The organism is Nocardia sp. NPDC049707 (genome assembly GCF_040674855.1).
GTDB lineage: Bacteria > Actinomycetota > Actinomycetes > Mycobacteriales > Mycobacteriaceae > Nocardia.
Map to the genome: position 1 here is coordinate 57672 of NZ_JBFANN010000001.1, position 57427 is coordinate 115098.

At 64.6% G+C, this 57427-nt stretch carries 55 protein-coding genes and 1 pseudogene (2 of these 56 only partly in view); 23 read left to right on the forward strand and 33 right to left on the reverse strand.

The annotated features are described in order from the left end of the window. Positions 1-601, forward strand: the 3' portion of a protein-coding gene (locus tag AB0J29_RS00265) for an AMP-binding protein (RefSeq protein WP_364776901.1). It extends 950 nt beyond the left edge of the window; the window shows 601 of its 1551 coding nt (coding positions 951-1551); the start codon falls outside the window, past its left edge; its stop codon occupies positions 599-601. A 124-nt stretch (positions 602-725) separates the two neighbouring features. Here AB0J29_RS00265 and AB0J29_RS00270 read toward each other — a convergent pair whose 3' ends face one another. The 5 genes from AB0J29_RS00270 to AB0J29_RS00290 form a co-directional block, all read right to left on the reverse strand. Beyond that, positions 726-1883, reverse strand: coding sequence for a radical SAM protein (locus AB0J29_RS00270; protein ID WP_364776903.1), 1158 nt, complete (start codon positions 1881-1883; stop codon positions 726-728). A 134-nt stretch (positions 1884-2017) separates the two neighbouring features. Then, complete coding sequence (gene rpmF, locus AB0J29_RS00275) at positions 2018-2203, reverse strand: 50S ribosomal protein L32 (RefSeq protein WP_364776905.1); 186 nt, start codon at positions 2201-2203, stop codon at positions 2018-2020. Positions 2204-2907: 704 nt separating this feature from the next. Then, positions 2908-3909: a class I SAM-dependent methyltransferase gene (locus tag AB0J29_RS00280; protein ID WP_364776907.1), complete on the reverse strand. Its 1002-nt coding sequence runs from the start codon at positions 3907-3909 to the stop codon at positions 2908-2910. Continuing rightward, positions 3852-4331, reverse strand: coding sequence for a pyridoxamine 5'-phosphate oxidase family protein (locus AB0J29_RS00285; RefSeq protein ID WP_364776909.1), 480 nt, complete (start codon positions 4329-4331; stop codon positions 3852-3854). Before AB0J29_RS00285 ends, AB0J29_RS00280 begins: the two co-directional genes overlap by 58 nt. A 12-nt stretch (positions 4332-4343) precedes the next feature. Next, entirely contained in the window at positions 4344-5768 is a 1425-nt protein-coding gene (locus AB0J29_RS00290) for an MFS transporter (RefSeq protein WP_364776911.1), read from the reverse strand. Positions 5769-5855: 87 nt separating this feature from the next. On the opposite strand from AB0J29_RS00290, the gene AB0J29_RS00295 reads away from it, so the two are divergent. Further along, the gene (locus tag AB0J29_RS00295) at positions 5856-6305 is read left to right on the forward strand and encodes a helix-turn-helix domain-containing protein (protein WP_364776913.1); all 450 of its coding nucleotides are present in this window, start codon (positions 5856-5858) and stop codon (positions 6303-6305) included. A gap of 85 nt (positions 6306-6390) precedes the next feature. On the opposite strand, the gene AB0J29_RS00300 is transcribed toward AB0J29_RS00295, so the two are convergent. Then, on the reverse strand, positions 6391-8550 hold the full coding sequence (locus tag AB0J29_RS00300; RefSeq protein WP_364776915.1) for an MMPL family transporter: 2160 nt from the start codon (positions 8548-8550) through the stop codon (positions 6391-6393). 121 nt (positions 8551-8671) lie between these two features. Between AB0J29_RS00300 and AB0J29_RS00305 the strand changes: the two genes are divergently transcribed. After that, the gene (locus AB0J29_RS00305) at positions 8672-10300 is read left to right on the forward strand and encodes an FAD-dependent oxidoreductase (protein WP_364776917.1); all 1629 of its coding nucleotides are present in this window, start codon (positions 8672-8674) and stop codon (positions 10298-10300) included. Between the two features lie 457 nt (positions 10301-10757). On the opposite strand, the gene AB0J29_RS00310 is transcribed toward AB0J29_RS00305, so the two are convergent. Both AB0J29_RS00310 and AB0J29_RS00315 read right to left on the reverse strand, forming a co-directional pair. Beyond that, entirely contained in the window at positions 10758-12398 is a 1641-nt protein-coding gene (locus AB0J29_RS00310) for a GMC oxidoreductase (RefSeq protein ID WP_364776919.1), read from the reverse strand. Between the two features lie 371 nt (positions 12399-12769). Next, the gene (locus AB0J29_RS00315; protein WP_364776921.1) at positions 12770-13246 is read right to left on the reverse strand and encodes a GNAT family N-acetyltransferase; all 477 of its coding nucleotides are present in this window, start codon (positions 13244-13246) and stop codon (positions 12770-12772) included. Positions 13247-13417: 171 nt separating this feature from the next. Here AB0J29_RS00315 and AB0J29_RS00320 point away from each other — a divergent pair, with 171 nt between their 5' ends. Continuing rightward, positions 13418-14896 (forward strand): lipase family protein, encoded by a 1479-nt coding sequence (locus tag AB0J29_RS00320; protein WP_364776923.1) that lies wholly within the window; start codon positions 13418-13420, stop codon positions 14894-14896. A gap of 163 nt (positions 14897-15059) precedes the next feature. Here AB0J29_RS00320 and AB0J29_RS00325 read toward each other — a convergent pair whose 3' ends face one another. Further along, positions 15060-15947: an aromatic prenyltransferase gene (locus tag AB0J29_RS00325; RefSeq protein ID WP_364776925.1), complete on the reverse strand. Its 888-nt coding sequence runs from the start codon at positions 15945-15947 to the stop codon at positions 15060-15062. A gap of 245 nt (positions 15948-16192) precedes the next feature. On the opposite strand from AB0J29_RS00325, the gene AB0J29_RS00330 reads away from it, so the two are divergent. Beyond that, a complete protein-coding gene (locus tag AB0J29_RS00330; protein WP_364776927.1) occupies positions 16193-16645 on the forward strand; it encodes a VOC family protein in 453 nt (150 codons plus the stop codon). A gap of 126 nt (positions 16646-16771) precedes the next feature. Here AB0J29_RS00330 and AB0J29_RS00335 read toward each other — a convergent pair whose 3' ends face one another. Further along, positions 16772-17869: an MspA family porin gene (locus tag AB0J29_RS00335; protein WP_364776929.1), complete on the reverse strand. Its 1098-nt coding sequence runs from the start codon at positions 17867-17869 to the stop codon at positions 16772-16774. A 145-nt stretch (positions 17870-18014) separates the two neighbouring features. Next, positions 18015-18324 (reverse strand): annotated as a pseudogene (locus tag AB0J29_RS00340) (hypothetical protein); the annotation flags it as partial. A gap of 79 nt (positions 18325-18403) precedes the next feature. Here AB0J29_RS00340 and AB0J29_RS00345 point away from each other — a divergent pair. Beyond that, on the forward strand, positions 18404-18607 hold the full coding sequence (locus tag AB0J29_RS00345) for a hypothetical protein (protein ID WP_364776931.1): 204 nt from the start codon (positions 18404-18406) through the stop codon (positions 18605-18607). A 55-nt stretch (positions 18608-18662) separates the two neighbouring features. Here the strand turns inward: AB0J29_RS00345 and AB0J29_RS00350 are convergent, their stop codons facing one another. From AB0J29_RS00350 to AB0J29_RS00360, 3 genes are all read right to left on the reverse strand, one after another. Then, positions 18663-19202, reverse strand: coding sequence for a DUF779 domain-containing protein (locus AB0J29_RS00350; RefSeq protein ID WP_364776933.1), 540 nt, complete (start codon positions 19200-19202; stop codon positions 18663-18665). Beyond that, on the reverse strand, positions 19202-20725 hold the full coding sequence (gene adh, locus AB0J29_RS00355) for an aldehyde dehydrogenase (RefSeq protein WP_364776935.1): 1524 nt from the start codon (positions 20723-20725) through the stop codon (positions 19202-19204). Before adh ends, AB0J29_RS00350 begins: the two co-directional genes overlap by 1 nt. Positions 20726-20816: 91 nt before the next feature. Next, on the reverse strand, positions 20817-22109 hold the full coding sequence (locus tag AB0J29_RS00360) for a transcriptional regulator (protein WP_364776937.1): 1293 nt from the start codon (positions 22107-22109) through the stop codon (positions 20817-20819). A gap of 188 nt (positions 22110-22297) precedes the next feature. Here AB0J29_RS00360 and AB0J29_RS00365 point away from each other — a divergent pair, with 188 nt between their 5' ends. Beyond that, positions 22298-23557: a cytochrome P450 gene (locus AB0J29_RS00365; RefSeq protein WP_364776939.1), complete on the forward strand. Its 1260-nt coding sequence runs from the start codon at positions 22298-22300 to the stop codon at positions 23555-23557. Between the two features lie 69 nt (positions 23558-23626). On the opposite strand, the gene AB0J29_RS00370 is transcribed toward AB0J29_RS00365, so the two are convergent. Continuing rightward, positions 23627-24406, reverse strand: a complete 780-nt coding sequence (locus AB0J29_RS00370) for an alpha/beta hydrolase (RefSeq protein ID WP_364776941.1) — start codon at positions 24404-24406, stop codon at positions 23627-23629. A gap of 9 nt (positions 24407-24415) precedes the next feature. Further along, positions 24416-24697 (reverse strand): YggT family protein, encoded by a 282-nt coding sequence (locus AB0J29_RS00375; RefSeq protein WP_364776943.1) that lies wholly within the window; start codon positions 24695-24697, stop codon positions 24416-24418. A 102-nt stretch (positions 24698-24799) separates the two neighbouring features. Between AB0J29_RS00375 and AB0J29_RS00380 the strand changes: the two genes are divergently transcribed. Next, entirely contained in the window at positions 24800-25591 is a 792-nt protein-coding gene (locus tag AB0J29_RS00380) for a transporter substrate-binding domain-containing protein (protein ID WP_364776945.1), read from the forward strand. 305 nt (positions 25592-25896) lie between these two features. Here the strand turns inward: AB0J29_RS00380 and AB0J29_RS00385 are convergent, their stop codons facing one another. After that, positions 25897-26145: a hypothetical protein gene (locus tag AB0J29_RS00385; RefSeq protein ID WP_364776947.1), complete on the reverse strand. Its 249-nt coding sequence runs from the start codon at positions 26143-26145 to the stop codon at positions 25897-25899. 513 nt (positions 26146-26658) lie between these two features. Further along, on the reverse strand, positions 26659-26817 hold the full coding sequence (locus AB0J29_RS00390) for a hypothetical protein (protein ID WP_364776949.1): 159 nt from the start codon (positions 26815-26817) through the stop codon (positions 26659-26661). 223 nt (positions 26818-27040) lie between these two features. Between AB0J29_RS00390 and AB0J29_RS00395 the strand changes: the two genes are divergently transcribed. Both AB0J29_RS00395 and AB0J29_RS00400 read left to right on the forward strand, forming a co-directional pair. Next, complete coding sequence (locus AB0J29_RS00395) at positions 27041-27919, forward strand: helix-turn-helix transcriptional regulator (protein ID WP_364776951.1); 879 nt, start codon at positions 27041-27043, stop codon at positions 27917-27919. After that, on the forward strand, positions 27916-28122 hold the full coding sequence (locus tag AB0J29_RS00400; protein ID WP_364776953.1) for a DUF397 domain-containing protein: 207 nt from the start codon (positions 27916-27918) through the stop codon (positions 28120-28122). Before AB0J29_RS00395 ends, AB0J29_RS00400 begins: the two co-directional genes overlap by 4 nt. Before the next feature lie 93 nt (positions 28123-28215). Here AB0J29_RS00400 and AB0J29_RS00405 read toward each other — a convergent pair whose 3' ends face one another. From AB0J29_RS00405 to AB0J29_RS00430, 6 genes are all read right to left on the reverse strand, one after another. Further along, positions 28216-29943, reverse strand: coding sequence for a DUF3556 domain-containing protein (locus AB0J29_RS00405; protein ID WP_364776955.1), 1728 nt, complete (start codon positions 29941-29943; stop codon positions 28216-28218). Positions 29944-30406: 463 nt separating this feature from the next. Further along, positions 30407-31072: a hypothetical protein gene (locus AB0J29_RS00410; RefSeq protein WP_364776957.1), complete on the reverse strand. Its 666-nt coding sequence runs from the start codon at positions 31070-31072 to the stop codon at positions 30407-30409. Positions 31073-31335: 263 nt separating this feature from the next. Beyond that, positions 31336-31851 carry a peptide-methionine (S)-S-oxide reductase MsrA gene (msrA, locus tag AB0J29_RS00415; RefSeq protein ID WP_364776959.1) on the reverse strand — a complete coding sequence of 172 codons (516 nt, stop codon included), beginning with the start codon at positions 31849-31851 and terminating at the stop codon, positions 31336-31338. Continuing rightward, positions 31848-32303 (reverse strand): peptide-methionine (R)-S-oxide reductase MsrB, encoded by a 456-nt coding sequence (msrB, locus tag AB0J29_RS00420; protein WP_364776961.1) that lies wholly within the window; start codon positions 32301-32303, stop codon positions 31848-31850. The genes msrA and msrB overlap by 4 nt, the downstream gene beginning before the upstream one ends. Positions 32304-32386: 83 nt before the next feature. Beyond that, positions 32387-33274, reverse strand: coding sequence for an alpha/beta hydrolase (locus tag AB0J29_RS00425; RefSeq protein WP_364776963.1), 888 nt, complete (start codon positions 33272-33274; stop codon positions 32387-32389). 9 nt (positions 33275-33283) lie between these two features. Continuing rightward, positions 33284-34849, reverse strand: a complete 1566-nt coding sequence (locus AB0J29_RS00430) for a phosphatase PAP2 family protein (protein WP_364776965.1) — start codon at positions 34847-34849, stop codon at positions 33284-33286. A gap of 87 nt (positions 34850-34936) precedes the next feature. On the opposite strand from AB0J29_RS00430, the gene AB0J29_RS00435 reads away from it, so the two are divergent. Then, on the forward strand, positions 34937-36961 hold the full coding sequence (locus AB0J29_RS00435) for a M3 family metallopeptidase (RefSeq protein ID WP_364776967.1): 2025 nt from the start codon (positions 34937-34939) through the stop codon (positions 36959-36961). 50 nt (positions 36962-37011) lie between these two features. Here the strand turns inward: AB0J29_RS00435 and AB0J29_RS00440 are convergent, their stop codons facing one another. Together AB0J29_RS00440 and AB0J29_RS00445 are read right to left on the reverse strand one after the other, a co-directional pair. Then, positions 37012-38394, reverse strand: a complete 1383-nt coding sequence (locus AB0J29_RS00440) for an AIM24 family protein (protein WP_364776969.1) — start codon at positions 38392-38394, stop codon at positions 37012-37014. 48 nt (positions 38395-38442) lie between these two features. Then, a complete protein-coding gene (locus AB0J29_RS00445) occupies positions 38443-38769 on the reverse strand; it encodes a hypothetical protein (RefSeq protein ID WP_364776971.1) in 327 nt (108 codons plus the stop codon). 153 nt (positions 38770-38922) lie between these two features. Between AB0J29_RS00445 and AB0J29_RS00450 the strand changes: the two genes are divergently transcribed. Both AB0J29_RS00450 and AB0J29_RS00455 read left to right on the forward strand, forming a co-directional pair. Continuing rightward, positions 38923-40392, forward strand: a complete 1470-nt coding sequence (locus tag AB0J29_RS00450; protein ID WP_364776973.1) for an alpha/beta fold hydrolase — start codon at positions 38923-38925, stop codon at positions 40390-40392. Positions 40393-40719: 327 nt separating this feature from the next. Further along, positions 40720-43272 (forward strand): MFS transporter, encoded by a 2553-nt coding sequence (locus tag AB0J29_RS00455; RefSeq protein ID WP_364776975.1) that lies wholly within the window; start codon positions 40720-40722, stop codon positions 43270-43272. Between the two features lie 247 nt (positions 43273-43519). Here AB0J29_RS00455 and AB0J29_RS00460 read toward each other — a convergent pair whose 3' ends face one another. Then, complete coding sequence (locus AB0J29_RS00460) at positions 43520-44440, reverse strand: LLM class flavin-dependent oxidoreductase (RefSeq protein WP_364777859.1); 921 nt, start codon at positions 44438-44440, stop codon at positions 43520-43522. A 150-nt stretch (positions 44441-44590) separates the two neighbouring features. Between AB0J29_RS00460 and AB0J29_RS00465 the strand changes: the two genes are divergently transcribed. Both AB0J29_RS00465 and AB0J29_RS00470 read left to right on the forward strand, forming a co-directional pair. Beyond that, positions 44591-45061, forward strand: a complete 471-nt coding sequence (locus AB0J29_RS00465) for a hypothetical protein (RefSeq protein ID WP_364776977.1) — start codon at positions 44591-44593, stop codon at positions 45059-45061. Between the two features lie 527 nt (positions 45062-45588). Next, a complete protein-coding gene (locus tag AB0J29_RS00470) occupies positions 45589-45789 on the forward strand; it encodes a hypothetical protein (protein ID WP_364776979.1) in 201 nt (66 codons plus the stop codon). A 191-nt stretch (positions 45790-45980) separates the two neighbouring features. Here the strand turns inward: AB0J29_RS00470 and AB0J29_RS00475 are convergent, their stop codons facing one another. Together AB0J29_RS00475 and AB0J29_RS00480 are read right to left on the reverse strand one after the other, a co-directional pair. Then, positions 45981-47207: a cytochrome P450 gene (locus AB0J29_RS00475; RefSeq protein ID WP_364776981.1), complete on the reverse strand. Its 1227-nt coding sequence runs from the start codon at positions 47205-47207 to the stop codon at positions 45981-45983. A 314-nt stretch (positions 47208-47521) separates the two neighbouring features. Further along, on the reverse strand, positions 47522-48475 hold the full coding sequence (locus AB0J29_RS00480) for an alpha/beta hydrolase (protein WP_364776983.1): 954 nt from the start codon (positions 48473-48475) through the stop codon (positions 47522-47524). Positions 48476-48677: 202 nt separating this feature from the next. Between AB0J29_RS00480 and AB0J29_RS00485 the strand changes: the two genes are divergently transcribed. Then, positions 48678-48929, forward strand: a complete 252-nt coding sequence (locus tag AB0J29_RS00485; RefSeq protein WP_364777934.1) for a hypothetical protein — start codon at positions 48678-48680, stop codon at positions 48927-48929. Positions 48930-49095: 166 nt separating this feature from the next. Beyond that, positions 49096-50070, forward strand: a complete 975-nt coding sequence (locus tag AB0J29_RS00490; protein ID WP_364776985.1) for an alpha/beta hydrolase family protein — start codon at positions 49096-49098, stop codon at positions 50068-50070. A gap of 3 nt (positions 50071-50073) precedes the next feature. On the opposite strand, the gene AB0J29_RS00495 is transcribed toward AB0J29_RS00490, so the two are convergent. From AB0J29_RS00495 to AB0J29_RS00505, 3 genes are all read right to left on the reverse strand, one after another. Next, positions 50074-50532 (reverse strand): hypothetical protein, encoded by a 459-nt coding sequence (locus tag AB0J29_RS00495; RefSeq protein ID WP_364776988.1) that lies wholly within the window; start codon positions 50530-50532, stop codon positions 50074-50076. Positions 50533-50674: 142 nt separating this feature from the next. After that, complete coding sequence (locus AB0J29_RS00500; RefSeq protein WP_364776990.1) at positions 50675-51340, reverse strand: hypothetical protein; 666 nt, start codon at positions 51338-51340, stop codon at positions 50675-50677. Between the two features lie 254 nt (positions 51341-51594). Next, on the reverse strand, positions 51595-52224 hold the full coding sequence (locus AB0J29_RS00505) for a YdcF family protein (protein WP_364776992.1): 630 nt from the start codon (positions 52222-52224) through the stop codon (positions 51595-51597). 106 nt (positions 52225-52330) lie between these two features. On the opposite strand from AB0J29_RS00505, the gene AB0J29_RS00510 reads away from it, so the two are divergent. After that, positions 52331-53779 carry an amidase gene (locus AB0J29_RS00510; protein WP_364776994.1) on the forward strand — a complete coding sequence of 483 codons (1449 nt, stop codon included), beginning with the start codon at positions 52331-52333 and terminating at the stop codon, positions 53777-53779. 35 nt (positions 53780-53814) lie between these two features. On the opposite strand, the gene AB0J29_RS00515 is transcribed toward AB0J29_RS00510, so the two are convergent. After that, positions 53815-54309 carry a TIGR03618 family F420-dependent PPOX class oxidoreductase gene (locus AB0J29_RS00515; protein ID WP_364776996.1) on the reverse strand — a complete coding sequence of 165 codons (495 nt, stop codon included), beginning with the start codon at positions 54307-54309 and terminating at the stop codon, positions 53815-53817. A gap of 84 nt (positions 54310-54393) precedes the next feature. Between AB0J29_RS00515 and AB0J29_RS00520 the strand changes: the two genes are divergently transcribed. The 5 genes from AB0J29_RS00520 to AB0J29_RS00540 form a co-directional block, all read left to right on the forward strand. Further along, entirely contained in the window at positions 54394-54849 is a 456-nt protein-coding gene (locus tag AB0J29_RS00520; RefSeq protein ID WP_364776998.1) for a helix-turn-helix domain-containing protein, read from the forward strand. A 204-nt stretch (positions 54850-55053) separates the two neighbouring features. Then, a complete protein-coding gene (locus AB0J29_RS00525; protein ID WP_364777000.1) occupies positions 55054-56127 on the forward strand; it encodes a M4 family metallopeptidase in 1074 nt (357 codons plus the stop codon). A gap of 21 nt (positions 56128-56148) precedes the next feature. After that, complete coding sequence (locus AB0J29_RS00530; protein WP_364777002.1) at positions 56149-56415, forward strand: protealysin inhibitor emfourin; 267 nt, start codon at positions 56149-56151, stop codon at positions 56413-56415. A gap of 64 nt (positions 56416-56479) precedes the next feature. Then, complete coding sequence (locus AB0J29_RS00535; RefSeq protein WP_364777004.1) at positions 56480-57004, forward strand: GNAT family N-acetyltransferase; 525 nt, start codon at positions 56480-56482, stop codon at positions 57002-57004. A gap of 398 nt (positions 57005-57402) precedes the next feature. Continuing rightward, positions 57403-57427 carry the 5' end (the start) of a glycosyltransferase gene (locus AB0J29_RS00540; RefSeq protein WP_364777006.1) on the forward strand. 1202 nt of this gene lie beyond the right edge of the window, so 25 of the gene's 1227 nt are visible here — the first part of the coding sequence; its start codon is at positions 57403-57405; the stop codon falls past the right edge of the window.

Genomic DNA, 57427 nt, shown 5'->3' on the forward strand with positions numbered 1-57427 from the left:
ACGTCACGAGGATCACCACGGCGAACGCCTGCACTCGTGTGGGCAGCCGGCCCTGGACGTCGAGATCAGGCTTGTCGACGAACACGGAAACGACGTCGAGACAGGAACACCCGGCGAAATCGTGGTGCGCGCACCGTCCGCCGTTGCCGGCTACTTCAACGCGCCCGAACTCAACGAGGCCACCTTCACCGAAGACGGTTGGGTACACACCCGCGACGTCGGCGTCTTCGACGAGCACGGCTTCCTCTACCTCAAAGACCGGCTCTCCGACATGATCGTCTCCGGTGGATACAACGTCTATCCGCGGGAGGTCGAGGAACAACTGCTCGCGCACCCGGCTGTCGCCGAAACGATTGTCGTCGGTGCACCCGACCCGGTCTGGGTCGAGGCCGTGACCGCCGTTGTCGTCCTCGCTCCCGGCCACGACGAATCCGAACAGCTCCGCAGCGAACTGATCGCCTTCGTCGCCGAAGGCCTTGCCTCCTATAAGAAACCCCGCAACCTCGTGTTCCGCTCATCCGTTCCCAAGACAGCAGTCGGCAAGCTCGACAGGAAGTCCCTGCGCCAGGAGCTTCGCGACCAGAGCGAAACGACCGCCTGACCGAACCATCGATGCCGACGAGTTCGGCGACTGTCGAGTCCTTCCCGAGCGTGCGAGCTCGAGGAAGTATCCGACGTCGCCGACCGTGTCGATCTGCCCCGATGTGGATGCGGTAGGCCGGCGATCAGTCGCAACAGGGTGGACTTGCCGCCATTGCGGTCGACGAGTCAGGTTCGGCCCGCCGTGCAGGTGCCGCCGAGGCGGTCGAGCGCAACTGTACCGTCAGGCCATTCGACTGTGCGGTCTCTGAGGGGTGACGACGGAGCTCGTGGACATCGGTGGGTTCTCCTTCGACCGCTCGTGGCGAACGGTCAATGTAGTGCGATGGTTTCGGTGTTGTCGGCGCCGTGCCTTCGGCGCCTGGTTCGAGGTAACGGGCGTGCAGTTGTCCGCACGCCGCATCGATGGCGGTGCCGAGTTGGCGGCGCCTGGTTGCCTGGATTCCTTTGGCGTGCAGTCCCTGTACGAACTCGTCGACCCGTCTGCTGCGGGGCGCTCGGTAGGTCGGGTCTGCTCCGGTCGCGTCGTTGTAGCGGATAACGCTGACGTGGAACAACTCCGGTCGGGACCGCTCCCGCACCAGCATGGCGAGAGCGTCGAGGTGTTCGTCGCTGTCATTGACGCCAGCGATGAGCAGGTAGGCGAGATAGATCTTCCTGCGGCTGGCGACCGCATGCCGGTCGAGGATGCTCAGGTTCTCCGCTAGTGGGTAGCGGTCCTCGAGCGGAATGATCCGGGCACGTTGATCGGGGAACGGTGAGTGCACCGACAACGTGATCGTCACCTGTGGGTGCTCGTCGACCAATCGGGCGAGGTTCGGTGCGAATCCCACCGTGGACACGGTGAGTCGCCGCGCAGACAGACCTGCGTAGTCGGCGTCGGTGAGAAAGACAATCGATTCGAACAGGGCGGGGTTCGCAAGTGCCTCACCCATACCCATGAATGCGACGCTCGCTGGCCGCGAGAGGCCGGCGCGGGTCCAGTGCGGATGCATCACCTGGGCGGCAATCTCGTCGACGGTGAGGTTGCGAACAAGACCCGCCGCTCCGCTCGCGCAGAATGTGCAACCCAGACCGCATCCGGCCTGCGACGAGATGCACATCGAATCCGACCCTTCGCGGTAGTGCGACACGACAGTCTCTATGCGAGAACCGGATTCGGAGGCAAACAGCACCTTCTCGACGTAGTCGTCATGCTGTACGGCGACGACGGTAAGGGGGTGCAAGTGCGCACCGAACCGCTCGGACAATTCACGCCGAAGCCCCACCGGGAGCGTGTGCACGTCAGCGAACGTCTCCGCGGTCGATCCCCGCCAAGCCGAGATCAACTGTTGGAAACGGAACTCCGGCTCTCCGATCTCAGTGAGGTGGTCACGAATCCGACTCCACCGACTACGCGATGTCAGTACGGCGGGACTCACGTGTCACCGTTGCGCACAGGCAGGATCTGGCGACCCTGGTAGAAGCCGCAGTACGCGCACACCCGATGCGGCAGTGTGGCCTTTCCGCACGCTGGATTGGTGCAGGTCGTGAGCGTGGGAACCGGCGCCTTCCACTGTGCGCGGCGGTGACGGGAACGTGATCGAGAGGTGCGATGCTGCATGTGACGGCCTTTCGAGAGAGGTTGCTGGTCAGCAGTGCTGAAAAAGCGACCGATCACGGGCAGTCGTGAGGCAGAGGAAGTGGATGCTCGATTCCCAAGTGCCGAAAGGCATCCCAGACAGGTCAGCCTAGGCTGAAACGGCCGGATGGATGGGGACAGCTGACATCGCTCTGTGCGCGGAACATGACCGGTGATCGGTGCAGCGCGAACGTGCCGGGGGTGGGATCAGTCAGAAGGCGCAGCGAGATGGCGCAGATGTGCGCCAGGCCACAACCTTTGATGAAAGGGATGAGGTCATTCACCGGGGCGCAAATCCGCGCCCTACTCGGTAAAAGGCCACCGGCAGTTCGGTGGCTAGATTCTGTCGACCTCGATGAGCATGGAACCAGCCTATCAGCAGGTTTCGAGCGGGCCCAACAGGGGTTCGAGCCGATGCGGTCCAGCGAAGCACGGTCCAGCGAAGCACGGTCCAGCGGGTCTCGGTGTCGCAGTGCAGTTTCCGCGTGAGCATGGCGAGCGCCGAGGCCGCCGGACAGTGGTTCGCCGTGTAGTTCTGAACGTGCGGACGGTTCGCTGTTCAGCGATAGTTGGCGATTTCCGCGTTCACCCGTCGAGATGGGGCGATTTCAGCCAGTTCCGACGAGTGGAACAACGCCCAGGCCCGTTGCTTCAGCGCCCGGGCTGTAATGGATTGTGTCGCATGCTCAGAACCGGCAGCGCAGGGTTGCCGCAGAGTAGCGATAGGCCGGGATGACGTAGACGAGCATGCACAGGAGTTTGTTCCACAGCGGCGTGCCGGGTTGCAGCCGTGGATCGGCTTGGCTGCGACGGTCCAGGCACTCCAGACGGGTATCAATCCGTGCTAACTCACCGATATCGTCGAGCGTCCAGTCCAGCTGGATGCCGTACTTGCGGAAGAAGGGCCGGGAGTCGGTCTTGCGTTTGTTCTTCGTCGTCTTCGACGAATAGGCCGTGAAGACGAATTCGCCGCGCGGGAAGTGATCGATGACCTGGCGAAACGTGGTGCGCACCTGATCGGGCGTCAGGAACATCAGTAGGCTGTCGGCCACGGCGATCACCGGTCGGTCACCGGGGATCTGTTCCAGCCAGTCCGGATCGGTGACCGACGCGCCGACAGCGAAGTAGCCAGGACGTTCAGGGTAGAGACGGTTGCGTGCCTCGATGAGCGTCGGGAAATCCACGTCGTACCAGAGATGCCCGAGGCCGGGATCGATTCGGAAGACGCGGCTGTCGAATCCCGAGCCGAGGTCGAGCACGATCGCGTCGGGGTTGTCGGCCAGGAAACGTCGGACCCACTCATCCAGCAGCCTGGACCGGGCGGCAACGAAGAATCGGGCGTAGGCATCGTTGCGGAACTGAGTGAAATCGAAGTCCAGATTCCCCATGACAGTAGCTGCCCAGGTGTCCTTCAGCAGCGAGTGACGATCCTCGGCGTCGCGCCAGCGCAAGTACAGCGTCAGAAAGGCGGTCGCCTGCGAGCCCATGACATCGACGGTGATCGGTTGCATTGCACCTGCCTCCTCGATGGTGTGAAACAGCGTGAGGAATGTGCTCTCCGTGCGAGCCAGTCTACTGAGGCGGAAATCGATGATTTCAGCACCGTCGTAGTGCGGGCCGCGGGCTGACTTCAGACTTTCCATATTCTGCTTCGCAGATCGCTTCCGCGTACCACCTGAATCCGCCACGGTGTCAATCGAAGTACGTGCAGCTTCGGATCGTGGATACCTTGCCAGAACTGACCGAGCGGATAACCCGCGCCGGTGGGGCTGGTGCGCTGATACAGATCCCAGACGTGTTGCCGGGTGGTGAGATCCTCCACTGGGATCCATTGCGCGACGGCGTCGGCATGCACCGCGTTCTGGCGTTGCGTCCAGTAGGAGAAAGTAGTATTCGGATTCGTCGCCAGATGTGCCGCTTTCACCGGGGTGCGGTAGGTGGCCAGCCAGCCGAGGGGATTTCCGTCGACCACCTCCCACACGGGGATCAGGATTCTGGCGCGGGGGCGGCCCGCACCGTCGACGGTCACCATTGTCGCGTAATTGATATCGCCGACATAGGTGTCGAATTCACGGCGGATGTCGTCGAATGACGTTGTAGTGGTGGTCATTTCTAAGCTCTTTCAGGCGGGTGTGAGTTGATCGGTGGTGGAGTCACCGGGCACGGTGGCCCGGCGCAGGCCGAATAGTGCGATCACTGCGGCCAGTGCGGCGGTGACAACCGGGACGATGAGTGCGGTTCGCAGTGCGGTGACCTCGGAGCCAGTGGTCGCGACATTCACGGCGGTGGCGACCGAAATGCCGAGGGCGAAACCGAATTGGAAGGCGGTGTAGAGGAGGCCGCTGGCCAATCCCTGATCCTGTTCGTCGATTCCGTCGGTGCCCGCGATGGTGAGTGGTCCGTAGACGAGCGCAAAGGCCACACCCAGCAGCAGCATCGCTGGGAACATGGCGGCATAGGTGCGGTCCATATCGGTGGGCAGGAACAGCGCGTATGCGAGCACCGCGAGTAGCACGCCACCGAATATCACTCTGGCATTGCCGAATCGGTCCACCAGCCGTGGTGTCAATATCGGTGCGAGTACGGCATCGACGCCGATCACCGCCATGGCCAAGCCGGTGTGCACCGTCGACCAACCACGCAGTTCCTGGAAGTACAGCGTCGCCAGGAACTGGAACCCCGCGAACGATCCGACGAAGAGCAGCGCGATCACATTGGTACGCACCAGCGTTGCCGAGCGCAGGATATCCAGCCGTACCAGCGGGTTGGTCGAACGACGTTCGTTCACCACGAACAGTGCGAGTAACGACAGGCCCACGGCGAAAACCGCGACGGTCAGCGCCGGACCGTCGCTCGGATGTTCCAGCCGCACAACGCCGTACACCAACATCAGCATCGCACCGGTGATGGCGAAGGCGCCCGGCAGGTCGAAACCGCCCGAAATGCCCTCGGCCGCCTCGGAATCCCGCACCAATGCGATCGCCGCCACCAGGATCACCGCGGAGAGCAGGACCGGCGCGAAGAATACCCATCGCCAGCCCAGCGCCGTGAGCAGTCCGCCGGCCACCATGCCGAGGGAGAATCCACCCGCCGCGATGCCCGCGTAGACGAGCAGGGCCTTATTGCGCGCCGGGCCCTCGGCGAAGTTGGTGGTGATCAACGACAATCCGGCCGGAGCCATGAAGGCCGCGGCGACGCCGGTGACAAAGCGAGCCGTCAACAGCATCCAGCCTTCGGTCGCGAATCCACCCAATCCGGAGAACAGTAGGAATACCGTGAGCCACAGCAGGAACATGCGTCGCCGCCCCAGCAGGTCGGCGGCGCGACCGCCCAGCAGCATGAATCCGCCGTAACCGAGCACGTATGCGGAGACGACCCCGCTGAGCATCCCGGTGGAGAGGCCGAGATCGGCGCGGATCGACGGAAGTGCGACGTTCAGCATCGCGACATCGATCCCCTCCAGGAAGATCGCTCCACACAAAACCGCGAGCACTGACCAGGCGCGGCCGGACATCTCGGTGAAGACCGCCGGTCTCGAATTCGACATCGTATGACTCCCAACAGATGTGGTTACCGATCGTGAGGTCGGTTCCCTCTTGATACTGGCGTCGAGTTTTCGGCAGAATCCCTGATCATGGAAGACGGCACTTCGAAGTCACTCGGTCACTGCGGGGATACCGCGGCGGACTACGACGTTCTGCAGTGGGACACCCGGGTCGACTGTGAGGTCCGCCAGATCCTGGACCGGGTGGCCGATAAATGGTCACTGTTGGTCATCGCACTGCTCGACCAGCGCAGCCTGCGTTTCAGTGAACTCAAGCGAAAAATCGATGGCGTGAGCCAGCGCATGCTCACGCGCACGTTGCGGCATCTGGAACGCGACGGGCTGATCGAGCGCACGGTGTATCCAACGGTGCCGCCTCGAGTGGATTACGCACTGACCCCACTCGGCGCCAGCCTCCATACCACCATCAAGGCGCTGGTGGTATGGACCGAGACCCATCAGCACGAAATCGCCACGGCGCGTGACTCTTACGATCTCCGCACCCGCGAGGCCGAGGCCCTTCAACACGTATCGGCCTGATCCCGCACGTCTGGCGATTACGCGATGTAGGCGTGGCACAGCCGGTCGGGGGCTCGGTGTGAGCCGAGCCCCCGAGCCGGGTTCTTCAGTGGTGGGCGAAGCTGATCGCGGGGAGTGCCTTGCGTAGCCAGGCGGGGGACCACCAGGCGGCGTGTCCGGTCAGCCGCAGCAGAACCGGCAGCAGGACCAGGCGCACCGCGAAGGCGTCCAGCAGTACGGCGACGCCCAGGATGATGCCCATTTCCTTCGGTGGGAGCGGGTCGGCGAGGGCGAAGGTGAAGAACACTGCGACCATGACCGCCGCGGCGGCGAAGATCACGCGTCCGGAGTGGGCCATGCCGTCGACCTGAGCGATCTCGGGGTCGTTGGAGTGCTCGTAGTGTTCCTTCGCGGTGGCCAGCAGGAACACCGTGTAGTCCATGGCGATGGCGAAGATCATGGCGAAGAAGAACACCGGTCCCCAGCCGTCCAGGAAGCCCTGCGGGGTGAAGCCGAGCAGACCGGCGCCGTGTCCGTCCTGGAAGATCAGCTTGGCGACGCCGAACGCCGCGGCGGTGGACAGCAGACTGACCGCGGTGCCCAAGGCGGCGATCAACGGGGCTTGGAGGGCGATCAACAGCAGCGCGAATCCGAGAATCAGGATGATTGCGACGATGATCGGCAGGTATTCGTCGAGCGCGTGCTGCAGGTCCAGGTTTTCCGCGGGCGCGCCGCCGACCAGTGCGGCCGAAGGCAACTCGGTGCGCAGTCGATCCAGGATCTCGCCCAGGTGCTGGTCGGAGGGATCGACTGTCGGCAGGGCCTGCATCATCACCAGGCCGCTGCCATCGCGAGTGGGTTGCGGTGGGGTGACCATGCTGATCCCGTCGACCGTTTTCGCGGTCGCCGCGACCTGTGCCGCTTCGTCAGCGGGAGCGATGATCTGCAGCATTCCCGGTGCGCCCGTGCCCATTTGGGCCTGCACCAGTTCGTAGCCTTGGCGCACGGGCGCATCGGCTGGCACGACCTGGATGGACGGCATGGCGACCTTCAGACCTGTTACCGGCACCGCCAGGGCGATCAGCACGATCAGCGCGCCGATGGCGAATGGCCATGGCTTGTCGTGCAGTAGTCGGCCCCAGGCGGCGAATCGCGGCGACCGATGCTGTTGGCGCTTGGCGTGCGGAAGGGCACCGGCATTGACCTTGCCGCCCAAGGCGCCCAGCGCCGCGGGCAACAGCGTCAGGGTGGCCAGCAGCACGAAGGCCACCGCGAGCATGATGCCGACGGCCATGGTCCGGACCGCGGGGGCGGGCACGATCAACACGGCCGACAGACTGACCAGCACCGTAAGCCCGGATAACGCAACGGCTTTGCCCGCGGTGTCCATGGTTTCGGAAACCGCTGCCTTGGTGTTCGGCGCGGTGCCGAGCGCGTCGCGGAAGCGGGCGACGATGAACAGCGCGTAGTCGATACCGAGTGCGAGGGCGAACATCATGGCGAAGTTCATGGCCCACACCGAAATCGGCGTGATGTGGTTGAGCAGCACAAGTCCACCGGCGGAGGCAACCAGTCCGGCGAGGGTGAGCAGTAGCGGTAGTCCGGCGGCGACCAGTGACCCGAATGCCAGCACCATGATGGCCAAAGTGACTGGCCAAGAGAACATTTCGGCCTTCAGCATGGCGTCGTGGTTGGCCTTGTTGAAGTCGCTCCACAGTGCGGACGCACCGGTCGGGTAGACCTCGATTCCGTTGCCGGACAGTGCGGTGAGCGCGTCCTTGTGCTCGTCGACGGCCTTGACCATGTCATCGGTGGAGGCGTTCGCGCCCGCGATGAGGATGCCAGTGTGCCCGTCCCGGCTGATCGACATTCCTGGTTGCGGCGCGATCACCTCGCCGAAGCGCGCATCGCCGGAGAAGATATGGGTGGCCTCGCTCAGCACCCGCTGCACCTGCGGGCTGTCGATCGGCGCGGTGTCGGAGTGCACCACCACCTGTACTGCCGCTGAGGAGTTGCCGCCGAAGTGCTGTTGCGCGAGCTCGCGCACACGCACCGACTCCGACCCGTTGGCCTGCCAGCCGGCCCCGGCGAGGGAATCGAACACGCTGGGTGCGGCGGCGCCGAGAGCGACCAACAGCACCAGCCAGATGCCGAAAACCATCCGGGTGTGCCCGGCCACCAGGGCCCCGAGCCGACCCAGCATGCCGCTGGACCCGCCAGGCGGCGCGGTGTCGTGACGCGGGGAAATCGTCAGAGAGGCGGTCATCACAATTCTCCTTCCATACCCCAGGGGGTATATTGCTACTTAAGGAAGATACCCCTAGGGGTATATTGAGTGCAGAGTGGCCTCGGACATACCGCTGCTGTGGCCTGTTGAGAGGTGGGAAATGAAGGTTGTGATCGTCGGTGGGGTCGCGGGCGGAATGTCTGCCGCGACTCGCCTGCGCAGGCTGATGGAATCGGCGGATATCGTCGTACTCGAGCGGGGCGATCATGTGTCGTTCGCGAATTGCGGTCTGCCCTACTATGTCGGCGGGGTGATTCCGAAGCGGGAATCACTGTTGCTGCAGACCCCGGCGTCGCTGGCGGCGCGGTTCCGGCTGGATGTGCGGGTGCGGCACGAAGTGGTGGCGCTGGACCCGGCGAGCCGGACCCTCACCGTGCGCGAACTGGATTCGGGCCGTGAGTATGCCGAGTCCTTCGACGAACTGGTGCTCAGTACGGGCGCTGCCGCGATTGTGCCGCCGTTGCCGGGTGCTGAACGCGCCCTGGTGCTCCGTGATGTCGCTGATGTCGATCGGCTGGCCGACGCTGCCGGCGATGCGCGCTCCGCGGTAGTGGTCGGGGCCGGTTTCATCGGTGTGGAGATGGCCGAAAACCTGGTGCGACGGGGTGTTTCGACGACCGTGGTCGAACGTGGCTTGCAGGTTCTGGCACCGCTGGATGTCGAGATGGCTGCGCCGGTCGCGGCCGAGATGCGCGAGCACGGGGTCCGGCTGGCGTTGGGCGCCGAGCTGACCCGCATCGACGCCGATACCGTGACACTGTCCGATCAGCATGTGGTTCCGGCTGATCTGGTGGTCATGGCGATCGGGGTGCGCCCGGAAAGCGCACTCGCGCGGGAGGCCGGTCTCGAAATCGGTTCCGGCGGTGGCATAGTCGTCGATGATCGGCTGCGTACCTCGATGCCGCATATCTACGCTGTCGGCGATGTGGTGGTGAAGAAGGATGCTGTCACCGGAGAGTCGACGCTGGTCCCATTGGCCAATGCGGCGAATCGGCAGGGGCGATTGGTCGCGGATGTGATTGCCGGGCTACCGGCCATCGACCCGCCCGCGCAGGGCACCGCGATCCTCGGGATCTTCGACCTCACCGCGGCCATGACCGGATGGAGCGAGAAACGACTGCGCGCCGCGGGCCGCCCATTTCGTGTTCTGCATTCGCATCCACTCGCCCACGCCGGTTACTACCCCGATGCGCGCGCGATGTCGGTGAAATTGCTTGTCGATCCGGACACCGACCGGATCCTGGGTGCGCAGGCCGTCGGCGGTGCGGGCGTCGACAAGCGGATCGACGTACTGACCACCGCGATGGCGGGTGGTATCCCGGCCTCCCGCCTGATGGATCTGGAACTCGCCTACGCACCGCAATTCGGTTCGGCCAAGGATCCGGTGAACATGCTCGGCTATATGGCCGATAATCTGCGCACCGGAGCGATCCGTACGGTGCAGTGGCACGAAATCGACGATGCGATCGCACAGGGATGGCAGACGGTCGACGTGCGATCACGGGAGGAGTACGCCGCCGGCTCCATTCCCGGCGCACGCAACATCCCGCTGGACGAACTCCGCGATCGAGCGGCCGAGATCCCCGCCGGTCCGGTCCTGGTGTTCTGCCAGGTGGGTCAGCGCGGTAACAGCGCCACCCGGTTGCTGACCCAGCTCGGTCGGGACGCGGTCAATCTTGATGGCGGCTACCGAACCTGGCGCGACGCCACTGTCGACCGGACCTGCTAGCCACTGTCGAAGAAAGGAAACAGCAGAATGTGCCAACGAATCGTCTGCCGCAGTTGCGGCAAGCCCGGCTATTCCGGGTGCGGCAATCATGTCGAACAGGTGCTCGGTGATGTGCCGAAGGCGCAGCGATGTTCCTGCGCTGACCAGCCGCGCCGTCGGCGCTAGGCGCAAGGTCGGAGTAAGCCACGCGCAGGGGTGTGCAGACCTGGACGCAGGGTGCTGCGCAGTGCATCGCGAACTATGTCTTCGTCGACGATGCCGGCCATGTATCGCGGTCGGGCCGCGAACTGCGCCAGCATCCGCAAACGCGACGAGGCCAACGGCTGCAGCGCCCCAGCCTGCCGCTGAGCGCATGTGCTCGCTACTGGCTGGCCGATCGATGAGGCATGGCCGGATCCCGACAAGGAGGGGGTCAGCCGACCACGAGCTGTTCGGCGGGTGGTCGGCGGGCCGAGTGTTATGCCAGGTCGGTGGCGATGATCTTTTCGATATTGCGTTCCGCGAGGCCGCTGATCGTCAGGAAGGGATTGACGCCGGTGCTGCCCGGAATCAGCGATCCATCGATGACGTACAGCCCGGAGTACCCGTTGAGGCGGCCGTAGTTATCGGTGGCCTGTCCGAGTAGACAGCCGCCGAGGGGGTGGTAGACGAAGTCGTCGCCCCAGACCTTGTAGAGGCCGAACAGATCGGTCCGATAAATCGTGCCCGCCTTGGAATTGATGGCATCGAATACGCGTTTCGCCGCATCGATCGACGGCTGGGTGTAGGACGCCTGCCAGGACAGATCTACGCCGCCGGTGGACGAGTTGTAGGTGAACTCGGCGCGGTTGGGGTTCTTGGTGATCGCCAGGTAGAGATTCACACCGTTCTCGGTACTTGTTGGGAACGGGGCGATTTCGGCGAATACCGGACCATGGGTATCGGCCCAGTTGTCGATGCCCATGCAGGGAATCGCGGATTGCAGCGCGCCGGTCAAATCCAGTCCGGCCCGACCGACCATCACATTGCCGTTATTGCCCCAACCCGTGCCGACCGAATCGGCCAGATTGGGCAGCTTGCCCAATGCCTTCATGGTCACGAGCAACTTGCTGGTGCCGACGCTGCCCGCTGCGAAGAAGACCTTGTCCGCGGTGACGGTCTTGGTCGCCACGGTATTGCCGAGCACGTCGAGCTGTGTGATGACCACCGTGTAGCCGCTCGCGGCCGGTGCCACGCTGGTGACCTTGTGCAGCGGGGAGATGCTCAGCTTGCCGGTCGCGGCGGCCACCGCCAGGTAGGTCTTGTCGAGCGAACGCTTTCCGTGGTTGTTGCCATAGATCACCTCACCGCCCAGCGCCGAGCGCGTGACGCTATTCGCCTGCTCCTGCTGCATATAGTTGAAGTCGTAGACATTGGGCACGAATGTCGTTGTGTAGCCGGCATTATTGGCGGTTGTGCGACTGGCCCGCGCGTATTTGTAGCATTCGGCGGATTCGAACCAGGCCGAGTCGACATTATTGACGCCGAGCGCGGCCTGCGCCCGGGGAAAGTAGGTGGAGTACATCGCCGTCGCGTCGACTGACGGCAGGATCTGTTGGAAGTAGTCCTGTTTCGGCAGTGGCGCCATACCGCCGTTGACCAGTGAGCCGCCGCCCACCCCACGGCCCTGATACACCCGGGTGGCCGCGAAATTCTCCGAATCGAGCACGCCGGCGTCACTGGGGCTGATATCTCGGTTGATATCCGCCCCGACGAAATGGCTGATCGGCTGATCGGTCCTGGTCCGGAACCAATACGAGCGCTCGTCGGGATTGATCATGGTGCAGAAGACTTTTCCGTCCGAGCCGGGCGTGGTCCAGTTCTGTCCCATCTCGATCATCGCCACCTGCTTACCCGCCTGGCACAGGCGCAGCGCGGCGACCGCGCCGCCGTAGCCGCTGCCGATGATCAGATTCGGCACGTGATCCCCGTTACCGATGGGTGCCGCTGATGCCTTGGCGGTCCACGCGGCCGGGCTCAGCGCCATCGCTCCGGCCGCAATTGCAGTGCCCGCCAAGAATTTCCGGCGATTAATTCCTTGGCGAACGCCGGTGTTGGCCGAGGGGCGTCGGTCGTACATGAGCGAAACCTTCCGATGTGAGGCGTAGAAGAGTGCCTCGAGTCGGCAGACTGTAACAGGTTCTATTTGGCCATTCGGGCGAATTCTGATGTTGATGTGTCATACCGTGCGCGAGGGCGTGAACCACCCAATAGTGTTGGCCCGCAAAGCACTTCGATCGCTGCATCGATGCCTGTCGAGATATCGGAAACGCCGCGGTCGAATATGCAGCGGTGAACTTGTCAGAACGTGTTGCTGAAACCGGCGCCGGACCGGTCCGCGGCGACTCGGCGGGCACGTGTTCGGTTCAAGCACCGGGCGGTGCTACTCGGCACCGATCGCAACGAGTTGGAGCGTCGAGCATGATCAGCGGACCGGTATCGGCCAGCGGATCACGAGTCCAGATGTCGGCTGCGTAGCCGGTACTCGAACACACCACGCGGTTCACCTGGCCCGAAATACTCGTCATCATGTTCGACGAATTCGAACCCGGCCCGCTTGAACAGGTTCGCCGCTGGCTCGTTGTCGGGTCGCACCGTCAGATAGACAACCTCGGCCCCATCTGTCCGGCACTGCTGCAGCATATGGCCCAACAGTGCCGGACCGTAGCCTTTACCCTGGTGCTGCTCGGCCACCGCGAATGTGAATAACAGGACCCGGCCCGCTTTCCGGAGTGTCAGCGCATAACCGATCACATTGTCGTCCAGTTCCGCGACCAGCCAGTCGGACCCGTGCAGGTCGTACAGTTGGCGCAGCATCAGATACAGATACGGCTCGGCGAACACCTCCGCCTCGATGGCCGCGATATCTTCGATTTCGGCAAAGCGTGCCTGCCGGTATTCCGGCTGCGGCGCTCTTACGATGTCCATGAGTTTTCCTGGTGCCGGGGCATATGCGGTCGCGGACCACTGCACCGAGAACGATACGCGGCCGACCCGCGCCCGGAGAACGTCAGTGGATCGGGTGCGACGGCACGTTCGTTGGTCCGTGTAGATTGCTTGCGCGCCACTGTTTTCGGTTGTGGTCGGCCAGCATGTCGCGTGGGCTTCGTTGTGAGAAGTCCACACAGCTCTGAACTGAAATTCCGCTGCGACATGGTCTGGCTCGTCGGTGTTGAGTGTAGAAGGGGTCAGATGTCGAGTCTTCGAGCTGTTGTCGTTGCGAGCGTGCTGGGTTGCGCGCTGCTGGTGGGGTCGGCGCCCGCATCCGCCGACCCGACCGACGACCCGGCGGCACCAGTGTCGCCCGGCCCGTCCGACCTGCAGCGATGGATCAATACCGATATCCCCGCGCCCGCGCTCCCACCCGTGGTGTCCCAGTCGTCCGGTGAGGTGCCCCCGGACTTGGCGGCGTTGTGGCAGGCGGTGCGGCCGGCGCCGTCGGGGGATCGGATGTTCGACGAGTGGCCGGATGGGCTCGGTGGTCTCGCTCCCGGCGATATCGTCGAATGGCGTGATGTGACAGAGACGTCCGCACAGCTGGCGATGGTGCCGATTCAGCGGGCGATCCTGCTGAAGTTCCGGACAACGGACGCCTCGGGCAAGCCATCCTTCGGCACCGCGACAGTGGTGATTCCTGCCGCCGCCTGGACCGGTCCGGGAGATCGGCCGGTCTTGGTGAATGCCCTGCCGATCAATTCGCTCGGTCTCAGTTGCACGCCGAGCTACGCGATGGCGCACGGGTGGCATTCCAATTTCAATTCGGGTGATCTGATTCCGCCGAATACGGCCTGGGCGCTCAGTCGCGGCTATGCGGTGCTGATTCCCGATCACGAGGGTCCGTTGATGGCCTACGCCGAACCGATGGTCGCCGGGCATGTGCTGCTGGATTCGATTCGCGCGGTGCGCGGTATGCTGCCGACCGAATTCACGGGCAGCCGTTTCGCGATAACCGGGTATTCCGGTGGCGCGATCGCATCGTATGCGGCCGCGATGCTGCTCGACGAATACGCGCCGGAACTATCCGGTGTGGTGGTCGGGGCGGCCGTGGGTGGACTGGTAACCGACTATCGAATGGTCGCCGAGCACTTCAACGGAAACATGGCCTCCGGCATTCTGCTGGTAGTCGCGCTGGCAATGAGCCGGGAGCATCCGGAGGTTCTCGGCTATATGAATCATCTGGCGCAGTGGGCGGCGACCTCGCCGATCAAGGACACCTGCGGCGCCACCAACGGCCCGCTCGGCGTGGTCGGCATCCCGATCGATGTCGCCGCCAATATCAGCGACCCGCTGCGCAGCGATATTGCCGACCAGATCTTCGCGCGCCTCAACCTGACCGACCGTAAATCGGGCGCGCCGCTCTATATCTATCACGCCGCCAACGACATCTGGATCCCGCGCGAGAACGGCGACGGTCTCTATCGGGACCAGTGCGCGCGCGGCATTCCGGCGGTGCACCGCACCGAACCCGGCGAACACGTCATCGCCCTGTTCACCGGCTTTCCCGGGGAGACCGACTGGATCGACGGACGTTTGCGCGGCGAGCCCGCCCCCAGCGAATGTGCAGCGCCACCTCGGTGAGTGCGGATCGGCGGCCATCGTGGTGAGATGCCGCTGAGACTGCGGCGATGACGGTCTCGCACAGAGCGCTTGATCCCACGAGCGCGGGACCGTCGTCGCGGCCGGTTAATACAGCAAGACGGTCTGCCGTCCGATGAAGCCTGGAGAGCGACACATAGGGCCGTCAGGTCGGGCGGGGTGCGGTGCCGCCTGGGAAGGTGGCGACGCGGACGCCCGCGTATTCGGCCTGGACCTTGTAATAACGGTCGGTCGGGCCGTAGGCCGCGTAGAAGACGAAGCCGCGGGCGTCGGGGTCCGTGAATGGTGCATCAGCGACGAAACGAGCCAGGACCGGGTCGAGGTGCGTTGGGAAACTCGATGGTTCGCAGCGCACCGGGAAACAGATGCGTTGCATCTGGGGTGAGGTCCAGGAGAAGGTGCGGTAGAGGTTGAAGGTGCGGGCGAGTAGGGCCAGTTCGGTGTCGGTGGGCGTGGTGAAGTCGAGTTCGGCCAGGATTCCGGTGATATCCGCGGGTGCGAGGTGGCCGGGCTCGAAGACATTCGAGTAGAGGTTCATCGTGCGGGCGTCGAAATCCACTGCGAGAATCCCGATTCGGCCGCCGTAGCCGGACAGGTGATCGGCATGGGCGCGGGCTGACTCTGGAATTCCGGCAAAGCCGAGTACCCGCTCCACGCTGAGCAATTCGGGAAAGACCAGCCAGATCTTCTGCACCCCACTGGCGAGTGCGAGATCGACACCCGAGCTGACCGACACCTCGGCCGAGATCTCGGCCAGCAACTGCTCCATCGGATGTCCGGTGTAGGTGAGAAGTCCTGCGCCACACAGTTTCTCGATGAGCTCGGTCGGCTCGCCCTGGTGCATCACCCGAGCATTGACCGTACGCTCGTGCACCGGATGTGTGGTGGTGCGCACGCCGACGACGGAGTTGGTCCACAGCTCACCCAGTGTTTCCAGTACTGGATCGGCGATCGCGGGGTCGTAGCGAACCTCGGCCAGGCGCGCATACTCTCGCAGATCCGTCCGGAGTTGATCGAGTGTCCTTGCGCTCATGACGTTTATCGTCCCGGAAACGACCGCCCGATCGCAGCCCTTCGCATGATCTTGCGGCCGGTGTCATGGGTGGACCGCGGTCACACGGCATGCGCGGGTCGTCATTGCCGAAGTCGTTGTGGATGTGACGTGGGACGTGCCCGCCGCGTAGGGAACGATCAGTTTGCGGTATTCGAACGGGCCTGGTAGATCTCGCCACTCGGCGATTTCAACGGCATGTCACCGGGGTGCGGTAGGTTCCGGCCGTGGCTCTGAACTGGAAACTGGTCATCGACACCAGAAACGCCCCCGCCCTCGCCGACTTCTGGGCCGCGGCCCTGGAGTACGAGGTAGAAGACCCCAGCGCCCTCATCGAACAACTACTGGCCGCCGGCCACCTCACCGCGGACGCGGTCGTCGAACACCACGGCCGCAAAACCTTTCGCGGCTACGCCGCCATCCGCCACCCCGACGACCCATTCGACCCGACCAGCGGCGTCGGCCGAGGTCGCCGCCTGCTCTTCCAAGACGTTCCCGAAGCCAAATCCGGCAAGAACCGCCTGCATATCGACATCCACAGCACCCCCGGCACTCTCGACGCCCTCGTCACACGCTTGGAAGTGCTGGGGGCAACCCGCGTCCGCGAGATCGATAGGGGACCCGCAGGTCATTGGTGGATCATGCGCGATCCCGAAGGCAATGAATTCTGCGCCGCATAGCGTCCCGCCGAGTGCTGATTCACTCCGGACATGACCCAGACCGCACACGCCTCGCTGACCGGCGGCCGATACCGACGTCCTGGATGACCACGATCAGCGACATCGGCCACGGCCAGCGAGATCGGTTCAGAAGGTGAACTGGCTGCCGTAGGCGGTGGTCTGCACAGTCCCTGCTGGGGTACTCACCGTGGCGGTGACGAAGGGGACGGCCGATGCCGGTGAGGCGCACTGGGCGACGTTCAACGCGGCGTTGTTGAAAATGAAGTGGTATGGGAACACGGTCTTTTCGTCCAGGTCTGCCGTCACTGTCGTGACTGTGGTGATCTGGCCCGGTGCCAGGGTGGCCTCCAGGACCTCTGTCACGCCCAGAGCCCCGCCGACGGATGGTGCGAGGCCCACGGTGGGCGCGTTGACCGGGGTACTCGTCTGGGTATTGGTGGGAGTCTCAGGGGTGGTGGTGGCACTCGCAGGGGTGGTGGTGATTACCGGAGGGGTGGTGATAACTGGAGGGGTGGTGGTGATTACCGGAGGGGTGGTGACTACCGGAGGGGTGGTGATAACTGGAGGGGTGGTGATAACTGGAGGGGTGGTGATTACCGGAGGGGTGGTGGTGATTACCGGAGTGGTGGGGACCGGAGGGATAGTGCTGGGAATCGTATGGGTGGTGCTGGGAGTGGTGGGGGTGGTGCTGGTACTCGTAGGGATGGTGCTGGCAATCGGCCTTGTGGGTGGGGATGTCGGCGTTGCACTCGGCGGGGTGCCCGTGCTCGGCAGGCTGACGGGGGCTGAAACGTTCGACGGGGTGAAAGAGAAGGAGGGGGAGATACTGGCCAACAGCCCTTGATTGGGTTCGATTCCGACGGTGACGCCGCCGGCCACACTGATCCCACAGCCGAGCAGGAAGCCTGCGACGGCCTGGCCGCCTGTTACCCCATCGCCTTCCACGTTCAGCGCGAAGTCGCCGGACAACTGCGCGGCACGCGCGAACGTCATGAGGAAGTTCGGAGTCCGGTCGCCGGCTGGGTCCACTCGGACGTTGACTACCGATGCCGTCAGATGAATCCCTGCACCGGAAATGTCCGCACCGGGCGGCGGCTGGGCTCGGCTCGGCTCGACGCCACCAGGCCATGGAGCTACAACAGCCAGCGTGGCCGCGACCACACCGGTCGCGATAACGACGAATGGAGGTCGCATACCTGATCCTATTTCGAATCGGATGTACATCAACGGCGGCGAAATCGCATTAACGGACCTGCATGGCTAACAACTGGCAAGCATAGCGGGATATCGGTCCAGCGCATCGAGGTCGCAGGGCGTGTCGCGCGCCGCCTGGGCGTAGCCGCAGATTTGCCGGGAACACACGGGATTTGACAAGGCCGAGAATGGCGCCGAGTGCGAGGGCGGAGGTGCCGGTCAGCCAGTTGGTGAGTTCGCTGGTGATCGCGGCGAGCGGCTTGCTGAGCACGATGAACATCAACGCGCCGACTATCAGTGCGGCGAAATGACAACAACCGGCATGAGTCCGCGCGCCCATTGCGGGGCAGGCAGTTTCGTGATCCATAGCGCGGCGAATCCGGCGATCAGACCATCGACGAGTCCGCCGAGGAATCCGGCACCGACGAATACGGCGACCGCACCGGCGGTGAATCCCCTGCGAGACCTGGTCGAGCCGCGGTTGCGTCACGATTGCTGGTTTGCTGCTTAATGATCCAGCGAACTCGAGCGAAACGGTTTGGGTGTTGGCGCGATCTGGTGAATATGGCCACCGACACCATGAATCTCGCCGAGCGGCGTCAAGCGTTCCGTCGACTCGTCGCCGTCTGCCACGTAGTCAATCGGCTGGTAGAGCTAGCCGAAACAGAATCATCCGAATCACTGATCGTGCAGGCGCACACCACACGCTGGGCGCTCCAGGATCTGGTGCTCGACATGGTGGCGGTCGAGTCGCGCGGGCGTGCCTGAGTCGGAAACGGCAGGGCCGCAGTAAAAGTCAGCTCGTCGATACGCACGGGACGGGTCAAGCAAACGACCCGCCGCGACCAGGGATCGGGCAGGCATCGGCCGCCTCGGCGACAACCTGCGGTTCGGTTGCTGCCGCAGGGCGTTCCCCGCGCTCCCAGCCCGCGCCCGTCACGGGTTCGGTCGCGGCCAGCGCGACGAGCTCATTGTCATCGAAAACCCTTCCATGACTGAGGAATCGAAACCCTTCCGGCGATTCCAGACTGAAGCCCGAACCCCGGCCCGGCACGACATCGAGCACGAGCTGGGTGTGCTGCCAGGCGGCGAACTGCGGTCCCGAGATCCACACCGGCGCAATATCGTCCGGCTCCGGCGCGGTAGTCGGCAACTCATCGACCAGCAACCGCAGATCCAGCAGTCCGAGCAGCACGTCGTGGTCGCCGACGATGAATTCGCCTGCGGGATAACACATCGGGGCCGATCCGTCGCAGCAACCACCGGACTGGTGCAGCATGAGCGGCCCGTGCCGCCCGCGGAGGCGACGGAGCAGGTCCATCGCCGCCGCGGTGGCGCGCACGCGCCGGGGGAGTGCGGTCATCAGAAGAAGCCTTGTGCCTTCGACGCGTAGCCGACCAGCAGGTTCTTCGTCTGCTGATAGTGGTCGAGCATCATGCGGTGGTTCTCGCGACCGATACCGGACTGCTTGTAGCCGCCGAACGCGGCATGCGCCGGGTACTGGTGGTAGGTGTTGGTCCACACCCGTCCGGCCTGGATATCTCGTCCGGCCCGGTAAGCCACCGAACCGTCGCGCGACCACACGCCAGCGCCGAGTCCGTAGAGGGTGTCATTGGCGATCTTGATGGCTTCGTCGTAATCCGCGAACGAGGTTACCGAGACGACCGGTCCGAAGATCTCCTCCTGGAAGATCCGCATCGAATTGCTGCCCGCGAAAACCGTTGGCTGCACATAGTATCCGCCGGCCAGATCGCCGCCGAGGTCGGCGCGCTCGCCGCCGGTGAGCAGCGTCGCGCCCTCACCCTTGCCGATTTCGAGGTAGGACAGGATCTTTTCGAGCTGATCATTGCTGGCCTGCGCGCCGATCATGGTTTCGGTATCGAGCGGATCGCCCTGCCGCACCGCCTTGGTGCGCACCACGGCCGCGGCCAGGAATTCGTCGTAGATGTCGGCCTGGATGAGCGCGCGTGACGGGCAGGTGCAGACCTCACCCTGATTCAGCGCGAACATGGTGAAGCCCTCGAGCGCCTTGTCCTGGAAGTCGTCATTGGCGGCGAGGACATCGCTGAAGAAGATGTTCGGGCTCTTACCGCCGAGTTCCAGCGTGACCGGAATCAGATTCTGCGAGGCGTACTGCATGATCAGGCGACCGGTAGTGGTCTCGCCGGTGAAGGCGATCTTCTTGATTCGCGGGCTGGAGGCCAGCGGCTTACCCGCCTCGACACCGAAACCGTTGACAATATTGACCACACCGGGTGGCAGCAGATCGCCGATGAGGCCGATCAGGAACATGATCGACGCTGGGGTCTGCTCGGCGGGCTTGAGTACGACCGCATTACCGGCGGCGAGTGCGGGCGCGAGCTTCCAGGTGGCCATCAGAATCGGGAAGTTCCACGGAATGATCTGGCCGACTACACCGAGCGGCTCGTGGAAGTGGTAGGCGACGGTATCCGCGTCGATCTGCGACAGCGAACCCTCTTGTGCCCGAATGGCGCCGGCGAAGTACCGGAAATGGTCGATGGCCAGCGGGATATCGGCGGCCAGGGTTTCCCGGATCGGCTTGCCGTTGTCCCAGGCCTCCGCGAGCGCGATCGCGTCGAGATTCTCCTCGATGCGATCGGCGATCTTGTTGAGGATGACGGCGCGTTCGGCGGCCGAGGTCTTGCCCCAGGCGGGTGCGGCGGCGTGCGCGGCATCGAGGGCGAGTTCGATGTCCTCCGCGGTGCCGCGCGCAACCTCACAGAACGGCTGACCCGTTACGGGAGTTGGATTTTCGAAGTACTGCCCCTTGACGGGCGCGACCCATTCGCCGCCGATCCAGTTGTCGTATCGGGTCTGGAACGACATGGCAGCGCCGGGTGTGCCTGGACGGGCGAAGACGGTCATCGAATGCTCCTCGATCTGCTGACTTTCCTGTGTCAGGTGTGATCCGGAACACTAATCGGGTCCATGTTGCACGACAGTTGCAAGAAACTGGTCAGATGCCCAATTTGCGATCGAGTAGTTGTAATTGCGTCTTCACCTGGGCATACAGCGAGGACTGCCGGTCCAGGGAGTAGAGGTAGGCGGTCCACGCCGCAATGTCCTCGCGGCCGTCGACCGAAGCGGTCCAGCGGGCGAGCAGGCGGCGATCGCCGGCTGCCAACAGGGCTGCGCGCAGACGTCCGCGCAACTCGACGCGCAAATCATCGATGCCCGGCGCGAGCGAGCGGGGCAGGATCGGGCCGGGGTAGGCGCGCAACGCCGCTGACGCGTCGCCGCGGGCGAGTGCGCGTCGCACCTCGTCGACATCGGTATCGAGATCCATCAGCAGCCGGTAGGGACGAGAGCCGAGACCCTTGGCGCCCAACATCTTCCGCACCCGCGACATTTCCGCGCGCACCGTCACCGGATCGAGTTCGGATTCGTCGAGCAGCATGGCGAGGTGGTCGGCGCGCAGTCCCTCCGGGTAATCGGCCAGCAGCAAAAGGATTTCGGCATGGCGTTGCGATACGCGAATGCGCTCACCATCGCGGATCAGAGTCGGCTGGGCCGGACCGAGCACCTCGAGGCGTGCCGTCGTCGACGCGACCGGTTTCGGTGCGTCGAGCATGAGCAGTCGCAGTTCGGATTCCGCGGCCAACACCGTCGCTCGGATCAGTGACAAGACTTCGGGTGCCGCGACGCGGGGTCCGCCGGTGATGTCGATAGCGCCGATGATCCGGTCGGTGCGCGGATCATGAACGGGCGCAGCGGAACAACTCCATTCGTGCACTACGCGACTGAAGTGTTCGGCCCCGAAGATCTGCACATGATGATCGAGGGCGAGTGCGGTGCCGGGGGCATTGGTGCCGACCCGGTCCTCACTCCAGTCCGCACCCTCGACGAAGTTCATGGCCAGCGCCCGGTCCTTGACCTTGGAATCGCCCTCGACCCACAGCAATCGGCCCTCGGCATCGCTGATCGCGACAAGTAGTCCGGCCTCGGCGGCATCCTCGACGAGCAGTTTGCGCACCACCGGTCGGATCAGCGCGGTGGGATGTGTGGCCCGATGCCGTTGCAGCTCCAGGCCATCGAGGTCGACACCGGCGCCGAAGCGGTCCGGGTCGACGCCATTGCTGCGGCTGCGTCGCCAGGAATCCAGCACCACTGGGCGCACCGGATCGATCGGCAGCCGGTCGTCGCCTTCGATGAAACAGCGATGCGCGCAGGACACCTGTCGCGCCAATCGCACGAGGTCGTCGTCCGGTCGAACGGCCACCCAGGGGTTGCCGTGCGCTGCTGTGCTCAATCGGTGTCCTTTGTGTCGGCCCCTATCCACTGTAACGCCGGTCACATGCCGGATGGGTGCGGGTGCCCGCTCGGCACGCGGGCAGAGCAGTCGACGTAGGCTGGCTGTGTTCTGCGCAGGCGGCACGGACGCGCCTGCGGTCGCGCATCATGCTCATCGCTTCCGCACAACGACTGGAGTCACGTCTCTTGACCACGCCAGAGTCGGCAACCACCTCCCGCTTCTTCCCGGTCACGCACGGATCGCCGATCGATACCGATGGTCCCCGAATCTCGCTCTACTCAACGGAATTCGCCGCGAACCCGCATCATGCGTACCGTGAGATGCGCAAGCGATACGGTTCATTGGTGCCGGTGGAGTTGGCTCCCGGAGTACCCGCGACCCTGGTGATCGGCTACTACACCGCGCTGCGGATCCTCAATGATCCCGACCATTTTCCGGCCGATTCGCGAAACTGGCAGCAGGGCGTTCCCAAGGACTGCCCGGTGCGGCCGATGCTCGAATGGCGTCCGGCCGCAATTCGTTCCAGCGGCCGCGAGCACGCCCGCTACCGGGAGGCGACCGTCGCGGGCCTCGGTGTCATCGATTTGTTCGAGTTGCATTCCACCGTGGAGCGGATCGCCATTCCGCTGATCAATACCTTCTGCCAGAACGGCACGGCGGATCTGGTCGGGCAGTACGCATTGCCGCTGTCCTTCGCGGTGATCAACGCAATACTGGGGTGCCCGCAGGAGATCGGCCGGCGTGCCGCGGCCGGTATGGCCGCGCTCATGGAGGGCGCGGACGCGGCGGTCGAGGGCAACAAGATGGTCGCCGATGCCATGTTCGAATTGGTCTGCCTCAAGCGCGACAGACCGGGCGACGATATCGTCTCCGGGCTGCTCGCCCATCCGGCGAACCTCGACGACGCCGAAATGATCCACCAGGTCCTCAGCCTGTACGCCGCCGGTATGGAACCGACCCAGAATCTGATCGTCAATACGCTGCGACTGATGTTGACCGACACCAGGTTCGGTGGCGGCATTCTCGGCGGCACCATGTCCACGCGCGATGCGTTGGATGAGGTGCTGTTCACTGATCCGCCGCTATCGAACTACTGCATCACCTTCCCGAAGCAGCCGGTTCTGATCGAGGGTGTGTGGTTGCCCGCGCATCAGCCGGTCGTCATCAGCATGACCGGCTGCAATAACGATCCCGCGATCACCACCGGCGAGTACACCGACAACAGCTCGCATCTGGCGTGGAGCGTTGGCCCGCACGCCTGCCCCGCCCGCTCGATCGCAACTCTCGTCGTGCAGGACGCGATCGATCAATTGCTGGACGCCTTACCGGAAATGCGGCTGGCCATCCCCGTCGAGGAATTGGAATGGCGGCCGGGCGCGTTCCATCGCGCCCTGGTGTCCCTTCCGGTCGTCTTCCCCGAATCCCCTCCGCTGCAAGTCTTCTGAGGCGCCCTCGGGAAGAGCCTTGGCAACGACCGCAAGGTCTTTCCGCATTTCGGCGGGTGACCGATCAGCTCACCGGTGCTGTTGGTCCACCGACTCGGTCAGTCGACGCAGCGCCTGGACGACGAAAGGCCATGCGGTCGAATCGGGATCGATGAGTTCGAAATGTCCGATTCCGGGTAATTCGACGAGTTCGGCGCCGGATTTCGTGCTATACCCGCGCGCCATTTCGATCGGCAGGCGTTGGTCCCGATCACCGTGCACGACAATGATGGGGATGTCGGCGGTATCGAGCGCCGAGGGGTCGGTGGCGGCGTAGCGCTCGGGAAATTCCTCCGGCCCGCCGCCGAGCAATTCGGCGACCGCGCCATTGCCATTGCCGCGCTGGTAGGCGTCCACCAGGTTCGCCGCCGGTGCCAGGGCCACGACACCGGCGACTTGCGGCGCCGTCTCGGTGCGCCAGGCGCTTTCGCTCGGCAGCCGATGCCGCGCTGCCGCCCACAGCGCCAGATGTCCGCCTGCGGAATGTCCGATGTAGACGATGCGGTTCCGATCGATGCGGCCCGGCCGGGTGTCCTCGATCAATTCGGGTAGCAGATCGAGTGCCCGCGCGACATCGTCGAAGGTAGTCGGCCACCCGCCGCCAGCGCCGACCCGGCGATACTCGAGGTTCGCGACCGCATAGCCCAGTGCGGCCAGTGCCCGCGCCTCCGGCTGGGCATGCTCTCGGTCGATCTGTGCGCGCCAGAATCCGCCGTGCAGCACCACGACGAGCGGTGCCCGGCCGTCTGCGGCGGGCAGGTACAGATCTGCCACCTGGTCGCGGTGTGGGCCGTAGGCGATGGAATCCATCGAACCCGCTTACAGGTTGAAGAAGATCTGTCGCAGGATCAGCGCGACGATGAAGACCACCGTGAACGCCAAATCGATGGATAGCCCGCCCAGCCGGACCGGGTGCAGGTACTTGCGCACCGGCGCGATTACCGGTTCGGTGGCGGTGTGGCTCAGGTCCCGGGCGCGATTCACCCACTGAGGGTGGCGGCCATCGGCGAGTACCCCTACCCAATCGAATACCAGCCTGGCCAGCAGCAGGAGGATGAATACCGTCAGGGCGAACCCGAGCAAGGTGCCGATAAGACTCATGTCGAACTCCTTCCAACTACCAGTATCAACGGTCCGAACCGGTTGGGAAGTGTCCCATTCGTCGGGTTCTCAGCCGACTATCAGGTCGGTTAGCCTGTCTCGATGCGTCGATCCCTCCGATATCTGCCGATTGCCGTCCTGTCGACCCTGAGCTGGCTACTCGCCACCGGACCCGTCGCGAGCGCACAGGATGCGTCCCACCTGATCACCGTGCAGCAGTCCGGCGTGCTGCGGGTCTGCACCCCCGGCGACTACCCGCCCTACACCCTGCGCGAAGACGACGGCACCTACCGTGGCGTCGACATCACCCTCGCCGCCGACCTCGCTGCGACATTGCATGTTGTCCCGCAATGGGTTCCGACCACCTGGTCTACCCTTACCGACGACTTCCTCGCACGCTGCGATATCGCCGTCGGCGGCATCTCCGACACCCCGGCTCGTCGCGTCGTCGCCGATTTCTCCATCCCCACCTCCATCGACGGCAAAACCCCTGTCGTTCGCCGCGCCGACGCCGGGAACTACGCCACCGTCGACCAGATCAACCGCCCCGAGGTCCGCGTCATCGTCAATCGCGGCGGCACCAACGAGGCCTTCGCCCGCGCCAACTTCCCCGAGGCCCAACTCACCATATGGCCCGATAACCTCACCATCTACGACCAGCTCGAACAGCACAACGCCGACGTCTTCGTCACCGACTCGGTCGAAGGCCGTTACCGCCAACGCACCCACCCCACCCTCCAGGTCCTGCACCCCGACACCCCCTTCGACTCCGCCCCCAAGGCATACCTTCTCCCCAAGGGCGACACCATCTTCAACACCGTCGTCAACACCTGGCTCGAATCCGAAATCCGCACCGGCAGAAGCAATCAGCTGTTGACCGACTGGATCGGCTGATCGTTCCGCGTGCCTGCATTCGGCCGGGCGCACTGAGACCTCAGGCGCCGGCCGAGATTCCGGCTCGGTCCTGGCCCTCAGTGCCTCACCTAGAGGTTCGAGATAGAGCCTCTCGCACGGGAGCCGCGGATAGCCGCTGGCATCACCGAGGTCCATGGTGACCGCATCGGCGTAGTGGCGTGCCTGGTGTTCGCGCATGAAAACCAGGGCGGCGGTGAGGCAGGCGGTGAAGTCGAATCGTGCTCCGTGCAGGAATACGCTGAGGTGCACATCGGGCTCGCCCGGGTTCGGAGAGGTGTTCGTGCTCATGGCATTTCGCGATCTTCAACCCGGGTCGGCAGGACGTCGATGCGATCCTGTTTATCCATGTCGCGGTAGTCGGTGCACCAACCGTTCTCATCCACCTCGACTATTCCAGTGGCGCAGTGACACAGCGTGACACCGTCGACCGGAGCGATCGCCAATTTCTCGGGCGTGTGCTCGTGAAAGACTTCGAGTAGCGCCACGACAGATGGCGCTATCTCTGTGTTTTCGTGCCGCTCGATATCATTCATCGAATATCACTCCGATGGTGTCGACTGCGTGGTCGGGCCTCCGCTGTGCGGGCCGGTATGGTCCTGAGCACGCGCGGATCGCATCGACCACCACGAGCCCGGATGGCCGGAATGCACATCGGGGTGGTTCGATCCAGCGTCGGAACTGTGCGCCTTTGTCGAGGGGTGATGGCAACGCGACGGTGCCACCTGTTCGCACCACCGACACGTTCAGGCGGAACAACTCGGCGAACAGGCGTACGTCGTCGGGGATGTCCGGCCGCACGAGCAGCGTCCACCGGTTCGAACGCGGATGCGACAGAATCGGCCCTATATCCGAACCATGGTTTCGCATATAGGTTTTCACGGCTTGGCCGAGATGGGCGGGAAGGATGAGTGCCCATACGTGCTCGGCCTTCATGATGATTCGGCCGAGGTGTGGTGGGTCGACGGTGGCGGGGAGATCGCAGACCCGCCTGTAGAAGTGACAACGAGACAACGGGGTATCGCCAAAAGCTATGTGGTCCATCGATTTCAGACCCCTTGATCAGGTTGTGCGGTGCGGGTTTGGTCGGTCTGCCACTCGCGTAGGGCGTTCAGGTACCGCTCGACAACATCGACTGGGAGTTCGATTGCGAGCGGTGTGGGCCGGCCGCCGAGCGGCGTCTGGTGCGGCAGTTCAGGTTTCGACATCGTGACCCCCTCGGTACGGCGGATAAGGTGCGCCCGGCCCCTGACAACTCCTGGAGAGGGAAGAGCTATCGCTCCGGGCGCACATCCAGTGCAGCACCGCTACCGCAGGATTGGAACGTTCCTAGCCGAATTTTTGCCAATGAATGTACGAGATTCCAACGCGCCGTTCAGACTGGTTCCTAGACGAACGAGAGTTGTTAGCAACCCCTTTGGAGCCGACACTATGACCAGTGGTTCGACCCTTCCGCGTCGGATACTTGCCCGCCTGCTGAAGGACAAGCGAGAAGCGGCGGGGATCGGTGCCGACGCTGCTCGCCGCGCGATCGGAGTATCGAAACAGACATTCTGGAGGATGGAGACCGGGCAACCGACTCGGATCAATCCGTTGTTCATTACGCATCTTGCCCAGATGTATGGCGTTGATGACAGGACTACCGATGTGCTCCTGGGGCTGACCGAGGAATCGCAGGGCAAAGGATGGTGGCACGCCTACGGTGACACGATTCCGAAACACTTCGATCTCTATGTCGGCCTTGAAGATGCCGCCAAGCGGTTCAGCGCCTACCAGGCGACGCTTCTTCCAGGACTGCTGCAAACTGCCGAATACCGCCGAGCGGTGATCTGGACCGAGTACCCAGCGATGCCCACCAGTGAGGTCGAGCGCCGCATCGAAATCCATACGCGCAGGCTCGAGCGTTTGGAGAGTCGAACCAACCCGCTCGAGGTGAACGTCTTGCTGGATGAGTCGGTATTGCGTCGCGTTGCAGGCTCACCGGAAATCATGGCCGCTCAGCTGACACACCTGGTAGAGATTGGCCGATTGCCGAACATCTCGGTCCGAATCGTGCCGCTAGCGGCCGGATTACACAAAGGAACCAGTTCAGGATCTTTCATCCTTCTCGAGTTCCCGCGTCACCCAACTGCGCAACTCACAGAGCCGCCCGTGGTCTACATCCAGGGAATCACAGGCTGTCTGTACCTCGAGAAAGCAGACGAGGTCGACCAGTACCGAGACACCTATGCTGGGATTCAGGGCGTAGCCCTGGATGAGGCCGAAAGCCGCAGGCTCATCCTTGAGATTGCAGAGGAGTTGACTCGGTGAGTGTCGATCTGTCGGGGGCACGATGGTTCAAGAGCAGCAGGAGTTCGGCTAACCAAGAGTGCGTTGAAGTTGCGTTCCTCGATGGTGGCGTGGTCGGCGTACGCGACTCGAAGAATCCGACCGGAGCGGCACTCGTTTTCACTCCCGCTGAGTGGGACGCGTTCACCGCTGGCGTGAACGTCGGCGTGTTCGATCGCCCGTAGCACCGTAGACTGCTCTACGGGGCGCGCTTTGAGCCGCTGCGCCCCAAGTAATAGGGAGCCCCTCAGCACCGCGAAGCTGAGGGGCTTCTTTGATCAGCCGTGGTCGGTGTGGGTGACGTGTACGGGGACGTCGTCGGCCCAGGGTTGGCGGGTGACCATGTCGGCGACATTGACCGTGCCGCGTTCGAATTCGCCGGTGGCGGCGTCGACGAGGCGATATGACTGGGTTTGTTTGTGGATGGGTTGGGCGTCGAGCAGGACTACGCGGACTTCGCCGGGTTCGAAGTGGCAGCGCTCTTGCATGGCGGTGATGAGTTGTTCGTTGTGCATGTGGCCGTCGCCGAAATTCCAGCCGACGGCGGTGCTGCAAATGCGTTCGCCGTCGGTGACGGTGTATTCGTCCTCGTGGCCGGATGGCATGGCTCGATGGACAAGCGTGAACAGGGCGCGGCCGTGGGTGTTCATGGCGCGGAAGGCGTATCCCATGAACATCGGGATCTGGGCTCGGTCCTTGCCGTAGAACCGCTCCAATTGAGCCTGCGGCATGCTGGCGATCGCGACGATGCCGCGGCCGATCTTTTCCGCGGCGGAGGGTTTGATGCACCACATCGTGGTGTCCCAGTTGCCCGCGTAGTAGCGCATGCCCGGTAGGAACGAAATCCGGTGCGGGAAAAGGTTTCCGGCGATCACTATGCCCGCGATGACGAGGATCAGCAGCGCCACCGGCGCCGGGTGCTGTAGATCGCCGAGGCCGAGATCGGTGTGCGCGACGAATAGGGCGAGTACACCGAAGATCATGAAGACGTTCCACTCCAGTGGGACACCCATCGGAATGGCGGTCAGGATCGTCAGATGGAAGCAGACCATCACGAATGCGGCGGCGGCCGTCAGCCAGCCGCCCTGCGAAAAGAAGAGCACCAGCGGAATACACATCTCGACGGCGGTGCCGCCATGAGCGAAGAGGCGCGACAGGCGGCCCGGCCGCAGGTCATCCGGAAAGTTCTCGAAGAACTTGCGCTTGAGCGACATGCGCCGGAACACCGGGCTATTGGACATCATGGTGGACACCACGAACGGAAAGTGCTTGTTCAGCTTCGATATCGCCGCACCCATCCAGATCACCACGAAGACCAGCTTCGCGGCGACGACCATATCGGCGGCGAAGAGGAAGGTGACGGCGAGCGTGGCATAGACCTCGCCGCGCGCAGCCAGAAATATCACTTTGTCGCGTAACCCGATCAGCGCCAGCAGACCGAGGATCACCGCGATCTGCCACACCGGAAGCAGCCCGACGGTCGTATCCAACTCCGGCACCGCACCGGTTCCGTCGGATAGCACCGCGATCGCGGTCGTCACCAATAACGCCGCGTACAGCGCGATATCGACTGGCGTACGACCGGTCCCCTTGGTCAGCGGAACGACGGTGGGCCACGGCGGCAGGCGAATGGTCTTGGGCCGCAGCCAATACAGAATCGACCCCATCGGCGGAAAGAACCTGTTGTTCAAGGGGCCGAACCCGCATCCGAGCCCGACCACCTCGAATAACAACGTGTACAGCACGACCTTTTCGAAGACGATCGGCTCGGACCACCACTCATCGATGTTCGTGAACCCATCGATCCCCTTGGTGGACAATGCGATCAGCCAGCCGCCGAGGATATACAGGCATATCTTGCCGACATAGAACAAATGCAGCGCGACCGGTGTCCCGAATCCGACCTCGGCCCAATGCCGCGCCATCGGCCGGATTCGCTCACTGCGAGTGCCCTTGCTCCACTCCGCCATATCCACCACGGGCAGGTCGGGTTCGAGAAACCCCATGAAGACTCTCCGATTCGCCGACACCGGAGCACTCAGTCGAATCACGGACCCCGATGTGCTCCGATACGTTGACAGCTCGACCGATTGCTGTCAATCACCGGTCCCGATGAATGAGCGAGTTGTTCTCGCCGATCGACATCACTTCGGGCGAACCGTCTTCCGGTAGAAATGGAGCGGAAAACAACGGAAATGACGTAATCCCTTGGTTGACAGTGGATTACGGGAACAAGTGGTGTGGAAGGCTACGTCCATGGTATGGGGCTGCTGATGATGCGGTGGAGGGCCGACGCTGCAATCATCGGCGAGATCGGCCAGGCTCGCGTCATCGGGGTCGTGGTAGCGGCGGTGGATCGTTTTCCGGGCGGTGAGGAGCGGTTTCGGCCGTATACCCTCGAGCCGGCCTTGGCGATGCCCGCGCGGGTGCGCAGGTGGTTGAGGCTGTCACCATCTGATCGGATTCTCACTAGAGTTCCGCGAGCTCCTGATCGGTGAGCGCTACCGTGCCCACGGATCCCTTCGCCCGGGCCAGGCCCACTGCGCGGAACAGCGGCCGGTGTGCGAGCCTGGCGTCGTGCGCCTGCGCCTGCAGCTGACGCAGGAGCAATTCCGCCATCGCGCGGGCGGATGGGAGTCCGTTGCGCATCAACGCATCGGCCAGTCGCAGCAAACCCAGCAGTTGCAGTTCCCGGGGTATCCCCGCTCCGCGTTCGTCGTACCCCGCCAACAGCACCTGCAGGCGGCCCGATTCTGTGGTCAGCTGCAGCGCTACGCGGGCGACGATACGCCCCCGGTGCACCAGCAGGTCCACGCCGGACACCGCCGCAACATCCAGCACCCGGAGCCTTAGCATGGGGCGGGTTCGGATAGTGGTCCCGACCACCCACCGGCGGCGCAGCGGCGCTGCGAGCGTCGGTCCCGCGGTGAGCACCGCCACCACGAGCCCAACGACCAACCCAGCGATCGGCCCGAACAATAGGCCGACGACCAGGCCGACGACAGCGGCGAAACCGAGGAAGACCAGCAACTGCTGCCGCCGCACCGCCACGAGCTCATCGGGAGCCATCAAATCCAGCGGGATGGGCTGATCGGCGTCGGGCAGCGGGATATCGGTCACAGCGGCACGCTTCATCCGGGGACACGGTTCGCACCAATGGTACTACGCCGCAACAAAAGTCACGCCCTCAACGGCACCCCCAGCCTCCGGCCCCAGCACCGACCGGCGGCACCACTGAACCAAGCGCAAGCCCTGAACCCGCAGTTCGAAGACCCATGCTCCTTCGCAATCCCGATCAGCATTTTGACGATCGTGCGCCGGGCACCTTCTGATGTCAAAGAAGCGCTCGACGCGTCGAATACCTTGTGCCGCAACCAATTGCGGCACAAGGCCAACGGTTACTGCGCGGTCGTCTGCCGCTTCGGCAGCTTCCAGCCCGGTCGCGGGAAGTGGCAGGTGTAGCCGTCCGGGTAGCGCAGCAGATAGTCCTGGTGCTCGGGTTCGGCTTCCCAGAACTCGCTCGCCGGGGTCACCTCGGTGACGACCTTGCCCGGCCACAGGCCCGAGTCCTCGACATCGACGATGGTCTCCAGCGCGACGCGCTTCTGCTCGTCGTCGAGGTAGAAGATCGCCGAACGGTAGCTGGTACCGATGTCGTTACCCTGGCGGTCCTTCGTCGTCGGATCATGGATCTGGAAGAAGAACTCCAGCAGCGCACGGTAGTCGGTCTGCGTCGGGTCGTAGATGATCTCGACGGCCTCGGCATGGCCCGGGTGGTTGCGATAGGTGGGGCGATCGTTGCGTCCGCCGGTGTAGCCGACCCGCGTCGAAATCACCCCTGGCTGCTTACGGATCAAATCCTCCATGCCCCAGAAGCATCCGCCGGCCAGAATCGCCTTTCGCGTGTCGCTCACACATCCTCCTTCATGAACAGGGTCTTGTACCGACCGTAACCTTCCGCCTCGAGGTCATCGAGATGGATGAACCGCAGCGCCGCCGAGTTGATGCAGTACCGCAGGCCGCCCGCCACGCGCGGGCCGTCGGTGAATACATGCCCGAGATGGCTGTCACCGTGCGCCGAGCGCACTTCGGTGCGGAGCATCAGATGACTGAAATCCCGCTTTTCGACGACATTCTCGCTATCGATCGGCTTGGTGAAACTCGGCCATCCCGAACCGCTGTCGAACTTGTCGACCGAGGCGAACAACGGTTCACCGGACACCACATCCACGTAGATACCCGGCTCGTGATTGTCCCAGTACTCGCCGGTGAACGCCCGTTCGGTCCCGTTCTCCTGGGTGACGTGGTACTGCTCGGGCGACAGCGCGTCCACCGCGGCGGGGTTCCGGTTGTATTCCTGTGTCACCTGACCTCCTTATATCGGCCCCACGTACAACCCGCGGTCCGATCCGGAAAGTCCCCGCCGAGCAGCGCGTCACACTTCCGTCATTATTGCCCGGCCAGGACCTCACGCAGGGTGTGTGCGAAGGCTTCGGGCTGGCCCGGGTACCCGTGTTCGCCGCCGAGGAAGCCGCCGTGATGGCTCGGGAATACGGTTGCCTGCTGGCCGAGCAGTTCGGCGGCGGCCACCGACGTGCGTCCGGTGAAGACATTCGCGGACTCTTCGCCGACGGCGATCACGACCCGGGTCGGTGCGGCGGTCAACGCGGCGATGTCCGGTTGAAAGCTGCTGACCGCCCAGGACCGGTCGGACAGCAGCGGATCGTCGCGGGAACCGTCGTCCTCACTCGGCATGCCGAACATGGCGGGATCGGCCGCGGGCTGGGCGAAGTAGTCGTCGGTGAACTCGCCCTGCCATGCGGTCATCGCGATGAAGGTCGCCATGCCCGCGCCGAACCCCTTGGCCTCGTAGGCGTCGCGAACCCCCGCACGGGCGCGCTCGGCGGCGGCCGCATCGGGCAGCACCGGAATGAGCGGCGGCTCATGGGCCACCACCGTGATGACATCGTTCGGATGGGCCGCCACCAGAGCGAGCGCGGTGACCGCGCCGCCGCTGCTCCCGAACAACTCGACCGGCCCGGCACCGAGCGCCTGGATCAGGGCGTGCACGTCCTCGGCTTGGGTTGTCGGCGCATTGTCGGTCCGGCCGTCCTTACGGGTGCTGCGACCGAGCCCGCGCGGATCGTAAGTGACTACCGTTCGATCGGGAAAGTACGAGGCCAATGTGGCGAACCCAGTGGCATCCATGGGTTGTCCGATCATGACCAGCGGTGGGCGTCCCCCATCGGTGGGCAGCGGTCCGTGCACGTCGTACACGATGTCGGCCTCGGCGGTTGTCAGCGTATGTGTCGTCATATCGATAAGGACGTCGCCCACATCGAAAATTCATCGCACTGCGCGGAAGGCGTCGCGCAGCCACGGCGAGCGGCGGTGGTGTGGGCGGTCCCGGTCGGCCCACCGCGAGTTCGATTCGTCGCGGCGGTAGGCGGCGAGCTGGCCCGCCATCGTGAAGCGCAGGTGGGTGGCCTTGCCGATCACCTCACCATCGGTGGCCAGCGCCTCCGGCCTCGGCAAGTGCACCGACAGTTCGGGTAAGCGGCGCTCGCCGTAGACCCTGCTGTGGCCGATCGCGGCCAGTAGCAGTGCCACCAACGCACGGGTGCGCGACCAGCGCAGATCGGCCCGCAGCCAGCGGACATCCAGCAATCCGGCGTCGAGCCGGTCGCGGAAGGCGGGTACGGCGCCATGCGGATGGTAGGGGCCGTTGCCGACGAACAGGAACCACACCCGCTGCCAGCGATCGTCGAGCTGGATCTCGATCGGTTCGGCCCGGCGCAGGGTGATCACGAGCGCGGCCGCGAACGCGGGCCATTTGCCCCAGCGGGCCTGCCACTTCTCGCGCAGCCGCACCAGGTCCGGATAGGCGCCGACGCTGGCCGTATTGAGCAAATGCCTGGTGTGCGAACCGGTTTCGTCTCCGAACTCGACGCTGGCGATATCGACCGCGACCGCCTCACCCGCGCCGGTGGCATCGATGACCTCGCGCAGGTCGTAGACGCCGAGATCGCGGGCGAAATGGTTGAGGGTGCCGGTGGGGATGACGGCCAGCGGCAACGTGTGCCGCAGCGCCACCCCGGCCGCGGCGGCCACGGTGCCGTCGCCCCCGGCGACGCCGATCGCCAGTACCGGCCCGGGGTGTTCGGCGAGTGCCCGCTCGAGTTGTTCGACGGCATCCAGATCGGGTTCGGTGCGCAGCACGGTGGCGGCGGGCAGGGCCGCGATGATATCGGCGGTGGGATCGTAGTTGGGATCGCCGGAAACCGGATTCACCACCACCACAAGCCCTTTGCCCGCCACCAGTGCGGGCGCATGACGGACCGGCCTGGCCTGTGCCTCGTCCGATTCACGCACCGGCCACCAACGCCGAGTGGCCAGTGCGATGCCGGAACCCACCGCCGCACCGACGAGCACATCGGAGCTCCAGTGCACGCCGGTGTGTACCCGCGAGTAGGCGACGGTGGCGGCCAGCGGGGCAACAACCAGTGCGGTGCGCGGACTTTCGAGTGCGACCGCTGTGGCGAATGCCGCCGCGCAGGCGGCGTGCCCGGAGGGGAAGGAGGAGGATGTCGGGGCCGGTGTCAGCCGCCGGTAGGCGGGCAATAGTTCGGCAGCCGGTCGGCGTCGCGCAACGAGCGTCTTGAGTCCGAGATTGACAGCCAGGCTCGCGGCCCCGACCGAGGCGACGCCGCGCATTGCGGCCCGTCGCGGTGTTCCTGTGCGGGTGGCCAGCAACGCCGCCGAGACCAGCCACAGCGCGCTGAAATCGGCGCTCTTGGTAACCCGAAGCATGCCGCTGTCGACCATCGACGCCGGCAACTCGGCAATCGCGCTGCCGACCGCCCGATCGAATCGTCCGACTCTGTGGAACTTTCGCCGCACCCAGCTACTCACCCGCTCGACACTACCGATCGCGGCGCACGGCCGGGTACCGCTCAGCATTCAGTGCCATGGGAATGCGATCGGGCATAGGGTTCCCCTATGACGAGCAACCCGTTCTTCGAGTCCAGTGCGCTGCCGTATGAGCTTCCGCCGTTCGCCGAGATCGGTACGGAGCACTATGTGCCCGCGTTCGAGCGGGGGATGGCCGAGCAACTGGCCGAAGTTGCCGCCATCACCTCGGGCGATCAGGAGCCGAGTTTCGCGAATACCATTGCGGTGTTGGAGCGTTCGGGTGCGGTGCTGACTCGGGTCTCGAATGTGTTCTTCAATATCACGAGCTCCGATTCCAACGAGACCACCGATGCGATCGAGGCCGAGGTGTCACCGAAGTTGGCGGCACATCGGGACGCGATTTATTTGGATCCCGAACTGTTCGCGCGGGTCGAGGCGCTCTATGAGCGCCGGGAGGAATGGGGACTGGATCCCGAGGAAGCGCGGCTGCTGGAGCAATATCATATTCGGTTCGTACGGGCGGGGGCTCGGCTGGACGCGGCGGGGCAGGCGAGGTTGCGTGCGTTGAATGCGGAACTCGCCTCCGCGGCAACGGAATTCGGTCAGAACATTTTGGCGGCGACTAATGCCGCGACGGTCGTTGTCGAGTCGGCGGACGAATTGGCCGGGCTGGGGCAGGCGGCCGTGGCTGCCGCCGCGGCGAACGCTCGGGAGTTGGGGCGCGATGGCGCGTGGGCGCTTCGGCTACAGAACGTTTCGAATCAGCCCGTGCTGGCGGAACTGGCCGATCGGGACGTGCGGCAGCGCGTGATGGCGGCATCGCTGGGGCGCGGGTTGGATGACAACGGTGCGCTCGCCGTGCGGATCGCCGCGTTGCGTGCGGAGCGGGCCGCGCTGCTCGGCTATTCGGATCATGCCGCGTATGCGGTCGAGGATCAGACCGCGAAAACCGCTGCGGCGGTGGAGGAAATGCTCGGGCGATTGGTCGCGCCCGCGGTGGCCAATGCGGAGCGTGAAGCGGCCGAGTTGGCACACGCCATGGGTGGGCCGGAGCTGCGCTCGTGGGATTGGCAGTTCTGGTCGGAAAAGGTTCGGGCCGAACGATTTTCAGTGGACACGGAGGCATTGCGTCCGTATTTCGAGCTGGAGCGGGTGTTGCGCGACGGGGTGTTCTTCGCCGCCGAGCAGGTGTATGGGATCACCTTCCAGGAGCGCGCGGATCTGGTCGGGTACCACCCGGAAGTGCGGATTTTCGAGGTATTCGACGCGGACGGCAGTGCGCTCGGACTGTTCCTCGGTGACTTCTTCGCGCGGCCGTCGAAGCGTGGCGGGGCGTGGATGAACGAATTGGTCAGCCAGTCACGACTTTTGGGGAAGCGGCCGGTGGTGGTCAACAACCTCAATATCGTCAAGCCGCCCGCGGGCGAACCCGCACTGCTCACCTGGGACAATGTCCGCACACTCTTCCACGAGTTCGGGCACGCACTGCACGGACTGTTCTCGGATGTGACGTACCCGTTCTTCTCCGGCACCGAAGTACCACGGGATTTCGTCGAATTCCCGTCGCAGGTGAACGAGATGTGGATGTCGCGACCAGAGGTACTCGCCAACTACGCCACGCATCACGAGACCGGCGAGCCGATGCCCACCGAACTGGTCGAGCGGATGGCGGCGGCCGAACGGTTCGGCACCGGCTTCAAGACCGTCGAATACCTCGGCGCGACACTGCTGGACTGGGCCTGGCATCGGGTGCCCACACCCGAGGCGCTCGCCGACACCGATGCGGAGGCGTTCGAGGAGGAGGCGCTGCGCAAGGCCGGTCTGGCCATCGACGCGATTCCGCCGCGCTACCGGACCGGCTATTTCGCCCACATCTTCGCCGGCGGCTATGCGGCGGGGTACTACTCGTATATCTGGAGTGAGGTGCTGGACGCGGATACCGTCGAGTGGTTCGACGAGGGCGACGCATCGATCCGGGAGAAGGGCGAGACATTTCGCCGTGAACTGCTCTCGCGCGGCGGCTCGGTCGACCCGCTCGCGGCTTTCGAATCCTTCCGCGGCCGTGCACCCGAAATCGAACCGCTCCTGGTCCGGCGAGGTCTGCTGAACTGATCCGAGGCGCTGGAACCGGCTGTGGCCCAGCCGGTTCCAGCACAGGATGGTTATCCGAACAAGCCGCCGAGCACGCCGCCGCTTTGTCCGGCGTCCTGACCGCCGCCGGTACCGCCGATGAAACCGCCCGGCGGCAGTTCCGACGGCTGCACGATGACGAAGCCGCGTCCGGAGAACGACAGCGTCAGCCCCTCACCGGTGCTGCGGCCGATAAGGCGGCCGAGACCGAAGGAGTCGTTGCGTTTGATGCTGGTGGACAGACTCGACGACCAGGCCACCGCGGCCTGCGGATCGGCGTAGGTGGGCTGGTCGACATTGAGGACGACGGGGTGGCCATCGGTGGTGATGGCGATACGGCCGCGGCCGGTGAACACGCAGTTGAAGAAGCCGGCGTTACTGGCGAAACCGGCCGCGCCGTGGACTCTTTGGATGTTGTAGGACAGCGACGGATCGAAGGCAAGCACATTCGCGCCGTTGATAGTGAGTCCGTCGGTGCCGTCGAGATCGACGATGTGCACGTCAGCGGCGGCATTGGCGAGGAACAGGTCACCGCGGCCGGACACCTGCATCAGCGGCACACCCTCGCCGGTGAGCCGCTGCTGGATCGCACGGCCGATACCGCCGGAACCGAGTGCCTTGAAGTGCAGGTCACCCTGGTAGGCGACCATCGAGCCGGCCCGCGCCATGGTCTCGCCATTGACAGCGACCTTGACCATCTTGCCGCCCTGCTTCTGGATGCCGATGCCATTGACCTCGGCGTGGCTCGGATTGAACAGTTCGCTCTGCATCGGCAGCGCTCCTTGCTGGGGTGACATCGATGGCGGCGGTACGGCGCCGGACGGGGGATAGGCGGGCGGAACCGGAGCCTGCGGCTGGTACTGCGGCTGGGCTGGATAGTGCGGCGGGGCCGAAGCCGGCGGCGGCGGCGCCTCGGGTTCGTCGTCGATATTCACCCCGAATGCCGTTGCGATTCCGGCCAACCCGTTGTCATAGCCCTGCCCGACCGCGCGCACCTTCCACGCACCGCCGCGCCGGTAGATCTCCACGCACACCACGGCCGTCTCGGTACTGAGCCCGGTCATCGGGAAGGTCAGCGTTCCGGTATCGGATCCGATCGTCGCGGTCAGCGAACTCGCGCCCGCGAAGGTCGGCGGGCCGCTGCCGTCGAGGCTGGCGGTGACCACGACCCTGTCGACATCGGCGGGCAGCGCCGAGGTGTGTATGTCCACCATGTCGCCCGCGCCGCGGCCGTGCCGATAGGTGACACCGGGGCCGACCGGCTGATTGAAGAAGACGAAGTCGGCATCGGACCGAACCCGCCCGTCGGCCCCGAGCAACAGCGCCGACACATCGACCGACGCCGCGCAAGTGACGGTCACGGTCATCCGGTCGCCGGGGGCGGGGCGGTTTTCCCCGCGTGCGAGTGCGGTCACGGCGGACCGCCCCGGTCGATACGTCCGAGTAGCATGCGATTCACGGCATCAAGTGTGTCGTGCGTTCCGCCCGAATGTCACCACCTGCGACAGATCCGGCCACGGCGGCCTGCGCAGTACGGCGAGCGTGGCGATGACCGCGGCCAGCAGACCGATCAATTCACCCATCAGCGCGATCTGGGTCGCATCGACCGCGGGTGTCCAACTGACCTCGCCGTCGTGGACCACGAAGGCACCCACCGGACGAGCGCTGCGCAGCAGGCCGCTCGTCCTGGTGACGGTGATGACCGTGGTGCCATCGGAAGTTTCGTACGGTTGCCCGTAGGCGAGCGAATCATCTACTGTCCGTGATGGATTCAATGGGTTGCGAAGCACGCATTCCTCCCCTCGTCGCGGGACCGGCGGCAGCGCGGCCCCCCTTGGAGTATCGGCGGCACCACCAAATGTGGCAAGGGTGCCCTGCCGTGGTGTGTGGTACCAAGTTGCGGGATTTGCAGGTGAGAGGGGAGTGGGTTGTCGGCGAGGCTTGTGCGGTGGTTGGTACCGGTAGCGGTCGCGGCGGTGCTGATCACCGTGCCCGGGGCGCAGGTCGATCCGGCATACCGGTTCTATCACCAGCGACTGCACTGGCACGCTTGCGGTGTCGAGGATTTGGACAAGGCCGGGGCCGAATGTGCGGAGGCGCTGGTGCCGCTGGATTATTTGCGGCCCTACGACCGCACGCTGAAGATCGCGATATCCCGAGTCCGGGCCACCGATCCGGGTCAGCGTCATGGTGTGCTGCTGGCCAATCCTGGCGGCCCCGGCGCATCGGGTTTGGACGCCGTGGATCTGCTCGGTGACGTGCTCACCCCGCAGGTGCGAGCTCGTTTCGACTTGATCGGCATGGATCCGCGCGGTGTCGGCGATTCCGGGCGCACGCCGCGCTGTGGCTGGCCGGTCGGCGAAATGATCCATTCGGCGGGGCTGGATTCGCCGGGCTTCGCGCGGGAAACCGCACTGGCGACGGATATGGCCGCCGACTGCCTGGCCGATGATCCGGTGAAGGTGCGTCAGCTCACCACCCGCAATACCGCCCGCGATATGGATGTCATCCGAGTGGCCTTGGGTGAGCCGAAGCTGAGCTACTACGGCGTCTCCTACGGCACGTACCTCGGTGCGGTATTCACTCAGATGTTTCCCGAACGCAGCGACCGGATGGTGTTCGACAGCGCGATCGATCCGGACCGGTATTGGACCGGCCTCGTCCAGGATTGGGGTCCCGCCGACGAACGAGCGATCGATGAATGGTCGAATTGGGCTGCGGGACAGGATGATACTTATCACTTCGGGGCGAGTCCGGGCGATGTGCGCACAACGTTGACGGAGCTGATGGCCGCAGCGGCACGCCAACCGATCGTCATCGACGACTTCCCGATCGACGATCACTGGCTCCCATTCCTCTTGCACAACACGGTGACCGATTTCCGGCGCAACCAAGCGCTGGCCGAAATGCTCCGCGAGATCGCCGATGCGGCGGGCGGCCCACCGGTGACGGCGCGGGCGCCACGACTGAAGATGGTTGTGCAGTCCTTGCGATCCGAAGAGAACTCCACCCTGGCCCAAATCGCCTGCGGCGATGCCGCGGCACCGACGGATCCGGCGTGGTACGCGAGCAATATCGAAGCCAGCCGCGCCACGCAGCCGATATTCGGCCCGTTGGCCAACAATATCCAGCCCTGCGCATTCTGGCCCAGACCCGTCGAACCCGCGACCACCGTGCGGAATTCGGTTCCCGCGCTCATTCTGCAGGCGACCGGCGATGCCCGAACGCCGTACACCCACGGTGCCCGGCTGCATCAGCACCTATCCGCATCCCGCATGGTCACATTGCAGGACATCCGCATCCATATGACCTTCCGGCCCGACCTGAGCGCATGTGTCAACAATGCGATCAATACCTATTACGCCGACGGCGCCTTGCCTGCCGCCGATGTCACCTGCCATGCGGACCAGTAGGAATCAGCCGGGCACGACCGCCGACGAGTGATACAGCGAACCGCATTCCGGAGGAGAAGCTGTTCGTTCTCCGTCGGGCAGTATGATCGACCCACGGCCGCTGATTTGTCGGCGATCCGCTCGGCCGCTGAGGCATTGGATATCGGATGATCCGACCAGGCCGTTTCGCCTTGGGCGGCCGTATGTATATTAGCGAGCGCAACTAGTTGCAGGGGATCGGCGTGGGGGCAGATCGCTTGTGGCGCAGTGTGCCAATTGCTCGACCGGCTCGACTCAGGTTTCGCGAGCACTTCCACCATGGATAGCCGATCAGAACTAGGGCTCATTATGACGAATTCGACCACCCAGGCCCCGGCAACGCCGCCGGACCTGAATGCCGGTGAGGGTACGTCACTGTCGCACCGGCAGATTCTCACCATCCTGTCCGGACTGCTGCTCGGCATGTTCCTCGCCGCGCTGGATCAGAACATCGTGAGCGTCGCGATCGTGCGGATCGCCAACAGCCTGGATGGATTCGACGAACAGGCCTGGGCGACCACGGCATACCTGATCACAGCGACGATCACCACGCCGCTGTACGGCAAGCTGGCCGATATCTATGGTCGAAAGCCGTTCTACCTCACCGCGATCGGGCTGTTCGTCATCGGTTCGGTCGCCTGCACCTTCGCCACCTCGATGTATGAACTCGCCGGATTCCGCGCCTTCCAGGGCCTGGGTGCGGGCGGGTTGATGTCGTTGGCGTTCACCATCATCGGCGATATCGTGCCGGCCCGGGAGCGGGTGCGCTACCAGGGCTATTTCATGATGGTCTTCGGTTCGGCGACCGTGCTCGGTCCGGTGCTCGGCGGATTCTTCTCGAACTACGACGAGCTGTGGGGTCTCGAGGGTTGGCGCTGGGTGTTCCTGGTCAATGTGCCGATCGGTGTGCTCGCGCTCGGTGTGGTCGCCAAGGTGCTCAATGTGCCGCATCAGCGCCAGGATCACCGCATCGACTGGTTCGGCGCGGTGGCATTGACCACCTGCGTCGTGCCGCTGCTGATCGTCGCCGAACAGGGCCGGGATTGGGGCTGGACTTCGCAGCACGCGCTCATCTGCTACGGGATCGGTGCGGGCGGGCTGCTGCTGTTCGTGCTCGTCGAATTCCTGATGAAGGACGCGGCGCTGATTCCGATGCGGCTGTTCAAGAATTCGACCTTCAGTGTGACCATCGCGGGTGGGTTCATCGTCGGTATCGCGATGTTCGGTGCGATTGTCATGGTGCCGCAGTACTTCCAAGTGGTGCGCGGATATTCGCCGACCAAATCGGGTCTGCTGATGCTGCCGCTGGTGTTGGGGATCATGTTCGGTTCGCAGCTGGCCGGAGTGATCACCAAATTGACCGGGCGCTACAAGATTCTGCCGGTGATCGGGACATTCATCATCGCGGTCGGCGCCGCGCTCTACGGGCAGGTGCATTACGACAGTCCGCTCTGGCAGCCGCTGGTCTACGGCGGTGTCACCGGCTTCGGGCTCGGTTGCTGCATGCAGACCCTGATCATCGCGGCGCAGAATGCCGGTCCGCGTTCGGATATGGGTGTTTCGACCGCATCGGCGACCTTCTTCCGGCAGATGGGCGGCACCCTCGGTGTCGCGATATTCCTGACGATTCTGTTCAATCTCTTGCCGCACCGGATCATCGACGCATTCGGTGGTGCGCTGCCCGCCGGCTTCGATGCCGCGCAGTTGAGCACCATGCAGAGCAATACCAGTGGGATCGCGGCACTGCCGGACGAGCTGAAGGTGCCCATTCTGATCGGGTTCACCGATTCGATGCACGGCGTCTTCTATGTCGCCGCGGGGGTTGCGCTACTGGCCTGCCTGGTGCTGATGTTCATGAAAGAGATTCCGCTGCAGGACGATCCGGTTCCCGCGCCGGAGCCGGTAATTTCGGAGGTCGAATCCAGCTGGGCCGATGCACCGCTGCGCGAGGGTGCTGCCGAGGTGCTCTCCGAACCCGAACCGGTGCTGGCGGGTGCGGTCGGCCGAGTCTCGGTGGAACATGACGGCAATGGCGTATATGTGGCGGCCGTTGTGCCGCAGTCGCATTCGGGTCTCGACTACGAAGGGGCATCACTCGGCGGGCGCATCGGCCGTGAGGACGGCCGACCGGTGCCCGGCGCGGTGCTGACCTTGATCGACCATCGGGGACACCAGGTTTCGCGCGCGACCGGGGAGACCGACGGCGGCTACCGCATCGAGGCGCCCGCCGCGGGCAATTATGTCTTGATCGCGTCGGCGACCGGACACCGACCGGAGGCGGTCAGCGTGGCCATCGGACAGCGACAACAGTCGCTCGACCTGACCCTCACCGGGTCCGGCGAATTGTCCGGTGTGGTCCGCTCGGCCGGGCGCGGCACCCCGCTGGCGGGTGCCACCGTCACACTGACCGATATCCACGGTGAGGTCGTCGGCGCCGCAATTACCACAGGCGATGGCGCGTACGTCTGCCACGGCGTCGTCTCGGGTACCTACACCCTGGTGGCCGTTGCCGAACATATGCGTCCCAGCGCGACCACGCTCACCATCTCCGACAGCGGTCTGTTGCGGCACGACATCGAGATGGCGTCCATGGCCGTACTGGCCGGATCCGCCTGGGCCAACGGTGATCGAGTCGTCCCGGATATCCAGATCACCGTCCTGGACGCGTCCGGCGACCTCACCGCCAGCACCCACACCGACGCCGACGGCCGCTACCTGGTAACCGACCTTCCCGAAGGCCACTACACCGTCATAGCCCGCGGTTACCCACCGGTCACCACTCGAGTCACGGTCTCCGGCGGCGAGGTCACCCACGACGTCCGCCTCGGCTACGAACCTGCCGAAGCCCCCGAACCGCGCTGACCGCGGCTGGAGGATGTCGCCGCCAGCTAGCAGATGTGCGCCATCACAGAGAGGTTGTCGACGAGGTGCGCCGGTGGCGGCGCGGGCATATCGAGGGTGCCGGCTGTCGAGCAGGCGGTGCGAACGGACCAGGTCACACCGGATGGATCGGCCAGCAGTGGAGTCGGCGCGCGAATCTCCTTGGCATGACCGCCGACGCGGCCCTTGTGCCGTCTGCCGAGCGGTGCGCCAGCGTTACCGCACCCGATCAGTCGACGTGCGGCAGCGCCTCCACGGCAATGCGTTCCATTTGGGCGGCAACATCGAACAGCGGGTTGATCAGGATCATTTCCGCGCCGGCGGCGGCCACCTCGCGTAGGCCCTCGATGCAGTCTTTCGGTGTGCCGTGCACGGCGACGGGCATCAGGGTTCTGCCGAATTCGCCGTAGAAGTCGATCAGCGCGGCGGCCATGCGCTCTTCGGCCCGCGCCGGATCGTCGTCGACCGCGATGTAGACGCGCTTGGCAATGCGGAAATCCGATGGGGCACCGGAGTTTTCGGCCAAAGTCTCGCGCACGAACCGGACCTGCTCGGCGAATGCGGCCGTCGTAGTCGAACCGGCGCCGAAGAATCCGTTGCCGTACCGAACCGCCCGCCGCAATGCCGCGGGTGTGCCGCCGCCGAACCACAATGGCGGATAAGGCTTCTGGAATGGCTTCGGCTCCATGGTGGCGCCGGTCAGCTGCCAGAACTCGCCCTCGATATCGATCCGTGGCTGGGTCCACAGTGCCTTCATGACGCGCAGGCCCTCATTGAAGCGGGTCACCAGATTGTCGGCGGGATCGACATCGAAGGCCGAGAACATCCGGTTGCGGCCACCGATCCCGACGCCGATCTCGAGCCGGCCGCGGGTGAGCTGATCCAGCGTGCTGATGCGTTTGGCGAGATGCACAGGATTGTGCAGTGGCGTCACGAACACCGCGCATCCGAAGCGCAGCCGCTCATTGCATGCGGCCGCGAAGATCAACAACTCGATCGGACTCAGATTGGGCGCGGATCCGAGCAACTGCTCGGTCGTCCAGGCGCTCTCGAATCCGAGCGCCTCGGCTCTATCCAGGTAGGCCCGCAGATCTTCCGGTTGGAACGATCCGTCGGGTATGAGCTGCGGAACCGAAATGGCGTATCGCATCATCCGAGCCTAGCGTCGACTCGATCGTTCGGGCCCTAGAGCCAGACCGGAACACGCCGGCAACTCGACTAGAACCGCCCGCCGCGCCGCGCCGATGTCCGCAGGGATAGATTGTCCGAAAGCCGTTATCCCAGAGAGGAAATCACCCACGTGGGGCCGTTCTGCAGAGCCGTCTTCCTGGACGCCGACCACAAGCTGATCGGGTATCTGGAACCCAAGGTTCGATTCCTGAGACGCGCCTGGATCGGCGACGACTTCGTCCAGGGGGTGGAACGCCTCCTGACTGTGCCGACCCGCGTGGTGTGGGCCGGACCGCGGGTCGGGGAGCAGAGCAGCCTCTACGACAAGGCCGCCTCCGTAGCCCCGCTGGTCGCGCCCCAGCACGGCTTTATCGGCCGCTACATCCTCAATCACGACAAACGCACCTATGTGGACAAGGCGACGGTCCGACACGGCGACGATCGGCGGCGCGTCCATCCGCTGCCGATGCTCACCTCGGAATCGGATTGCACCGAAGGCGATTTCACACTGGTCGGCGCTTGGGCCGGAGATCGCATCTCGATGAGCGCCACCGTGCCCACCGGCTTCGAGCTACTGAAGTACGACATCGTGCCGAACTAGCCTCGCTGCCAACGCAAGTCACTCCGCGCGGAGGTGCGCGCAGACTCGCGCTGGAACACTCGGCGTCGAATGGCCTCGCCGTCTGGTGGGGCCAACCAACTTGGGGGGAAACCGTGGTCGCGACAGCTAGATTCGGTGCCATGTCGCTGGATAGCGCGTGGTCCTCGACCCTTCCGGCCATCCCTTCTGCCTGACCGTCCCGTCCGGAACTTCCGACACCGCGACATAGGACCGCACGAACCACCCGGACCGATATCTCGGACCACCAATACCCGCTTGGGTTGGAAGATAGTTTCGGGGTCGATATTGATAAATCGCCTTATTGGCCGAAGTTATTGAATTTCCAATTACCCGCGCACGCATAGTTTCGGGTGTCGTATTTGTCCGATTTATGTGAAAAATGTCGAATGTCCTCGAATCTGGTGTGACTTCGCCAGCGCCTTGTGCGGGCTATTGCGGAGTAGGACCATCTGTAGAAGAGCCTGCACTGGCTCGAGTTTCAACAACCGGTCAACGAAGGAGCAACAGTGTACGCAAAATTTGCTGCGGCTTTAGCCGCCATTGCTATCGCTTTGTCCGTCGTTACCCTCGCGCCGACCGCGTCGGCTGCCCCGGAAACGCCCGCCCCGGCAACGCCCGCCTCGGAAACGCCCGCCCAGCCCGTCGGTTCGGTGGCACTGTGCTTCACTATTCCGTTGGGCATCGTCGCTTTCAGCATCTGTATCTGAGGCCGTCGAATTCGGAAAGCGTGCCGCCCGGAGGCCGGTGCGACGGACCCGAATGCGACGGGCGATGCGCCTGCTTGCGCCGCCTACCTGGTCACCAGGGTTGCGCGCCTGGGCGTGCACGCGCGCTCGACCTGGGCGGCGAGACTTACCGGTCCCAGGCGTGGGGGAAATTCGATCCGATTCCGGCCATATCAATCGAAACGTACTTCCCACCGCTTGATTCCGTTGAGCCATCCGGAGCGCAGGAACTCGGGTTCGGTGACCTGGCTGAGCTCGGGCATGGTGTCGGCGATCGCGTTGAATATCAGGTCGATCTCGAGGCGGGCCAAGTTCGCGCCGAGGCAGTAGTGCGTGCCCGCACCGCCGAATCCGACGTGCGGATTGGGGTCGCGCAGGATATCGAAGTCGAAGGGATTCGTGAAGGCGTCCTCGTCGAAGTTGGCCGAGCTGTAGAACAGCCCGACGCGCTGCCCCTTGCGGATCAACTGCCCGCCGAGTTCGACATCACGGGTCGCGGTCCGCTGGAATGCCGAGACGGGTGTCGCCCAGCGGACGATCTCGTCCGGTGCCGTGCGCGGGCGTAGCTCCTTGTAGAGCTCCCATTGGTCCGGATGGTCGACGAACGCCTTCATGCCGTGCGTGATCGAGTTGCGAGTGGTTTCGTTTCCCGCCACCGACAGCAGAATCACGAAGAAGGCGAACTCGTCCGACCCCAGGTGTTCGCCGTCGACATCGGCGTTCACCAACTGCGTCACGATATCGTCGGCCGGGCAGGCCCGCCGCTGCTCGGCCATGGCCCACGCGTATCCGCTCAGTTCGAGCTGGGCGGTCGGCGCATCGGTGGCGTACTCCGGATCATCGGCGCCGATCATCTCATTGGACCAGGCGAACAGCTTCTTGCGGTCCTGCTGTGGCACCCCGAGCAGTTCGGCGATGGCCTGCAACGGCAGTTCGCAGGCGACCTGCTCCACGAAATCACCGCTGCCGGACTTCTTGGCCTCGTGCACGATCCGGGCCGCGCGCTCGGTGAGCGCGGCCCGCAGACCCTCCACCGCGCGTGGTGTGAAGCCCTTCGACACGATGCGTCGATTTTTGGTGTGGGTCGGCGGATCCATATTGAGCAGAATCAGCCGCTGCATATCGATCTGTTCGCGGGTGATGGTGGACTGATGGCGGATGATCGCGCCGTTCTCGGTCGAGGAGAAGATCTCCGGATGTTTCGAGATCTCCTTGATGTCTTCGAGTTTCGTGACCGCCCAGTAGCCGCCGTCATCGAAGCCGCTGGACCGGTCGGGCTGGGCGCACCACCAGACCGGTGCCGTTCGGCGCAGCTCCGCGAATTCCTCGATGGGTCTGCGTTTCGCCCACAGGTCCGGATCGGTGAAATCGAAGCCGGCCGGAATCGACGGCGTGGCCATGGCCACCTCCCAGAGCTAGAACACGTTCTACAGATGATTGAAGCACAGTGTCCCGCTCCGAAATAGCGAAATGCCTATGCGTCGGTGGCGGTTTCGGCGGTCAGTGCTCGAGCTTGCGTAGGAGTTGGTGCAGCATGCGCAGGTCGCTGGGGGAGAGGGCGGTGACGGCGGGCGGGGCGGGGTCAGGGGTGGCCATGACCTCATCGCGGTATTCCGGAAAAAGCGGCCGATTACGCTGCCGTCTGGAGTGACCGCGGTCGCGAGCGACGCCGACGAGGAATATCTGGTGGTCTCGGTGAGCCACCTCGAACGGACTATGCGACGAGGCTGAGCGTGCCTTCGACCGCGTCGGCATCGCTGGCCCGCGTCATCAGGCGAGCAATGGCGCCGGTGACCTCCATCGGCCGCTCGAGGATCACCGAATGGCCTGCGCCGTCGACCAGGACGAAATCCGCGGACGCGACGGCGGCGGCCATCGCGATCGAATGCGACGGCGGCGTCAACAGGTCGGCGGTACCGCACAGCACCAACGTCGGGATCTTCGACAGAACCGTCAGGGCATCGGTCTGGTCGTAGTCCATGAAGGCGCTCAGGAAACTCGCCATTGTCACGATCGGCGTCTCGTTGTGCATCGCGTTGGCGAGGGTGAGCACCCGCGGGCTCACCGTGCGATCGCCGAATTCGGCGGCATGGATGATCGGGGCAAAGACCTTGCAGGCCATGAGCTTCGCATGGTGCATGATGCCGGGAGCGCGTCGAACGGCCGCCTGGAATGTGGAAACTGCCGGGCGGCGCAGCAGGCGGCCGAAGCCGCCGGCGGCGAGTCCATTCGCGGCGGTCGCGATGAGTGCTACGCCGGCAACCCGCCGGCCGATCTCGTGCGGATTCCGGCTGAGGTAGGTCAGCACCGTCATGCCGCCCATGGAGTGGCCGACGAGGACCACCGGTCCGGTGGGGGCGACCGCGTCGAGCACGTCGCGCAGGTCGTTGCCGAGCTGCTCGAGGTTGTAGGTCCGCGGGGACGCCGCGGCGGAATCGCCGTGGCCACGGTGGTCATAGCAGACGATCCGCGCCCCCGGGTACCGGCGCGCCAGCGCGTTGCGGACGTAGGTCCACGACGCGGTGCGCAGGCAGTGTCCGTGCAGCAGGACGACGGTGAGGTCGGCATCGCGCGGGCCGTATTCGCGAACCGCGAGTGCCACACCGTCCTCGGTCGAGACCGTGGCACGACGTTCCGCCGAGGTGGGAATGATACTGGTGGGCGACATCGATGGCTCCGGTTCGGTTACGGTGACTTGCTCAACTGTCCGCCGCATGGCCCGCCGATATCAGGTCCCCGAGTGCTGGTGTCGGGCACCCAAGGTGGACCGGATCACCACCAAGGTGTCACCGCCCGGCGCGCCACCAGGCTGTCGCCCGTCCGATCTCGGTGGCCGGAGGTTCTTGGTAGCGCCATTTCCTGGCGATTCGGTGCCCATTGTTGGAGGCCCCCAATTGATCGAGGAGCCGAACGAATCCAAGGCCAACGCACCGGCTCTCACGCCGAAACTCTGGTACGGCATGCCTGCCTATGCCAAGGACGGCAAGGTCGTATGCTTCTTCCGGACCGGCGAGAAATTCGAGTCGCGGTGTGCGACGTTCCGCTCCAACGACATCGCGACCCTCGACGACGCCACCATATGGCCGACCGCCTTGCCTGACGAAGTCGACCGCCAACGATGAGGAACGGCTCGTGCGGATGGCGATCGGCTGAGGCGAGAACCATCGCCGCGCAAAACTATGATGGTCTTTTCGATCCGGGCCGCACAGGGAAGCGGCTCGGCGCAAGCGACGTCCGAATTCGGGTCTCCTCGGTTTCCTTCCGGGGAAGAAGGTGGAGGTGTGCGGAGTGGGTGCGACAGCACGGTTCGGAAACCAGCGGGGATGGCAACGCAAAGCCGGCGTTGTTCTGGCAACAGCTGTTCTGCTGTCGTCGATCGGTGCGGCGGTGGCCACTGCCGCACCGAAATTGCGCTCCCCCGGAGGGGGTTATCAGCAACTCTCCGTGCCATCGAGCATGGGGCCGATCGAGGTCCAGGTGCAATGGGCGGCCCGCGGCGGGGGCGCGGCCCTCTACGTGCTCGACGGTCTGCGCGCACCCACCGATCACAGTCAGTGGACGAGCGATACCGACGCGCTGCGCCAATTCGCAGGCGACAACGTCACTTTGGTATTCCCGGTCGGCGGTCGCTCCAGCTTCTACACCGACTGGTATCGACCAAGTAGTACCAATCAGCAGCCGACGACGTACAAATGGGAAACCTTCCTCACCAAGGAGTTACCCGAATACCTGGCACGGTATGGCGTTTCGCGAACCAACGACGCGATCGTCGGTGCCTCCATGGGCGGCAACGCGGCCCTGATCCTGGCCGGCCACCATCGCGACCAGTTCAAGTTCGCGGGATCATTTTCCGGCTTCGTGCACCCGACATTTCCGCTCTGGAACGAGGCGATGCGCGCTGCTATGTGGGACGAGGGCAACTTCAATGTGGACGATATGTGGGGTCCGGTCGGCGATCCCGCCTGGAGCCGCAATGATGCGACCGAGCAGGCGGAGTTGTTGCGCGGGCTGCCGATCTACCTCTCTACTGGCAATGGCCAGCCCGGTCCGCTCGATGTGCCATACGGAATCGGCAACACGATGAACGGGATGGCCCTCGAGGCAATGACATTGGCGTCGGCCCAGATGTTCCGCGACCGAGTCGCGGAGCTCGGCATCGACGCGCGCATCGACATCTTCGACGGAACGCACACCTGGCCCTATTGGCAACAGGCGCTCGCGGCGGCGCGTCCGATGATCCTCGATGCGCTAGGCGCGCACTGAAATTCAGGATTGGAAGATCGCCGACGTGACGGCCACATCAGCGTAGCTGAAGTACCACCCGTTCCAGGTATCGGCGACAATCACCTGGATCGCATGGCCACTCGCGGGACCGTCGCTGATCAACCACAGGCCATTGCCGTACCCGGTCGCCGCGCTGATGCTGCCGTCCGACCACGTGAACTGGGCCGAACTGGGCGCACCGGGTGCGTTCCAGGGAATGGTGACCTCGAACTGTCCGGAGTCGATACCCGGAAGCAACGGACTGACGCACTCCCGTAGCGTGGCCGCACGCTGGATGTTCAGCCCCGCGCTACCTGTGCCGGGCACCAACCGGCCGGTCATCACACTGCCCTGCCGACATCCATCACTGCCCTCGCTGGGCGGGTGGGCCTGCACCTGCGGCGCACTCAGCGCCGGTAGGGCGCACAGCGCCGCCACCAGCACGCTTCGACGAACAGACACCGCACCACCTCCGTGCGAGAGGACAGCGATTCACCCGGCCGGTCGGCTTGGACTCCGATGAATACGTAAAGCGAACCACTGCCGACCAGGTGAGCAGTCTAGCGGTCCGCGGCGCGTACTCGATCAGCTTCGAGCGCGGGAATCAGTGCACCAGGGCAGCTCGGGATTGCGCGTAGGCGATGACATCTTCCGCGTACGCCGACGCATCTCGCTCGGCGAAACACTTTCGGAGCTGGTCGAATGCGTCATAGAGCTGTGGTCCCGGCCCCCGATCGGCGAGCAGGACGACGATCGCCTCCCAGGTACCGATGTGCGGGTCGGGGTGGGTGAGCAGCTCGTCGAGGTACTGATCCGGCTCCACCAGCCGTAATGCCCGGCGCGCGTGGACGTGTACACGTCGGGGCAGTTCGGTGCGGACGGCGTCGATATCGGTTTGCAGTAGCTGGCCGGGTTGCGCCGGGTCGAGCCGCAACGACCACAATGCGGTCAACTCGTCGGGCAGGGCGTGGGCGTTGAGCAGGTCCGGGCCGGAAGCCTCTTCGAGTGGCGTGGGCGATAGGCCCAGCTGTGTGTTGCGCCAGTTGCGGTATTCCCACCAGGCTGTTGGCGTCGCGCTCAGCTCCAGGCCGAATCCGATCACCTGCTGCCCGCTGGTCCAGGTGCGCGAGACTCGGGTGCGGCCGACGGATGCGACTCCGCCCGCCTCGACCCGGATCCACCTGGGGTCGGAGCCGTGAAACCCATACGGTTGCAACAGTTTTCCTGTTTCACGCAGCAGGCGGCGCACTGCCGACTCGGGACTGACCATCCCCGCAGATTAACGACGGGCCCCGACAGATTGTCGCAACGGGGCACTGTGTCGCCCCTTGGTGAACCGCCGCGAGTCCAGAACATTCGCCACTGCCGCCGCGACGATGTGGGAACCGCCCTCGATCGAAATCCCTGACGCACGTAGCGATTTGGTCGATCTCAGCCGGACTGCGCTGTCAACCATCGGTCAGCAGGCCCAGCGATCTGCGGTCCGGCCGTGGGGCATCAGACCATCTCGACGACGTGGTCTCGTCAGTGGCAGAGGTTGCCGATCCGCTGGAATGTCGAGGATGGCTTCTCGATCCATCGACGGCTTCGGTCACGAGCGTCCTGCAACAGGCCATAGACGGCCAGGAGCGGTTTTGCCGCTATCCACTCGCCGAACCGGTATTCCGCTCCTCGCACCAGGCGCGAGGCCAGTTCCGGGGACTGTTCGGTGAGGTATCGTCGCCCCCGCTCGGCGTGGAAGGGGAGCGAGACGATCTTTATCCGATCGCGGTCCTTCAGGTACGGGATCGCGAAACCGATGTTCTCCCAGGTGGTCCGGCTCTGCTCCTCCAGGACGAGTTCGCCGCGGTATCCGCAGGTCTCGGTGGCGTAGTGGGCCATCAGGGCCGCCTCGGTGCGTGGACCGGCGCACGCTCCGCCACAGAGCACGAGACGAGTGCTGGCCGCGATCGGGTCGATGGACCGCAGACCAGCGCGCACCCGCCACCGGTTCATGATGTTCGCCCGGGTGCCCGCGTTGCGATAGCCGAGCACCACGACGGCCTCGGAGGCGCCCGTGGCCGACCCCACGAGCCTGCGGGAAGCGCGCCAGTTCGCCCACTCGCCCCACAGCAGCACGAGACCGATGGTCGAAAGCCAAGTCCGTTTCCGCACGGTGTTCAGCCAAGCACAACCCGTTCGAGACGCTGTCCGCCGCGGGTGGAGTTGGACCACTCGTTGCGAAAGGTGGTGCATGCGACGGGCCGGTAGGGTCGGTCCGATGGAGTGGAGCTTTCGACCGGCCGAAGAACTCGCGGCCGCGTTGCGTGCCGGTGAAGTGACCTCGGTGGAACTGACCGACGAGGCGATTGCCCGTATCGAGCGCGATGACAAGGCGACCAACGCGATCTGTGTGCCGGATTTCGACCGTGCGCGGGCTGCCGCGCGCGATGCCGACAAGGCGCGGGCCCGCGGCGAGGACCAGTCGCTACTGGGCATTCCGGTGACGGTCAAGGAGTCATACAACATCGCCGGGCTGCCCACGACCTGGGGTGTGCCGGGCTTCGAGACCTATGTTCCGGCCGAAGACGCGCTCGCGGTATCACGAGTCAAAGCCGCGGGCGCGGTGGTGCTCGGTAAGACCAATGTGCCGTTCATGCTGGCGGATCTGCAGAGCTACAACGAGATCTACGGCACCACCAACAACCCGTGGGACCTCGCTCGCACGTCGGGCGGATCCTCCGGCGGATCAGCCGTGGCCCTGGCGTCCGGGTTCGGCGCGCTGTCCCTCGGCTCCGACATCGCCGGTTCGCTGCGCACCCCCGCGCATTTCTGCGGCGTCTACGCACATAAGCCGTCATACGGGCTGGTGGCGAGCCGTGGTCATGTCCCGCCGCCCGCGCAGGCGCTGCCGTCCGACCGCGACCTCGCCGTCGTCGGTCCGATGGCGCGTACCGCCCGCGACCTCACACTGCTGCTGGACGTGATGGCCGGCCCGGACCCACTGACGCTCGGCGTCGCGTACGACCTGGCTCTGCGGGCTGCGCGCCACGAGCGGCTCGCCGACTTCCGTGTCCTGGTTCTCGACGAGCATCCGCTCATTCCGACCGGGTCCGCTGTGCGGGCCGCGGTGAACCGAGTCGCCGACGCGCTCGTCGACGGCGGCGCCCGCGTCGAACGGCGCAGTCCGCTACTGCCCGATCTGACCGAGGCCGCGGCGCTCTACATGCAATTGCTGCTGTCGAACCTCGCCGCAGGTTATCCCGTTGCGGCGTATGAGCAGATGCGGACCCACGCCGCCGGCCTGGGCGCGGACGACCGGGGTCTCGACGCGGTGCGGTTGCGCGGCGCGGTGTTCAGCCACCGCGAGTGGATCGAGGCGGACAACCGTCGCGAGCTCCATCGCCACGGCTGGCGGCAGCTCTTCGCCGAGTTCGATGCCGTGGTGTGTCCGATCACGCCGACTCCCGCGTTCCCGCACGACCACACCGATCTGAGCGACCGGTGGATCGACATCGACGGCGTGGCATACCCGTTCGGCGATCAGCTCGTCTGGGCCGGCCTGGCGACCATGCCCGGCCTCCCTGCCACGACCATACCGGCGGGCCGGTCCCCCGAGGGCCTGCCGGTGGGAGTCCAACTCCTTGGCCCGATGTTCGAGGACCGCACCCCACTGCGGCTGGCCGAATTGCTCGAACAGCAGATCGGCGGCTTCGAGGCACCGAAGTAGGGCGCGCTGCTGCCTGCGGGTAGCTACATCGATGATCATCCGTGGAGTTCGTCAGCGAGGGTGTCGCCGTAGAGCCTCGAGACGTGGAGCCGGATGACCAGTCGGTTGTCTTCGACCATGTTCCGGAGGAAGATCGGGGCGTCGTCGCGGTTGTCGAATTCTGGGAACATGGCGAGCATTTCGCGGCCGGTGGCGTCTCCGGGGACGGTGCTGACAGGAGAGATCTGCGCCGTGCCCTCGGCTACCGCGAAGGTGAGATGATCCGTGCTGCTCACGTAGAGCGCGGCACGTGGATCGCGGGTGAGCTGGCGGACTTTCATGCGATCGGCTGTCGAGCCGATCGAAATCACGCGTGTGGACGGATTCCATTGGTAGGCAACGGTCGACAGGTGCGGATATCCGTCGCGTTTGCTGGTTGCCAGCGCTCCCATCCGATGAGTAGAGAGAAAACTGTCCAACCGCTGTGTACTCAGTCGGGTCGGCGACGCTCCTCGGCCCGGTTCGTACGTCGATTCCTGCATGTTGGTCATGGAGACCCTCCGCTGTAATGGTGCACTCTTTGCTACTGAGTGCATGATCTGTCACGGGCAGGTCGGGTGGAAGGAGGCACTTTTATGTTCCAGGGGCACAACGATGTTCCAGTGCAGGTGGATGCGGTCGCCGCCGAAGGCGACTCGCCGGACTCCTCGCTCGACCAGGCGTGTTCCGTTCTGACAGTCCTCAATCGGGTCAGCGGCAAATGGGCAATCGGTATCTTGCTCCTGACCACCCGGCGACCGATGCGCTTCACCGAACTCGAGCGCGAAATCGACGGTGTCAGTAGGCGAATGCTCACACTGACGCTGCGCAACCTCGAACGCGACGGCCTGCTGACCCGGACGGTCTATCCGACGGTGCCGCCGAAGACCGAATACGAAGCCACACCGATGGCCCGAGAGCTTTATCAGACTCTGCTGGCGTTGACAGATTGGGCCGACCGACACCGAGATGCGATCGCCGCCGCACACGAAACCTATGATGAGCAGTCCACTGTCGCTCCTTCGGGGGCGCGGATGCAACTCCGAGAATGAGTATGTGAGTGCGAGTCGCCCGGTGAGCAGAGCGAAGACACCGCAGTAGCGGCCGTGACGGTTGGGCACCGCTCGGCGCCGGGGAGATGCTAGTGGTCGGCGCGGTAATGACCACTAGCCTAGGCGGGGGTCGAGGCCGTTGCCGCCGCCCCATATTTCACCAATCATGTTCGCGGGCAATGACATCGACATATGGTTCCGGGTATGACGAAGATCGACGGGGGCTTCGAGCCCGTCTTCTGCACCATCGTGCCTCCGCACATCCTCGACAAGTTGGCTCAGCAAGACGATCCCGCAATCGCCGCGGCGGCGCGCAAGACCCTCGAGCGCGATGCCTACGAGCGCACCCATCGCCGTCTGACCACGGTTATCGGCGCCCCATCCGGCGCACCGCCCGCCGCAGCGGCGACCGACCAGCCGCACCGCACCATCTACGACGCCGGCCACCAAACTGCGCTGCCAGGCAAGCAGGTCCGTGCCGAGGGCTCGGACCCGGGCAACGACGCCACCGTGAACCGTGCCTACGCGGGCCTCGGCGCCACCTTCGAGTTCTATCTGAAGGCGTACGGGCGCTTCTCCATCGACGGCAACGGCCTGCCGCTGGACGCGACCGTCCACTACGACCGGGACTACAACAACGCCTTCTGGAACGGCGAGCAGATGGTGTTCGGCGACGGTGACGGCAAGATCTTCCGCGATTTCACCATCCCGACCGAGGTCATCGCCCACGAGCTCACCCACGGTGTCACGCAGTACACGGCCAACCTCACCTACTTCGGCCAGCCCGGCGCCCTCAACGAGTCGCTGTCCGACGTCTTCGGCTCGCTGATCAAGCAGTACGCGCTCGGCCAGACCGCCGCCGAGGCCGACTGGCTGATCGGTGCGGGCCTGTTCACCCCGCGCGTTACCGGTAAGGCGCTGCGCTCCATGAAGGAGCCGGGCACGGCCTACGATGACGACGTCCTCGGCAAGGACCCGCAACCGGCGACCATGGACGACTTCGTGCAGACCGACCGCGACAACGGCGGCGTCCACATCAACTCCGGCATCCCCAACCACGCCTTCTACCTGGCCGCCACGGCCCTCGGTGGTCATGCCTGGGAGAAGGCGGGGCAGGTCTGGTATGACGTCCTGACCGGCGGCGAGCTGAAGAAGGATGCTCAGTTCGCGGACTTCGCGAAGCTCACGGTCGCAGCGGCCAAGGCTCGTTTCAACGAGGGCGAGGAGCTGAAGGCCGTGCTGAATGCGTGGGAGAAGGTCGGGGTGCAAACGTCTTAGTTCCGTACTAGACACGGACCCATGCATATTCGAGTGAGTCGTGCGGGTGGATTCGCGGGCATCGAGCGGCACGCCGAGGTCGACACCTCCGGGCGGCCCGATGCGAGCGAGTGGCACGCCCTGGCCGAGCAGGCCGCGGCCGAGGGGCACAGCCAGCCGCCCCTCGGAGTTCCGGACGGGTTCAGCTACGAGATCACCGTGGACGGCAGGACGTTCTACGCGGCGGATCCCCGGCTCACCAGGGAGCAGCGGATGCTGATCTCCAGGGTGCTCGAGGAAGGAGCTTGAGGTCATAACAGGTCGCCCGTCTCTAGGACCTGGTGCTACACAACGGAATTGGTATCGTCGGGACATGCCCGAGCTGGTCGCGCCCACCACACGCCTGCGCACCGCATGGCTCGAGGCGCGCGACGACTGGGGGCCCGGTGTCCACGAGGACGGTTTCGGACTGCGGCCAACCGACGACGTCGACTCGCCGGCCGGGTTCACAGCCTGGGTGGCGCGGCTGGTTGCGGACTCCGATCCGACAAAAGCGACCGAGGCCGGCCGGATCCGCTGCACCTACCGATGGATCACCGACGCCGACCGAGTGCTCGGCGGGATCGCGCTGCGACATGAGTTCAGCGAGCTCGGCCACATCGGCTACGGCATCCGGCCGTCCGCACGGCGACGCGGGCTCGCAACCTGGGCTCTGGGCCAGATGCTCGACGAAGCGCGAACACTGGGCCTGAAACAAGTACTGATCGTTTGCGCGAGCGACAACATGGCCTCGGCGAAAACGATCGAACGCAACGGCGGCGTTTTCGAGGACATTCGCGACACCGAACACGGCCCAGCGCAACGGTATTGGATCAACATTCCAGAGCCGAGCCCGTGATATCTCGGGCACACACAACCGCACGCAGTCGAAACACCTGCAACTGGATGCATACCTGAAACAGGTTCTGCCGCACAAGATTTAGTTCAGAGAAACAAGCATGTTCGTGGTCGCGCGGGGTGGCGTAGGGCGGAAGCGGTCGCTGAGTTCGACGCGGCACACCAGGAAGGGCTGTTCGAACTCGGTCCATTCGCCAGGTGTGACGTCGCGGAATTATCGTCGGCGCGCGTGCGTCCGCCGAGCGCTCGAGGGGTTTGTCCGTCACCGCGGATCAACAAAGGGAAGGAAACTCCCTTCCATATTCAACTTATAGCGCACCCGGGGGCTTGCGGCAAGACCCCGGTCGTGCCGCAGAATCACTGGCCGAAGCCAGAACCTGCGGAAATGGGGGTTACGAAATGCGCGTGTTGTTGTCGACGTATG

Coding starts and splice junctions, on each gene's coding strand:
- AB0J29_RS00410 (WP_364776957.1), bottom strand. CDS start 31,072: ATGAAGCGTGCCGCTGTGACCGATATCCCGCTGCCCGACGCCGATCAG.
- AB0J29_RS00335 (WP_364776929.1), bottom strand. CDS start 17,869: ATGTACATCCGATTCGAAATAGGATCAGGTATGCGACCTCCATTCGTC.
- AB0J29_RS00325 (WP_364776925.1), bottom strand. CDS start 15,947: ATGAGCGCAAGGACACTCGATCAACTCCGGACGGATCTGCGAGAGTAT.
- AB0J29_RS00370 (WP_364776941.1), bottom strand. CDS start 24,406: ATGGATTCCATCGCCTACGGCCCACACCGCGACCAGGTGGCAGATCTG.
- AB0J29_RS00520 (WP_364776998.1), top strand. CDS start 54,394: ATGTTCCAGGGGCACAACGATGTTCCAGTGCAGGTGGATGCGGTCGCC.
- adh (WP_364776935.1), bottom strand. CDS start 20,725: ATGACCGTCTTCGCCCGTCCAGGCACACCCGGCGCTGCCATGTCGTTC.
- AB0J29_RS00480 (WP_364776983.1), bottom strand. CDS start 48,475: ATGTCGCCCACCAGTATCATTCCCACCTCGGCGGAACGTCGTGCCACG.
- rpmF (WP_364776905.1), bottom strand. CDS start 2,203: ATGCAGCATCGCACCTCTCGATCACGTTCCCGTCACCGCCGCGCACAG.
- AB0J29_RS00305 (WP_364776917.1), top strand. CDS start 8,672: ATGAAGGTTGTGATCGTCGGTGGGGTCGCGGGCGGAATGTCTGCCGCG.
- AB0J29_RS00300 (WP_364776915.1), bottom strand. CDS start 8,550: ATGACCGCCTCTCTGACGATTTCCCCGCGTCACGACACCGCGCCGCCT.
- AB0J29_RS00510 (WP_364776994.1), top strand. CDS start 52,331: ATGGAGTGGAGCTTTCGACCGGCCGAAGAACTCGCGGCCGCGTTGCGT.
- AB0J29_RS00460 (WP_364777859.1), bottom strand. CDS start 44,440: ATGCGATACGCCATTTCGGTTCCGCAGCTCATACCCGACGGATCGTTC.
- AB0J29_RS00290 (WP_364776911.1), bottom strand. CDS start 5,768: ATGTCGAATTCGAGACCGGCGGTCTTCACCGAGATGTCCGGCCGCGCC.
- AB0J29_RS00350 (WP_364776933.1), bottom strand. CDS start 19,202: ATGACCGCACTCCCCCGGCGCGTGCGCGCCACCGCGGCGGCGATGGAC.
- AB0J29_RS00455 (WP_364776975.1), top strand. CDS start 40,720: ATGACGAATTCGACCACCCAGGCCCCGGCAACGCCGCCGGACCTGAAT.
- AB0J29_RS00515 (WP_364776996.1), bottom strand. CDS start 54,309: ATGACCAACATGCAGGAATCGACGTACGAACCGGGCCGAGGAGCGTCG.
- AB0J29_RS00385 (WP_364776947.1), bottom strand. CDS start 26,145: ATGAATGATATCGAGCGGCACGAAAACACAGAGATAGCGCCATCTGTC.
- AB0J29_RS00315 (WP_364776921.1), bottom strand. CDS start 13,246: ATGGACATCGTAAGAGCGCCGCAGCCGGAATACCGGCAGGCACGCTTT.
- AB0J29_RS00380 (WP_364776945.1), top strand. CDS start 24,800: ATGCGTCGATCCCTCCGATATCTGCCGATTGCCGTCCTGTCGACCCTG.
- AB0J29_RS00390 (WP_364776949.1), bottom strand. CDS start 26,817: ATGTCGAAACCTGAACTGCCGCACCAGACGCCGCTCGGCGGCCGGCCC.
- AB0J29_RS00405 (WP_364776955.1), bottom strand. CDS start 29,943: ATGGGGTTTCTCGAACCCGACCTGCCCGTGGTGGATATGGCGGAGTGG.
- AB0J29_RS00310 (WP_364776919.1), bottom strand. CDS start 12,398: ATGTACGACCGACGCCCCTCGGCCAACACCGGCGTTCGCCAAGGAATT.
- AB0J29_RS00525 (WP_364777000.1), top strand. CDS start 55,054: ATGACGAAGATCGACGGGGGCTTCGAGCCCGTCTTCTGCACCATCGTG.
- AB0J29_RS00295 (WP_364776913.1), top strand. CDS start 5,856: ATGGAAGACGGCACTTCGAAGTCACTCGGTCACTGCGGGGATACCGCG.
- AB0J29_RS00395 (WP_364776951.1), top strand. CDS start 27,041: ATGACCAGTGGTTCGACCCTTCCGCGTCGGATACTTGCCCGCCTGCTG.
- AB0J29_RS00475 (WP_364776981.1), bottom strand. CDS start 47,207: ATGGCCACGCCGTCGATTCCGGCCGGCTTCGATTTCACCGATCCGGAC.
- AB0J29_RS00500 (WP_364776990.1), bottom strand. CDS start 51,340: ATGGTCAGTCCCGAGTCGGCAGTGCGCCGCCTGCTGCGTGAAACAGGA.
- AB0J29_RS00345 (WP_364776931.1), top strand. CDS start 18,404: ATGGCCACCGACACCATGAATCTCGCCGAGCGGCGTCAAGCGTTCCGT.
- AB0J29_RS00535 (WP_364777004.1), top strand. CDS start 56,480: ATGCCCGAGCTGGTCGCGCCCACCACACGCCTGCGCACCGCATGGCTC.
- AB0J29_RS00530 (WP_364777002.1), top strand. CDS start 56,149: ATGCATATTCGAGTGAGTCGTGCGGGTGGATTCGCGGGCATCGAGCGG.
- AB0J29_RS00375 (WP_364776943.1), bottom strand. CDS start 24,697: ATGAGTCTTATCGGCACCTTGCTCGGGTTCGCCCTGACGGTATTCATC.
- AB0J29_RS00435 (WP_364776967.1), top strand. CDS start 34,937: ATGACGAGCAACCCGTTCTTCGAGTCCAGTGCGCTGCCGTATGAGCTT.
- AB0J29_RS00285 (WP_364776909.1), bottom strand. CDS start 4,331: ATGACCACCACTACAACGTCATTCGACGACATCCGCCGTGAATTCGAC.